The sequence below is a fragment of the Clostridium chromiireducens genome (assembly GCF_003575225.1).
In the GTDB taxonomy this organism is placed as follows: Bacteria; Bacillota; Clostridia; order Clostridiales; family Clostridiaceae; genus Clostridium; species Clostridium chromiireducens.
Genome location: NZ_QXDJ01000010.1, coordinates 57,672 through 115,342, shown reverse-complemented (window position 1 = coordinate 115,342; position 57,671 = coordinate 57,672). Strand labels below are relative to the sequence as shown.

The 57,671-nt window shown below is 30.5% G+C and carries 48 protein-coding genes, 9 tRNA genes and 1 other annotated feature (2 of these 58 cut by a window edge); of the genes, 7 read left to right on the top strand and 50 right to left on the bottom strand.

The genetic code is table 11. From position 1 onward, the window contains the following. The 30 genes from hpt to purR form a co-directional block, all read right to left on the bottom strand. Positions 1 to 194, bottom strand: the 5' end (the start) of a protein-coding gene (gene hpt, locus D2A34_RS25485) for a hypoxanthine phosphoribosyltransferase (RefSeq protein WP_079438601.1). Its footprint begins 346 nt before the window's first position; only the first 194 of its 540 coding nucleotides appear in the window; the start codon lies at positions 192 to 194; its stop codon lies off the left edge, out of view. Positions 195 to 196: 2 nt separating this feature from the next. Beyond that, positions 197 to 1,603 carry a tRNA lysidine(34) synthetase TilS gene (gene tilS / locus D2A34_RS25480; RefSeq protein WP_079438600.1) on the bottom strand — a complete coding sequence of 469 codons (1,407 nt, stop codon included), beginning with the start codon at positions 1,601 to 1,603 and terminating at the stop codon, positions 197 to 199. A gap of 204 nt (positions 1,604 to 1,807) precedes the next feature. Beyond that, the gene (spoIIE, locus tag D2A34_RS25475) at positions 1,808 to 4,219 is read right to left on the bottom strand and encodes a stage II sporulation protein E (protein ID WP_079438599.1); all 2,412 of its coding nucleotides are present in this window, start codon (positions 4,217 to 4,219) and stop codon (positions 1,808 to 1,810) included. Between the two features lie 553 nt (positions 4,220 to 4,772). Next, a tRNA-Leu gene (locus D2A34_RS25470) sits at positions 4,773 to 4,861 on the bottom strand. 76 nt (positions 4,862 to 4,937) lie between these two features. After that, positions 4,938 to 5,013, bottom strand: a tRNA-Met gene (locus D2A34_RS25465). A 21-nt stretch (positions 5,014 to 5,034) separates the two neighbouring features. Then, positions 5,035 to 5,123: transfer RNA gene (locus D2A34_RS25460), tRNA-Leu, on the bottom strand. Positions 5,124 to 5,129: 6 nt separating this feature from the next. Further along, positions 5,130 to 5,206, bottom strand: a tRNA-Met gene (locus tag D2A34_RS25455). Positions 5,207 to 5,213: 7 nt separating this feature from the next. After that, positions 5,214 to 5,289: transfer RNA gene (locus D2A34_RS25450), tRNA-Met, on the bottom strand. Between the two features lie 21 nt (positions 5,290 to 5,310). Continuing rightward, positions 5,311 to 5,399 (bottom strand) — tRNA-Leu (locus D2A34_RS25445). A gap of 6 nt (positions 5,400 to 5,405) precedes the next feature. Then, positions 5,406 to 5,482, bottom strand: a tRNA-Met gene (locus D2A34_RS25440). Positions 5,483 to 5,489: 7 nt separating this feature from the next. Then, positions 5,490 to 5,565, bottom strand: a tRNA-Met gene (locus tag D2A34_RS25435). A gap of 21 nt (positions 5,566 to 5,586) precedes the next feature. Continuing rightward, positions 5,587 to 5,675 (bottom strand) — tRNA-Leu (locus tag D2A34_RS25430). Positions 5,676 to 5,946: 271 nt separating this feature from the next. After that, positions 5,947 to 6,357, bottom strand: a complete 411-nt coding sequence (locus D2A34_RS25425; protein ID WP_079438598.1) for a S1 domain-containing RNA-binding protein — start codon at positions 6,355 to 6,357, stop codon at positions 5,947 to 5,949. Positions 6,358 to 6,513: 156 nt separating this feature from the next. Beyond that, on the bottom strand, positions 6,514 to 6,801 hold the full coding sequence (locus tag D2A34_RS25420; protein ID WP_079438597.1) for an FtsB family cell division protein: 288 nt from the start codon (positions 6,799 to 6,801) through the stop codon (positions 6,514 to 6,516). A gap of 76 nt (positions 6,802 to 6,877) precedes the next feature. Further along, positions 6,878 to 7,270: a spore cortex biosynthesis protein YabQ gene (gene yabQ / locus D2A34_RS25415; protein WP_079438596.1), complete on the bottom strand. Its 393-nt coding sequence runs from the start codon at positions 7,268 to 7,270 to the stop codon at positions 6,878 to 6,880. Positions 7,271 to 7,279: 9 nt separating this feature from the next. After that, entirely contained in the window at positions 7,280 to 7,573 is a 294-nt protein-coding gene (yabP, locus tag D2A34_RS25410; protein WP_079438595.1) for a sporulation protein YabP, read from the bottom strand. A 120-nt stretch (positions 7,574 to 7,693) separates the two neighbouring features. Continuing rightward, positions 7,694 to 7,954, bottom strand: coding sequence for an RNA-binding S4 domain-containing protein (locus D2A34_RS25405; RefSeq protein WP_079438594.1), 261 nt, complete (start codon positions 7,952 to 7,954; stop codon positions 7,694 to 7,696). Positions 7,955 to 8,024: 70 nt separating this feature from the next. Continuing rightward, complete coding sequence (locus D2A34_RS25400) at positions 8,025 to 8,300, bottom strand: HU family DNA-binding protein (protein WP_008422747.1); 276 nt, start codon at positions 8,298 to 8,300, stop codon at positions 8,025 to 8,027. A gap of 220 nt (positions 8,301 to 8,520) precedes the next feature. Further along, on the bottom strand, positions 8,521 to 9,972 hold the full coding sequence (yabN, locus tag D2A34_RS25395) for a bifunctional methyltransferase/pyrophosphohydrolase YabN (RefSeq protein ID WP_079438593.1): 1,452 nt from the start codon (positions 9,970 to 9,972) through the stop codon (positions 8,521 to 8,523). A 15-nt stretch (positions 9,973 to 9,987) separates the two neighbouring features. Then, entirely contained in the window at positions 9,988 to 11,523 is a 1,536-nt protein-coding gene (locus D2A34_RS25390) for a putative polysaccharide biosynthesis protein (RefSeq protein ID WP_079438592.1), read from the bottom strand. A gap of 96 nt (positions 11,524 to 11,619) precedes the next feature. Beyond that, a complete protein-coding gene (gene spoVT, locus D2A34_RS25385; RefSeq protein WP_079438591.1) occupies positions 11,620 to 12,168 on the bottom strand; it encodes a stage V sporulation protein T in 549 nt (182 codons plus the stop codon). A 279-nt stretch (positions 12,169 to 12,447) separates the two neighbouring features. Next, positions 12,448 to 13,482, bottom strand: a complete 1,035-nt coding sequence (locus D2A34_RS25380; protein WP_079438612.1) for a peptidylprolyl isomerase — start codon at positions 13,480 to 13,482, stop codon at positions 12,448 to 12,450. A 198-nt stretch (positions 13,483 to 13,680) separates the two neighbouring features. After that, positions 13,681 to 17,184 carry a transcription-repair coupling factor gene (gene mfd / locus D2A34_RS25375; protein ID WP_119368258.1) on the bottom strand — a complete coding sequence of 1,168 codons (3,504 nt, stop codon included), beginning with the start codon at positions 17,182 to 17,184 and terminating at the stop codon, positions 13,681 to 13,683. A 14-nt stretch (positions 17,185 to 17,198) separates the two neighbouring features. Beyond that, on the bottom strand, positions 17,199 to 17,774 hold the full coding sequence (pth, locus tag D2A34_RS25370; protein WP_079438589.1) for an aminoacyl-tRNA hydrolase: 576 nt from the start codon (positions 17,772 to 17,774) through the stop codon (positions 17,199 to 17,201). 1 nt (position 17,775) lies between these two features. Beyond that, complete coding sequence (locus D2A34_RS25365) at positions 17,776 to 19,212, bottom strand: sensor histidine kinase (protein WP_079438588.1); 1,437 nt, start codon at positions 19,210 to 19,212, stop codon at positions 17,776 to 17,778. Beyond that, positions 19,213 to 19,899, bottom strand: coding sequence for a response regulator transcription factor (locus D2A34_RS25360; RefSeq protein ID WP_079438611.1), 687 nt, complete (start codon positions 19,897 to 19,899; stop codon positions 19,213 to 19,215). Positions 19,900 to 20,209: 310 nt separating this feature from the next. Next, on the bottom strand, positions 20,210 to 21,175 hold the full coding sequence (locus D2A34_RS25355) for a ribose-phosphate diphosphokinase (RefSeq protein ID WP_079438587.1): 966 nt from the start codon (positions 21,173 to 21,175) through the stop codon (positions 20,210 to 20,212). Positions 21,176 to 21,223: 48 nt separating this feature from the next. Beyond that, positions 21,224 to 22,594 (bottom strand): bifunctional UDP-N-acetylglucosamine diphosphorylase/glucosamine-1-phosphate N-acetyltransferase GlmU, encoded by a 1,371-nt coding sequence (gene glmU / locus D2A34_RS25350; RefSeq protein WP_079438586.1) that lies wholly within the window; start codon positions 22,592 to 22,594, stop codon positions 21,224 to 21,226. A gap of 334 nt (positions 22,595 to 22,928) precedes the next feature. Continuing rightward, complete coding sequence (gene spoVG, locus D2A34_RS25345; protein ID WP_079438585.1) at positions 22,929 to 23,207, bottom strand: septation regulator SpoVG; 279 nt, start codon at positions 23,205 to 23,207, stop codon at positions 22,929 to 22,931. Positions 23,208 to 23,465: 258 nt separating this feature from the next. Further along, positions 23,466 to 24,281, bottom strand: coding sequence for a pur operon repressor (gene purR, locus D2A34_RS25340; RefSeq protein ID WP_079438584.1), 816 nt, complete (start codon positions 24,279 to 24,281; stop codon positions 23,466 to 23,468). Positions 24,282 to 24,567: 286 nt separating this feature from the next. Here purR and murC point away from each other — a divergent pair, with 286 nt between their 5' ends. The 3 genes from murC to asnS all read left to right on the top strand — a co-directional run bounded on the left by murC (position 24,568) and on the right by asnS (position 28,562). Then, positions 24,568 to 25,947, top strand: coding sequence for a UDP-N-acetylmuramate--L-alanine ligase (gene murC / locus D2A34_RS25335; protein ID WP_079438583.1), 1,380 nt, complete (start codon positions 24,568 to 24,570; stop codon positions 25,945 to 25,947). A gap of 43 nt (positions 25,948 to 25,990) precedes the next feature. Then, positions 25,991 to 26,689, top strand: a complete 699-nt coding sequence (locus tag D2A34_RS25330) for a metallophosphoesterase family protein (RefSeq protein ID WP_079438582.1) — start codon at positions 25,991 to 25,993, stop codon at positions 26,687 to 26,689. Positions 26,690 to 27,167: 478 nt separating this feature from the next. Further along, positions 27,168 to 28,562 (top strand): asparagine--tRNA ligase, encoded by a 1,395-nt coding sequence (asnS, locus tag D2A34_RS25325; protein ID WP_079438581.1) that lies wholly within the window; start codon positions 27,168 to 27,170, stop codon positions 28,560 to 28,562. 448 nt (positions 28,563 to 29,010) lie between these two features. Here asnS and serC read toward each other — a convergent pair whose 3' ends face one another. Next, positions 29,011 to 30,093 (bottom strand): 3-phosphoserine/phosphohydroxythreonine transaminase, encoded by a 1,083-nt coding sequence (gene serC, locus D2A34_RS25320; RefSeq protein ID WP_079438580.1) that lies wholly within the window; start codon positions 30,091 to 30,093, stop codon positions 29,011 to 29,013. A gap of 391 nt (positions 30,094 to 30,484) precedes the next feature. On the opposite strand from serC, the gene D2A34_RS25315 reads away from it, so the two are divergent. Further along, complete coding sequence (locus D2A34_RS25315) at positions 30,485 to 31,570, top strand: HD-GYP domain-containing protein (RefSeq protein WP_079438579.1); 1,086 nt, start codon at positions 30,485 to 30,487, stop codon at positions 31,568 to 31,570. A gap of 36 nt (positions 31,571 to 31,606) precedes the next feature. Further along, positions 31,607 to 32,572, top strand: a complete 966-nt coding sequence (locus D2A34_RS25310) for a glycosyltransferase family 2 protein (protein ID WP_079438578.1) — start codon at positions 31,607 to 31,609, stop codon at positions 32,570 to 32,572. A 235-nt stretch (positions 32,573 to 32,807) separates the two neighbouring features. On the opposite strand, the gene D2A34_RS25305 is transcribed toward D2A34_RS25310, so the two are convergent. The 5 genes from D2A34_RS25305 to D2A34_RS25285 all read right to left on the bottom strand — a co-directional run bounded on the left by D2A34_RS25305 (position 32,808) and on the right by D2A34_RS25285 (position 39,970). Further along, the gene (locus tag D2A34_RS25305; protein ID WP_079438577.1) at positions 32,808 to 33,419 is read right to left on the bottom strand and encodes a DNA-3-methyladenine glycosylase; all 612 of its coding nucleotides are present in this window, start codon (positions 33,417 to 33,419) and stop codon (positions 32,808 to 32,810) included. Positions 33,420 to 33,568: 149 nt separating this feature from the next. Beyond that, complete coding sequence (nrdG, locus tag D2A34_RS25300; RefSeq protein WP_079438576.1) at positions 33,569 to 34,078, bottom strand: anaerobic ribonucleoside-triphosphate reductase activating protein; 510 nt, start codon at positions 34,076 to 34,078, stop codon at positions 33,569 to 33,571. A gap of 239 nt (positions 34,079 to 34,317) precedes the next feature. Beyond that, positions 34,318 to 36,240 carry an aconitate hydratase gene (locus tag D2A34_RS25295; RefSeq protein ID WP_079438575.1) on the bottom strand — a complete coding sequence of 641 codons (1,923 nt, stop codon included), beginning with the start codon at positions 36,238 to 36,240 and terminating at the stop codon, positions 34,318 to 34,320. A gap of 18 nt (positions 36,241 to 36,258) precedes the next feature. After that, complete coding sequence (gene nifV, locus D2A34_RS25290) at positions 36,259 to 37,425, bottom strand: homocitrate synthase (RefSeq protein ID WP_079438574.1); 1,167 nt, start codon at positions 37,423 to 37,425, stop codon at positions 36,259 to 36,261. Between the two features lie 436 nt (positions 37,426 to 37,861). Further along, positions 37,862 to 39,970: an anaerobic ribonucleoside triphosphate reductase gene (locus D2A34_RS25285; protein WP_119368257.1), complete on the bottom strand. Its 2,109-nt coding sequence runs from the start codon at positions 39,968 to 39,970 to the stop codon at positions 37,862 to 37,864. 357 nt (positions 39,971 to 40,327) lie between these two features. On the opposite strand from D2A34_RS25285, the gene D2A34_RS25280 reads away from it, so the two are divergent. Next, the gene (locus D2A34_RS25280) at positions 40,328 to 41,176 is read left to right on the top strand and encodes a DegV family protein (protein WP_119368256.1); all 849 of its coding nucleotides are present in this window, start codon (positions 40,328 to 40,330) and stop codon (positions 41,174 to 41,176) included. A gap of 121 nt (positions 41,177 to 41,297) precedes the next feature. Further along, positions 41,298 to 41,504 (top strand): hypothetical protein, encoded by a 207-nt coding sequence (locus D2A34_RS25275; protein WP_079438571.1) that lies wholly within the window; start codon positions 41,298 to 41,300, stop codon positions 41,502 to 41,504. 155 nt (positions 41,505 to 41,659) lie between these two features. Here D2A34_RS25275 and D2A34_RS25270 read toward each other — a convergent pair whose 3' ends face one another. From D2A34_RS25270 to D2A34_RS25200, 14 genes are all read right to left on the bottom strand, one after another. Then, positions 41,660 to 41,851 carry a ferredoxin gene (locus tag D2A34_RS25270; protein WP_079438570.1) on the bottom strand — a complete coding sequence of 64 codons (192 nt, stop codon included), beginning with the start codon at positions 41,849 to 41,851 and terminating at the stop codon, positions 41,660 to 41,662. A 117-nt stretch (positions 41,852 to 41,968) separates the two neighbouring features. Continuing rightward, positions 41,969 to 42,808 carry an Mrp/NBP35 family ATP-binding protein gene (locus D2A34_RS25265; protein WP_079438569.1) on the bottom strand — a complete coding sequence of 280 codons (840 nt, stop codon included), beginning with the start codon at positions 42,806 to 42,808 and terminating at the stop codon, positions 41,969 to 41,971. Between the two features lie 20 nt (positions 42,809 to 42,828). After that, complete coding sequence (locus D2A34_RS25260; protein ID WP_119368255.1) at positions 42,829 to 43,662, bottom strand: YhfM domain-containing protein; 834 nt, start codon at positions 43,660 to 43,662, stop codon at positions 42,829 to 42,831. Further along, on the bottom strand, positions 43,652 to 44,422 hold the full coding sequence (locus tag D2A34_RS25255; protein WP_079438567.1) for a prolipoprotein diacylglyceryl transferase: 771 nt from the start codon (positions 44,420 to 44,422) through the stop codon (positions 43,652 to 43,654). Before D2A34_RS25255 ends, D2A34_RS25260 begins: the two co-directional genes overlap by 11 nt. Positions 44,423 to 44,672: 250 nt before the next feature. Further along, positions 44,673 to 45,242, bottom strand: coding sequence for a hypothetical protein (locus D2A34_RS25250; protein ID WP_119368254.1), 570 nt, complete (start codon positions 45,240 to 45,242; stop codon positions 44,673 to 44,675). Positions 45,243 to 45,254: 12 nt separating this feature from the next. Then, entirely contained in the window at positions 45,255 to 47,531 is a 2,277-nt protein-coding gene (locus D2A34_RS27085) for a collagen-like protein (RefSeq protein WP_207669035.1), read from the bottom strand. Between the two features lie 103 nt (positions 47,532 to 47,634). Next, entirely contained in the window at positions 47,635 to 48,480 is an 846-nt protein-coding gene (rsmA, locus tag D2A34_RS25235; protein WP_079438564.1) for a 16S rRNA (adenine(1518)-N(6)/adenine(1519)-N(6))-dimethyltransferase RsmA, read from the bottom strand. After that, positions 48,481 to 49,038: a ribonuclease M5 gene (gene rnmV, locus D2A34_RS25230; protein WP_079438563.1), complete on the bottom strand. Its 558-nt coding sequence runs from the start codon at positions 49,036 to 49,038 to the stop codon at positions 48,481 to 48,483. It abuts the gene before it with no gap. A gap of 145 nt (positions 49,039 to 49,183) precedes the next feature. Continuing rightward, positions 49,184 to 50,233, bottom strand: coding sequence for a 3D domain-containing protein (locus tag D2A34_RS25225; RefSeq protein ID WP_079438562.1), 1,050 nt, complete (start codon positions 50,231 to 50,233; stop codon positions 49,184 to 49,186). Between the two features lie 273 nt (positions 50,234 to 50,506). Continuing rightward, a complete protein-coding gene (locus tag D2A34_RS25220) occupies positions 50,507 to 51,292 on the bottom strand; it encodes a TatD family hydrolase (RefSeq protein ID WP_119368253.1) in 786 nt (261 codons plus the stop codon). 263 nt (positions 51,293 to 51,555) lie between these two features. Continuing rightward, positions 51,556 to 53,484, bottom strand: a complete 1,929-nt coding sequence (metG, locus tag D2A34_RS25215) for a methionine--tRNA ligase (protein WP_119368252.1) — start codon at positions 53,482 to 53,484, stop codon at positions 51,556 to 51,558. A gap of 192 nt (positions 53,485 to 53,676) precedes the next feature. After that, positions 53,677 to 53,920 (bottom strand) — a binding site (T-box leader). Positions 53,921 to 54,018: 98 nt separating this feature from the next. Beyond that, positions 54,019 to 55,794: an aminopeptidase P family protein gene (locus D2A34_RS25210; protein ID WP_119368251.1), complete on the bottom strand. Its 1,776-nt coding sequence runs from the start codon at positions 55,792 to 55,794 to the stop codon at positions 54,019 to 54,021. 86 nt (positions 55,795 to 55,880) lie between these two features. After that, complete coding sequence (locus D2A34_RS25205; protein WP_119368250.1) at positions 55,881 to 57,125, bottom strand: aminopeptidase P family protein; 1,245 nt, start codon at positions 57,123 to 57,125, stop codon at positions 55,881 to 55,883. A gap of 125 nt (positions 57,126 to 57,250) precedes the next feature. Further along, positions 57,251 to 57,671, bottom strand: the 3' portion of a protein-coding gene (locus D2A34_RS25200) for a spore maturation protein (protein WP_119368249.1). It continues 104 nt past the right edge of the window; 421 of the gene's 525 nt are visible here — the last part of the coding sequence; its start codon lies beyond the right edge, outside the window; its stop codon occupies positions 57,251 to 57,253.

Below are 57,671 nucleotides of genomic sequence, written 5' to 3'. Positions count from 1 at the left end.
GCCATAAAATCTATTTCACAATGAATAGATATATTCTTAATTAACTCTGCCGCAAATAAAACAGATCCTTTTAATATTCCAACTACAACTAAATCCTTTCCTTTATAATCATTACTTATTTTATCAGCAAGTTCTTTAATTCTCTTTGTTAAGACCTCTTCTGAAAATAATATCTCTTGTATATCTTGTTTCATATTCAATATTCCTTCCTCTCGACAACTACTTTTAATATATTTTTACTTTGTGCAGTAACTTTATATTCTTCTGAATTTCTGACCCCAATAATCCATGCAACTCTTTCATCAAAACATAAAATGGGGATAGTATCTCTTTCATCTTTTGAAATCTTCATATCAATGAAGATATCTTTCAATTTTTTACTTCCATTCATACCTAAAGGAACAATTTTATCTCCATTCTTTCTATTTCTTACTGAAATAATCCCATTTACCTTATCAAAATCAAAATATTTTATTAAATTACTTTCATTTAAATTTATACTATTTTCTTTGTGATTATTCATCACTGAAAACTTAATGTAATAATTACGAAATTCAATTGTATTGTTATGCGCATTATTCTTATTTAGATTTATCTCTTCTTTGATATTAATTGTATTTAGTTTTTCTTTTTTTCTTTTTATGTATATATCTCCATAAATATTTTCAACATAAATTTGATTTGGTAATTCTGATACTTTCCCAGATTCCTTTTTAGCTAAATCAATAATCATATATATATGCTTCATTTCAAAATCATAGTTCGATTTTGAATACTTAGTTATGGCATGTCTTAGTGTTCTATTAAGCACGGCTTCTTCTTCTCTAAATATCTCCCTTTTTATTATAAAATAATCATCATATTCTACACAATATTTATTGTATAAATCTAGAGATAATTTTTCAAGGAATTCATTATCTTTTTTTAAAAGCACTGACATCCTATTCAAAGTTTGTACTATATCTTCATTAAAATTAGCTTTCATATATGGTAATATATCTAATCTTATTTTGTTCCTATTATATATTCTTTCAAAATTAGTTTTATCAATTCTAGGTTTTAAATTTTTAGATTCTATATATTTTTCAATTTCTTCTCTTCCAAGACATAAAATGGGCCTTATTATCTTTTCATCTCTAAATGCCTTAATTCCTACAATTCCTTCAAGACCAGTCCCCCTCATAATCCTAAATAAAATCGTTTCCGCTTGATCATTAGCATTATGTGCTGTAGCAATTTTATTAAATCCTTCCTTCTTCAGAATCTCATCAAAAAAATCATATCTAACACTTCTACCTGCCATTTCTGAAGACACCTTATATTCCTTAGAATATTCATTTATATCCACACGTTTTATAAAGTATCTTATTCCCATTTCCCTGCATATATTAGTTACATATTCTTCATCCTTATATGAATCGTCACCTCTTAAAAGATGATTTAAATGCGCTGCAGCTATTTCTATCTCTAATTCCTCTTTTAATTGGAATAATATATTCAAAAGACATACAGAGTCAGGTCCTCCTGAAAGAGCTATTAGAACTTTATCTCCCGGTTTAATTAAATTATTATCTCTTATATAAGATAGCACTTTTGTATACAAAAATTAACACACCTACTTTTTTTGTAATATAGTATCGGTAAACATAATGCTGTATAGTATATTTTACGCATATATATTGCATATGTAAATATTAACTCAAGTAAAATTATTAATAGCTGTCTCAAAACTATTTTACATATAGCTTCGAAACAGCTATTAATAATATTTAAGTATCTGAGAGAATAATTAACTAGTCACACCTCCTCAGCTATCTAAATAAACTTTTGAAACCACTACTGTCATATCATCTTTAATAATCCCTTTACTCAACTTCATTGCTTGTTTTAGTATTTTTTCAGAAAGCTCCCTAGGATCTGCATTAATATTCTTTAAAAATTCTTCTATCCAATTAGACCTTCCAGAATTTAATTTATCAATATCTAAAACTCCGTCACTTACATTTACTAAAATATCCCCAGGCCTTAATGTTTCTTTAATGATTTCTACATCAACTTCATCTACAAGCCCAAATGGCAAGTTTTTTGAATTGATTGTTTTCACCTCACGTCCCCTCTTTATGAAGCTAGGTGCTGCGCCAATCTTAACAAACACTGTTTCACCATCATATAAATTGACTTTATTCAAATCCAATGTAGAATATTTCTCACCTTCTGCAAATCTCATCCCCACAATAGAGTTGACTGTATTTACAGTTATATCCTCATTAAATCCTGCTTCCATAAGTTTTTCCACTAAATCAACAGTTGATTTACTTTCTTCCCTCGCTTCAGGACCTGATCCCATTCCATCACTTAATATAGTCATATAATTTCCATTTGTAGTTTTTCCAAAACTATAACTATCTCCTATTTGAGTTTCCCCTTCTTTAGGCTCTATAGCACCATATGAAACCATAGAGTACTTCGGTTTTTCCTCTATAACAATTGTACACTCGTTCGTCTTAGTATTAATATTACATCCATTATCCCCTACATATAACTTTATTCTTATTGCACTACCTAGTAAAGAAAGAATATCCTTCTCACAATAATTACTTTTTTCATAATTATTTATACTCAATCTAATTTTGACTCTACCATTTTTATCCACATAGCAAAAAACATCATTATAATGAATCATGTTCTTATTTAATACGCGCTTTACGATTCTCTCCAAATCAGAATCAATACTAACTTCTCTTTTAAAATCACTTAGAAGATTATCCAATGTACACGATATATTTGATATATGTGCTGATACTATATTCTTCCCCTCCGCCAATCTCTCCTTTATAGCTTCATTTATATTATAATTACTTACTATAGCCTCTGTGTTCCTTAGCAAAGTAAAATTCTTAACACATTTCTTTTGCAAGTCCACCGGTATAGCTAAATTTCCTTTCTCATAATTTTGTATTAACTGTTGAAAAGAATTAAATGTTTGATGAAAACCTTTCTCCCAGCACAAAGATTTATTTTCACAATTTAAGCAACTTCTATCAGCTAAATTTTCTACCAAGGCACTTCCTTTTGATTTAATTAGCAGTTTTTCATTTTCACTATCATTTCTTAAGCATTTTGAAACTACAAGTAATACATTGGTCAGTTCTTTTAATTTAAAAGTGAATTCCTCCTTTATAGCATCCAATTGAATTTCTCCTAACGATGCTTTCTTCTTGTACGGATTTATCTCAACTTCAATACTTTTATACACAGGTTTGGGAATACATAAAAATAGAATAGAACTACTTAAAACCTCAATCCCTAATTTCAATGTTACTGCATTCGAATATAGAGCTAATGCAGTATAAATTATTACACCTGAGAGTATTGAAAATATTTTCCCTGTATCCTTGAATACTCCAACTATAAGACCGCCAACTCCAAAAAAGGCTACACTATACATCATATCATTAGATGCCACACCTATCATTATTCCCATTGCAACTCCAATCATCGCTCCATATGCGGCACCACCTACATATGCAATCGCTAAGACTAATGTTAATGCGCATATATTCCTCACTGAATAATCCATGAAATTAATATTTCCTATTCCAGCAATTATTAAACACATAAATATTCCTATACTAACTAACTCCTCAGAAGAAAAAAAATAATTAGTATTAACTTCCTCTAAAGAATTTAAAGCATATTTTATGACATAATATATAGGAACAACAATTAATGTCTGTATCAAACATAAAGTTATGTTCACTCCCAATTCATATTTATTTATGAAAAGTCCATAAAAGAAGAAACTTCCAAATATTATTACGAAGCTTGCCAATTCTTTTTGCCTTCTTTTAATTGGCGATATAAAAATATAATACATTGTTATCAAAATTACAGATACCAAATAAATATACCCATCAGTTAGCAAATCATTAATCGTTAAGTAACCTATAGCAATTCCTATTGCTGCAACTAAACTCTTCTTTTTATTTTCTCTTGTAATAATGGCTATTAAATATGCTATACCTATGGGTGCAATCCCCCGGCTATCAGATTGATTTAATAACAAATTTACTCTTCCAAGTAAGATACCTATAACTAAAATGATCCCTAATTTCGCTACAGATGCTCTTAACCAAACTTTTCTTTTTATCTTGGTCATCTCGTTTATTTCTTCGTATTTATTCATACCTAATCCATATTGCACATTAGCTCGCCTCATTTCCAAATAATGTAATATGATTATAGCATCTCTATTTTGAGATAAATGTCATAAGCTGTTTCTACAATTAAATTTTCGTAGGACAACTTCATCTAAAATTCTCTAAGATTTAATGATTTGGTGTATTATTCTATCTATCATAAAGTTCGTTAAGTTTCTTTTAAATCAATGTTAAATCAATATATTGAGCCAGCTATGGCACTTTTAATCTAATAATTAATTTGTCGTTAATATTATTTTATTAGAAATTTATAACTAATTATTTTTTCATAAAATTATATAGATGTGAATAGCACCCTATTTTTATCACTTTTTTAGGTTTTATATATTACAAATTGTTTTTAAAACTAATAAAGGGCGTAGCGCAAATAATTTATCCAACTACTTACATTACACCCTTATATATGGCTACTAAAAATGAATTATCCTAATATGTATCGCATCAGCTATTACTGATACTTTAATACCAACTCTTTAATACCGATTAGAAATCTATTATTTACTTATTATTCTTTAATGCAAAAAGACTTAAGCTACAATTAGCTTAAGTCTTTGGTGCCGAAGACCGGAATCGAACCGGTACGGTGTTTAACTACCGCAGGATTTTAAGTCCTGTGCGTCTGCCAGTTCCGCCACTTCGGCATATTATACGCATTCTCTTTAATTTAAAAGAATTTACGCAATCTCTTTTTTATTAGAGATTCATATTAATTATTTATGGTTGCGGGGGCAGGACTTGAACCTACGACCTTCGGGTTATGAGCCCGACGAGCTACCAACTGCTCCACCCCGCGATATTATTTTTATCATATATATGGTGCCGAAGACCGGAATCGAACCGGTACGGTGTTTAACTACCGCAGGATTTTAAGTCCTGTGCGTCTGCCAGTTCCGCCACTTCGGCACATATTGGTAGCGGAAATAGGACTTGAACCTACGACACCTCGGGTATGAACCGAGTGCTCTAGCCAGCTGAGCTATTCCGCCATATCAATGGTTGCGGGGGCAGGACTTGAACCTACGACCTTCGGGTTATGAGCCCGACGAGCTACCAACTGCTCCACCCCGCGATATTATTTTTATCATATATATGGTGCCGAAGACCGGAATCGAACCGGTACGGTGTTTAACTACCGCAGGATTTTAAGTCCTGTGCGTCTGCCAGTTCCGCCACTTCGGCACATATTGGTAGCGGAAATAGGACTTGAACCTACGACACCTCGGGTATGAACCGAGTGCTCTAGCCAGCTGAGCTATTCCGCCATATCAATGGTTGCGGGGGCAGGACTTGAACCTACGACCTTCGGGTTATGAGCCCGACGAGCTACCAACTGCTCCACCCCGCGATATTATTTTTATCATACATATGGTGCCGAAGACCGGAATCGAACCGGTACGGTGTTTAACTACCGCAGGATTTTAAGTCCTGTGCGTCTGCCAGTTCCGCCACTTCGGCATGTTGTACTTAACTAAGTCTCAACAACAAAGCTAATTATAGTATATAACTCTCATGCTGTCAACAAAAAAATCAATATAAATTTTAAAACTTAAATTTTAAATAATTATGTAACGCTCCAACTCCCACTATCAGTAGTCTGTAGTGAAATTTATAGTGTAGAATAAACCGTAAAAGAATACCTAAAACTTCTAGCCAATCTATTCTACACTTAAAAACTTTCAACTAATAAAATTTTATATTTATATGTTCATCACAGCTTTAAAAAGGTCTAATATCCTTTTTTTCCACCCTTACCTTTAAATTCTTGATGTTTTTTTACATCTTGCATTCTCTCTTCGCTATCTTTTAAGAACTTAGACATAATATCTTCAAAATTACCTGAATTAGTTGTCTTTTTCTTATCAGATGACTTCCAATCAATTTCTACAGGTTTAACTGATTTTTTTTGAACATTTGCTTGTTTTATAGAAAGACTAATTTTTCCGTTATCATCTATTGAGATAACTTTTACTTTCACCTTATCCTGCTCGCTAAGATGCTCTCTAATATCTTTTACGTAAGAATCTGCGACTTCTGAAATATGAACTAATCCAGTTTTGCCTTCAACTTCAATAAAAGCTCCAAAATTTGTAATGTTTATCACTGTGCCCTCTACTATGTTTCCTGCCATTAAGGTCATGTTTAAAAGACTCCTCCTTAAATTTTAAAAATATATAAATTTATAAGAACAAATTCTAATTTATAAAATATGTTCTTTAATTTTAAATACAAATTTAATTATTATTTAATTTTATTATATTAACAGAGTTTTATAGGCTTTTCTATATTATGAAAATTATTTAGAATTTGGGTTTATCTCATTATTAACAACTTTTTCACCTGGTTTAATCATTCCAAGTCTTTCTCTTGCTAATTTTTCCAGATAATCTGACGAATCTGAATTAATCTTTTCAACCTCATCTTGAAGCCTCTGATTTTTTTGCTTAACTTCATCTAATTGGGATTGCTTACTATCAATTTCCTTCTGAATTCTATTCACTGTTATACTTTGTTTAATATAACTAAATACAAAGAAGATAATAAATCCAGCAATTATTATTCTTTTTATTAATTTTTTTTTCATCTATAGAACCTCTATTTTGCAAATTCTCCTAAGTCTATTGTAAACACTATAATACTATTATTCAAGTAATTTTTTCTTATTTACGTCTATCTGTAATTTTATATATAATTATTTTTAATGGATATAATGTATTTTTTAATATAATTCGAATAAATCTGTAAAATGATTTTCCTATTATTATCTCGCCCGTATAAAAATACTTACTGAAAAATCTAAAATACAATAAAATAGCAATGGTTATAAAAATATATACATAGGGAGTCAAAAACGCATAATTAGTATATAGCAGAAAGGTAAACACAATTAGAGCAATAAGTATACAAAATAATAGATCTTCTATTATTGTCAATATTTTCATGGAATTTAATCCTCTTATTGCTCTATATATATCGAATAATACGCCTGTTATAACCCCTCCTATTAGACTGTATATAACAAGATTGATTTGCATATTTAATCCTAACGGCATACTATATTCCTACTTAAATAATTTACTTATTATACTTTCATTATTTTTTTTGGTCACCTTACCATTATAAACTATAGACGCAATACTCCCAGCTATTATAACATCACCATTCTGCACATCTAACTTATTCATTTTTAATTCTTCTCCCTTAATAGTTAAGTTACCTAGACAGGTAGTTAAATCTATCTTTTGTTCATCAAAACTTATAACTTCTATAACTCCACTTAAAGTTAGTTTTTTTCTATTTTCTAAAGCTAAACTTGATTTATTATCTTCTATTTTATTTTCCACTCTTTTCTCCATCAAAGATTCCTCCATTCACTTTTCTTATACAATATATGTTTATATATTGTAATTTAGAATCCAGAATCCTTTATAGCTATGTCTATATATCAAAAAAGAGTAAGAAAACTCTATAAGTCTCTACTCTTTATCCTCTTCCCCTTCAACAATAACATACATAGCCTTTGCATCTTCTTTTCTCACATGTTCTGCTATGTTAACAATTTCTGCTTTTAGTATTCTATTTGCAAAGGTTATTTGAATTATATCTCCTTCCTTTATTTTTGTGGAAGGTTTTGCAACTTTATCATTAATTAATATACGGCCACTCTCGCATATTTCTTTTGCTACTGTTCTTCTCTTTATGATACGAGATACTTTTAAATATTTATCTAATCTCATAATTTTCTCCTTTATCAAAAGAACCCGAGAAAACTCGGGTTCATATTTACTCTGTCTAACATGTATTTTATTACTTGTTAACTTTATCTTTGAATTCTTTACCAGCCTTAAATACTGGAACAGTTGTTGCAGGAATATTAATAACTTCCTTAGTTCTTGGATTTCTTCCTTCTCTAGCTGCTCTTTCTCTTGTTTCAAAAGTTCCAAATCCAACTAGTTGAACTTTTTCTCCTTTTTCTAGAGCTTCCTCAACACTTTCAATTAAAGCTTTTAATGCTAATTCTGCATCTTTTTTTGTTAACTTACTTTTTTCTGCCATACTAGTAATTAATTCTGCTTTATTCACAATAACATCCTCCTTAAAATCCAGTTATATATTTTTAACTGTTTTCTTTTATGTACTAAATTGCACTTCTTTATTATATAACCTCTTCAGCTACCCGTCTATAGAAAAACGCTTTCTTTTCCTATATATAACTAAATAATCCAATAAATCGTTACAACATAGTTCTTTATAAAATAATTATTCTGCACAAACTAGAAAATTCCTTTATTTAAATCATGCATTAATCTAATTCTTTTGAAATCTCCCAGAGTTTATCCATTTCCTCTAACTTCATATTCGTTAATTCAACATTTTCTTCCTTTGCAACTTTTTCAATATACTCAAATCTCTTTATGAACTTGTCTATAGTGTAGTTTAATGCTATTTCTTGGTCTACCTTTAAAAATCTTGCAACATTTACACATGAAAATAATAAATCTCCAACTTCTTCTTTTATTTTCTCCACATTTTTTGTATTATATACATCAATTACCTCTGTAAGTTCTTCTTTTACCTTATTTATTGCAAAATTAATATGCTCAAAATCAAATCCAACTTTTTTTGCTTTTTCTTGAACCTTATGTGCTCTTAATAGAGCAGGTAATCCTTTTGTTATTCCTCTCATTTCTTCGCTAATACTTCTATAGCCCTTCTCGTTCCTTTTTAGGTCATCCCATTTTTCTAATACTTCTTCAGAAGAATTTAACTGGCTTGAATCTTTGAACACATGTGGATGTCTGTTTATCATTTTACTACAAATACCCTCTATTATATCACTTATATCAAAAAAACCATCTTCTTTACCTATGGATGCATGAAAAACAACTTGCAGAAGTACATCTCCCAGTTCCTCAATTAATGAGTCATCATCTTCTTGTTCTATTGCATCTATAACTTCATAACTTTCTTCTATTAATGCTTTTTCAAGAGATTTATGAGTCTGTTCTCTGTCCCACGGACAACCAGCTTCACTTCTTAGAATTTCTATTATCTCTAAAAGATCAGTAAAATCTTTTTTATTTTTAGTATCCTTAGGTATATATATAGATGTTAAATAGTCAATATCTTCCTGCATATCTAACTCAAATATAGGTATCCTTCGTATACTCTCTTGCCCCTCTATTCCTGCAGCTCTTACATAATAAATTTCAGTTTCATCGTTATAATTATCAAGTAACTTTAATTTGACTTCTGACGCTATCAATTGATTATAAACTTGTGTAACTATTGTACCGATTCTCTTATCTAACACTTGATTTCCTATATCAAAAGAGTCTATAACTTTCAGTCCTTCTATAGGATCAATCCTAAGACTTTCTATCATAGCATCAATAAAACTTACCGCTGGCACTATCTTATATTCTATGTCGCTCTTTTTACATAGATCTATAAGATTGAACACTGATTTTTCAGCAACTAATGGATGACCCGGTACTGCATATATTAAATCTCCTAAATCTTCATGTTTTTTAATTAAGTCATTAGCTATATTTGAGTATACCTGATCAAAGTTTTCTATGCTCTCATAGACATTGTCATAAGTATCAAATATAACTTTTTTTTCCTTCAAATATTCTACAGTCGGATGCTTTTCTGTTCTAAGAAATATATTTTTATTATTCTCAAGTTCATATATTGTTCCTATCGTTAGTGCATTCTTATCCCCTGGCCCTAATCCAATTATTTTAATCATCAGGTTTCTCTCCTTTTATCTTCGTTTAAGTCTACTTTTTATTTCTTCCATATCAAATACCTTAAATACGATTATTAATGTAATATATACTATAATACCCAAAAGTATAGATGTTAGGCAAGATAATCCATTACTTATTGTATTCTTATATATAATATTATAACTAAATAATACAAATAACATCATAATGGTTGATGCATATGCTGGTTTAATTAATATTTCATATAGGTTAAGTCCTATCTTTAAGGTAAACTTTAAAGTTATTATGTTTAAGATACTGACTACTACATACGCACTAAAACTTGCAATTACAGCTCCATATATATTAAAAGCCTCCATTGAGACCAAAGTCCATGTTAATATAACTTTTATTACACATCCTATTAGCAAGTTAACAATAGGTTTTATATAATTCCCTGTTCCCTGCAATATTGCTGTTGTTGTCTGAGTAATTATAATAAAAGGGATCGTCAATGATAAATACTTTAATATTTCTATTCCTTCAAACTTACCAGGGAAAATAAGCTTCATTACTGGTCCTGCCAAAAAAAATAGTCCAAATGTGCACGGAATTGCAATTACTGCTGCCATTTTCATAGATGCATCTATTTTGTTTTTTAATTCTCTTTGTTTTTTAAGAATAAAGTTTTCAGCTATAATTGGTATTAATGATGTGCAGATTGCTATGGAAAGAGTCAGTGGAATATTTATAATAACAGAAGCCTTTCCTGTTAGCTGTGCATAAAGTACAGTTGCCTGTGTGTTTGTAAATCCTGCTTGTAGTAATTTTTGCGGAACTAAAATGGAATCAATTAAATTCATAATACTACTAACAGTTGTACCTAATGAAATTGGAATTGCAATCCTTAAAATTGTGCTTAATATTTCAGGATTACTCTTTATTTTTTTCACTTTGTAACTTTTTCTTATCTTCTTATAGCTCGCATATAAATATGAACCACCCATGACTGCACCCGCCGTCGCTCCAAAGGCCGCGCCACCTGCTGAATACTCAATCCCCCGTGGTAATAGAAATACAGCTAATCCTACTCCAAAAATAACTCTTCCAACCTGTTCTAGTATTTGCGATATAGCTGACGGGGTCATATTTTGTAGACCTTGAAAAAAGCCCCTAAATATAGTTACAAAAGATATTACAATCGGTGCAAAGGATATTCCTATTAATGAATAATATGCTTTTGGATCCCATTTTAAAAATGTTATTATTGGTCTTGCAAAGAAGAACAATACCAATGTAGTGCCTGTCCCTATAATGGCCATTAAAATAGCGGATTCCTTCATTACTTCAAAGCTTCCACTTATATCATTTGTTGCATTTTTTTCTGATATCATCTTTGAAATTGCAACAGGAACTCCTGAAGCCATGGCTATAAAAAACATATATAACGGATATGACATTTGATAATATCCTATTCCTTCATCTCCAATTAACATTATTAGTGGCCATCTAAAAAATAACCCTAAGAATCTAGTTAATATTCCTGCAATTCCAAGAATGATACTCCCTTTTATTAGGGATTGTTTATTCATAAAACACCTCCAAACTTACACGTTACTAATAATTATTATTGTAAGTTTAGAGGTATTATTCCTTTTATTTTTCATACCGTAACTAAATTATCAATATTATTGCTCCATTTGCTTTCCTAAAAATGCTGCTGCTGTTTCAACTAACTTTGTTTCAACTTCTCCAAGCTCTACATCCTCTTTTGATAAGATAATTACAGCACCAATTTCATCACCTTCTGCTATAATTGGCGATATAACTTGACTAGTGTATATTGCTTCATCATCATCATTATGTAATGGTATTACTGAATTATTAGCTTTATTTAATAGTACAGTTTTTCTTCCATCCATTATTTTTTCTAGTTCACTGCTTACTTTTCTTTCTATGTAGTCTTTTTTAGGTGCTCCACTTATTGAAACAAATGCATCTTTATCAGCTATTAATACAACGTGACCTATAACTTGTTGCAAGCTTTCACAATATTCCTTTGAGAAATTAGTAAGTTCTTCAATTGGAGAATATTTTTTTAATATTACACCACCATCTCTATCTGTGAAAATTTCTAGTGGATCTCCTTCTCTTATTCTTAATGTTCTCCTTATTTCCTTAGGTATTACTACTCTTCCTAGATCATCAATTCTTCTAACAATTCCTGTTGCCTTCATTGGTTATATAACCTCCTTTGAAACTCTATTAATTGGTTGCAATATTATTATTTGAATTTCTAGAAATTTTATACACTTATAGACAAATTTTATATAAATAATTTTTCTCATGTAATTTAATTAAAAAGTGCCGAATACAGTTATGTTTTATATTTAAAATATACCTTATCATTAAAAAATTATTTATGAACAAAAAAGCCGTTACAGAATAATACTAAACTATTCTGTAACGGTCCTTTCATTTAATAATATTAAATTATTAATATCACTATTTTTTAATTAAAGCTTATCTTCATAAGTTTTAACTTTTAAATCTGTTTTCCACTCTTCTAACTTAGAGTTAAATGCATCGCCTTGCTTTTGTTGTAATAATGATGATTTTATTTGATCTTTAACCTGATCTAAAGGCGTAACCTGAGAGGTTTTCAATCCAGTGGCTTTTATTATATGGTACCCATATTGACTCTTTACTGGAGCAGAGATCTCATTCTCTTTCAAGTTCTTATATCCCTCTACAAATTCCGGAACTAATTGTGTTGAATTATATGGTTGAAATCCTAAAGTACCGCCTTGATCTTTACTTCCCGGATCTACTGAATTTTCTTTAGCCAATGTTGCAAAATCAGATCCAGCATCTAATTTAGCTTTTAAATCATTTGCCTTTTTTAACGATGCATCAAAGTCTATTGATCCATCACCAGCTTTTTCGGCAATTAAAATATGTGATACAGTTGCACCAGCTCCTTGTGTATATTTAGCATCCTTATTCTCATTATAATATGTTTGAACATCTTCATCTGTAACTGTTATATCTTTTACTATATCATCTTGAACAGCTTTCATTATAACTTCATTCTTTATAAGATCCTTAAGCTGATCTTCTGTCAATCCATTTTGCTCTAAAACACTTTCAAATTGTCCTTCTTCAGGAAATTGAGCTTTAGATTGGTTAATTTGATCATCAACTTGTTTGTTTATCTCATCATCCGATGGCTTTAAATTTAACTCATTAGCCTTTTGTAAAAGTATCTTTTGAGTTACTAGGCTATCTAGTTGCTGTTTTTTCATTTTTTGTAATTGTTCTTTGGCTTGTGCATTATTCTCGTAATCTTCTCCATATTGTTGCTTAAATTGAGCTGTATACTTCTCCATTTCTTTATCTAAATCACCTTTTGTTACTTTTTCGTTACCAACAGTTGCAAGAACTGTATTCTTTATCGCCTCTGGTGTCTTCTCAATCATCTTGCATCCCATAGCTGTCACTGCAATTGTCGATACAGCTATTACTGCAATAATCTTTTTTAATTTCTTCAAAATTTTCCCCTCGCTTATCCTAGATTTTAACTTTAAAAAATAACCTGCCATAAATATCATGACTCTTCAAGTCGGACAATGTTATTTTTCAATATATCTTCCTGTAAAAAGTCATAATATTAGTATATCAATATTATTTTTATTATTCAAATTTTTTACACTATTTTATTCGTACTTCTCTTTTATACCATATGTTTGTTACAGTATTATGTCATTAAAGACTTCTTTTAGAAATTCTAGTTTATTTTCCTTCTTTATATACTTTAGTTTAAATGCAAAATAAGGGTTTGATCCAAATTTTAATACAACACTACTTTTATACTCATCCATTAAAGTTTTGAATATGTTCTTATATTCACTTTCACCCTGTGCAAATTTAAATATCATTTCTTTTGGTGTTTCCTTTATCTCCTCTATGAAAATAGATTTTGCTTGGCTTTTTATATATGCAATATCCATTAGATTATATACTGGTTCTGGAATTTTGGAGTACCTATCTTCTAACTCCTCCTTTATATCATTGTAATCATCCAAGCCTTCGATTGCTGCTATCTTCTTATAAACTTCAATCTTTTGGATTTCATCCTCGATATAATTCTCTGATATAAATGCATCTACTTTTATATCCAAAGTTGTTTCTATAGGCTCTTTTTGAATTTCTCCCTTAAGCAGCTTAACAGTATCTTCAAGCATCCTACAGTATAAATCATATCCTATTGATGCCATATGCCCATGCTGAGAAGAACCCATCATATTTCCTGCGCCCCTGATTTCTAAATCTCTCATGGCAATTTTAAATCCGGACCCTAACTCAGTAAAATCTTTTAATGCCTTCAACCTCTTTTCAGCCACTTCGGTTAGAACCTTATCTTTAGTATATAAAAGGTATGCATATGCAATTCTATTAGATCTTCCTACCCTACCTCTTAATTGATATAATTGAGAAAGCCCCATTTTATCTGAATCATAAATTATTATTGTATTTACATTTTGAATATCCATCCCTGTTTCTATTATCGTTGTACAAACTAATACGTTATATTCTTGTGACATGAAATCGAACATTTCCTTTTCAAGTTGTCTTTCTGCCATTTGCCCATGAGCTACTCCAACTTTGCTTTCAGGTACTAACGTCTGCACGTACTTTGCCATTCTATCTATATCTTCCACTCTATTATAGACAAAATAAACCTGACCACCTCTACCAATTTCCCTAAGGATAGCGTCTCTTATAAGCTGGTCATTTTGCTCTACCACATATGTTTGGACAGGGTATCTCTCCTCTGGAGGCGTTTCAATAACTGAAATATCTCTAACTCCACTTAAAGACATATGGAGCGTTCTAGGTATTGGAGTGGCACTTAAAGTTAAAACATCGACATTCTTCTTTATCCCTTTAATTTGTTCTTTTTGCTTTACTCCAAATCTTTGCTCTTCATCTACAATTAGTAATCCCAGATCTTTGAATTGGATATCCTTAGATACCAACCTATGAGTACCAATCAGTATATCTAAATTTCCCTCTTTTACTTTTTGTAGGATTTCTTTCTGCTGCTTTCCGGTCCTAAATCTACTTACCATATCTATCTTTATAGGAAAATCCGAAAATCTGTTTTTTATATTTTTGTAGTGCTGCTCTGCCAATATAGTAGTTGGAACTAGTATTGCAACTTGTTTTCCATCCATAACAGCCTTAAATGCGGCTCTAAGCGCAACCTCTGTTTTTCCATATCCTACATCTCCGCACAAAAGTCTATCCATGGGCTTATCTATTTCCATATCATGCTTTATTTCTTCTAACGATGTCAATTGGTCTGGAGTTTCTTCAAAAGGAAATTCATCCTCAAATTGTTTTTGCCACTCTGTGTCCTTAGGAAACTTGTGTCCTTTTACAGTGCTTCTCATAGTATATAATTTTACTAAATCTTCTGCTATTTCATTAATCGATTTCCTAGCCTTTGCCTTTGCTTTTTGCCATTCTGCACTTCCAAGCTTATTAACTTTAGGAGACTTGCCCTCACTTCCAACATACTTCTGGATTAAATCAAGCTGATCCACAGGAACATATAATTTATCTCCTTTATCATATACGATATCAAGATAATCCCTTTTATGCCCTCCAACATCAATTTGCTTAATACCCTTATATACTCCAATACCATGATTAGCATGAACTACATAATCTCCTGGTTTTAATTCAGCAAAGCTCTTTATCTTAGAAATCCCTTTTCGCTTTGACTTATTATTGGCTCTTAATTTTCTCTTTGCTTCACCAAATACTTCTCTATCTGATATTACGCAAATTTTATACTCTGGATATTCAAATCCTTTTAGTTGATTACCAAAAGTTATTACAACTTCACCAAATTCAATTTTTTCAACAGAGTCTCTATAGACACTTTCTATTCCTCTATCTCTTAAGGTTCCTACTAAACGTTCTCCCCTGGCTCTTGTTCCAGATAGTATTAACGTCTTGTATCCTGCCTTCTTTTTACTTAGTATTTCATCAATTAATAGATCTAATTGCCCTTGGTAGCTATTAAGTGTTACTTGTGCAATATCCACTACTGAGACTGGGCTTAGCCAATCTGTCACTTTATTTAAAGATTCAAAAAAAGCAATTCTTTCCTCTTCAAATAACTCTAATATTTCTTCTTTGTTAAGTAATAGATTTCCTTGCCCCGGAAATATATCTCCTCTTTCTGAAAAAGCTGTAAAATTTTCTTCAAATTCTAAATAGGTAGACTCTAATTTTCCTTTACACCTTTGCACATTATCTACAATAAAGAAATAATCCTTAAAATAATCAAATAAACTTTCTGGTTCATTTACAAAATAAGGCAGGTAGCTATCTATAGTTTCAAACGATGATGTTTCCTCTAAAACTTCTAAATTCTTATTTAATATTTTTCTTAATTTTTCTACTCTTTCACTTCCCTTGTCATTAGAAGCTATTTTATCAAATTCTTCTTTGATCTTGTCACGTCCAAGTTTTAACGTTTCTTCAGATACAATAATTTCTTTGGCCGGAAAAATATCTATCTTTTTTACTTTTTCAATACTTCGCTGGGATTCTGCATTAAACGTCCTAATAGATTCTATTTCATCACCAAAAAGTTCAACCCTATATGGATAAGTTGAACCTGTCGGAAATACATCTAATATCCCTCCCCTTAGAGAAAATTGTCCTTTACCTTCTACCATTTCTACTCTTTCATAACCAGATTGAATCATCTTTCTTGATATTTCGGTAAAATTAACTTCAGCGCCTTCTTTTAATTTCATGCTATACTCCAAAAATGATTTATGTGGAGTATATTTAGATGCAAAGGCCTCTATTGAGGTTACTATTATTTTCTTTTTCTTATTTAATATTTCGTTTATTACCTTTAATCTTGCCCATCTTAAATCACCAGAAATAGCATCAATGTTATAAAAAACCATTTCTCTAACTGGAAAATAGTAAACTTCATTTGTATAAAATATCAAATCTTCATAAAGATTTTTCGCTTCCATGTCGCTTTGAGTAATAATAACCATAGATCTATCGGTGTTTTCGAACATTCCGCTTATGATATACCCTCTACCTGATTCAGATGCACCGTATATACCAATAGGATATTTCTTATTATTAATACCTTGAATTATACTTTGAAATTCTCTGCTACTTTCCAAGGGCTCTAATAACCCTTTTAATCTCATCCCATGCACCTTCCTTAAACTGTTGTATTTGCTTTGAATCCATTAAATTGATTCATAGCCACCTTAGTGTTGTTCTTTATTATTTCAACACTTGCCTTTGTTGAAATCTCAATACTTTGGTTCAAAATAACCATTTCCTCTTTTGTAAACTTACCTAATACATGTTTAACTAGGTCACCATTAGGTTGTCCTACGCCTACTTTTATCCTAGGAAAAACATCACTACCAAGGTGCGCTATGATGCTCTTAATACCATTATGCCCACCCGCACTACCTTTTTCTCTTATTCTTAATGTTCCTACTTCTAAACTAATATCATCATATATAACTAAGACTTCATTGCTATCAAGATTATAAAAATCCACTACTTCTCTTATGCTTTCTCCGCTTAAATTCATATACGTAGTAGGCTTTAGGAGCATAACCTTTTTTCCTTCAATAAAGCCTTCTCCACATATACCTTTAAATTTTTGCCTATTTATTTCAATATTATACTCTTTAGCAATACTATCAATAACGTTGAAACCAATATTATGTCGTGTATCTTCATACTCCCTCCCCGGATTTCCAAGGCCTACTATTAAAAACATTCTATTCCTTCCTCCTTTGATACTTATCTTTTTTATTCTTATACTTTGTAAGCGAGAATGTAAATGTAACACCTATATCAGGATCATTTTTAACCCATACTTCTTCACCTTGCTGCATAAGTATCATCCTAACTATAGGTAATCCAAGCCCAGTGCTTACTTTATTTGTTCTAGATTTGTCTGATTTGTAAAATCTAGTCCATATATTTCTTATCTCTTCTTCTGTGATCTTAGGTCCATTATTATATATTGCTATAAAAACTTTATTACCTTTATAGTATGTGCTTATTTTTACAAATCCATTATTTCCACAATACTTAACAGCATTATCCAGTAAATTAGTTAAGACCTGCATGGTTTTATCTTCATCGGCTTTAACATAGCAATTATCATTTTGCAAATCTATTTTTAACTTTATACCTTTTTCTTTTATATTTTGTTCATTGTTTAATACACAAAGTCTAATTAATTCATTTATGTTAATTTTTTTTATATCGAATTTTAACTTTCCCGATTCAATGGCTGATAAATCTAACAAATCATTAATCAATCGCGTTAATCTGTGTATCTCACTATAAACTATATCTAAATAATATCCCTCTTTATCTTTTGGAATCACCCCATCAATTATCCCTGCAATGAATCCTTTTATAGATGTAATAGGTGATCTTAACTCATGAGAAACATTAGAAATAAAATCTCTTCTATTATTTTCAACCTTTTCTAAAGATTCAGCCATTATATTAAAAGAATTAGCTAATTCACCAATTTCATCTTGTGACTCTACATAAACTCTTTTATTAACTTCTCCATTAGCAAATCTTTTGGCAGCATTATTTATTTCAGCTAAAGGGTTAATCAATATTTTTTTAGAAACCAAAGATAAAACTACTGAAGCAAAAACCATAGCACACAATGCTGATATCCATATGATTAAATAAATTCTATGCAGCTGCTTGCTTATTATTGATAATGGAGCTGTCATTGCTACATACCCTTGAAACTCGTCCTGTTCTATTATTGGGTATATATAAGTATAACGATCACTAATATATTCTAATGGGGCTCCACTAACCAAATCTCTCATGTTTTTATCTGAAATATTTGGTTTCTCCTCACCATTTGCCCTGCTTTCAATTTTAGAATCTAAATATATACGACCTGATTTATCTGTAATGATTATATCTGCATTGGCTCCAACACTGGACATATTTACTATTCCCTGAAGTTTATCTAATTCGATTTGATTCTGTTGAATATTATATATCTTAACTGCCTTCGATATATACTCTCCATCTTGCGCAAACTGTGTTCTTTTTTCTGCAAAGTAGGTAATTCTAAACCACATAGATAATATCCATGCTAAAGAAACCAATACAATGGTCAATATTATTATAAATGTCATTATTAATTTTTGAAGCAGACTTCCACATTTCATTTAGTTCACCTCAAATTTATATCCAACACCCCATACAGTTTGTATTTCCCACTGCTCTCCACCACTTAATTTCTCTCTTAATCTCTTAATATGCACATCTACTGTTCTAGAATCCCCTGGATAGTCATATCCCCAAACTTCACAAAGTAGTTGTTCTCTTGTAAAAACCTTATTTTTATTATTCGCTAAGTAATATAATAATTCAAATTCTTTTGGTGGCATTTTTATTTCTTCTCCGTTATACATTACTTTATATGAAGTTGAATCTATTGATAAATCGCTTAATTTTATTATTTCATTCTTTATATGTTCTGAAGAATATCTTCTTAATACTGCTTTAACCCTTGCTAATAACTCTTTAGGCTCAAAAGGTTTTACAATATAATCATCAGCACCAATTTCTAATGCTAAGACCTTATCAAAGGTATCCCCTTTTGCTGTAATCATTATAACTGGCGTTTCCTTCTGTTTTCTTATCCACTTTAATACATCGATTCCATCTATGTAAGGTATCATAACATCAAGTAAAACAATATCTGGATTATAATCTAAATATAATTCTTGAGCATCTTTACCATTCAGAGCTATCTTTGTGCTATATCCAGAGCTCTTTAAGTACATATCGATTACTTCACTAATGTTTTCATCATCATCTACAATTAATACCTTGTTTGTAACTCCTTCCAATACTTTTCCTCCTTGCATTATATGCATATTATTCATATCCTAATATAGCATAATTTATTTACTTTTTATAGCAAACAAAGAAATATATAAGTATCTACTAAAGCTAATATTTTGATAATAATTAACCAAGTAATTACTAATTATATTTCAGTTAAATATATAATATGAATTCTTATATGTTTACTAATCTATACTGTTAAATTTACTTTACTTATAAAAAATAGAATATATATTTACTCTATAATATATAAGAATAAATATACATTCTGTTTTATTTTAATAATGTTCCTTAAATGTATCCATGCCTAAATTATTGGTGACATTCAAATAACTTACTTATCGGTTGATCATCATAAATTCTCTTTATTGCTTCTGCAAACAATGGAGCAACCGAAATTGATAGGATCTTACTATTATTTCTGTCTTCTTTTAGAGGAATTGTATTTAACATCACCAATTCTTCAATTGCCGATTCGTTTATCCTATCCATTGCTGGTCCTGATAATACTCCGTGGGTACAACATGCGTAAACATTCTTAGCCCCTAAGTCTTTAAGTGCATTTGCTGCGTTTGCTATAGTTCCTGCAGTATCAATCATATCATCAATTAATATACATCTTTTGCCTTCAATATCACCTATAATATTCATTATCTCTGAAACATTTGCTTTTGGTCTTCTCTTATCTATAATCGCAATCGGTGCATGCAGATTATCTGCAAACTTTCTTGCTCTAGTTACACTTCCTAAGTCTGGTGAAACTACCACAACATCTTTTTGATCTACTAATCCCATTGATATAAAATGTTGTGCAAGTATTGGTGCTCCAAGTAAATGATCAACTGGAATATTAAAGTATCCTTGAATCTGGGAAGCATGTAAATCCATAGTTAATACTCTGTTTGCTCCTGCCGCCGTTAGCAAATCTGCAACTAGCTTAGCAGTTATAGGATCCCTAGACTTCACCTTCCTATCCTGCCTTGCATATCCATAGTATGGAATAACCGCTGTTATTCTACCTGCAGATGCTCTCTTAAATGCATCTATCATAATTAATAATTCCATCAGATTATTATTAACAGGTGCAGACGTGGATTGCACTATAAATACATCGTTTCCTCTAACAGTTTCATTAATATCCACAGATATTTCTCCATCACTGAACGTTGAAACTTTAGACTTTCCTACCGGAACTCCTAGTATATCAGCTATATTTTGAGCAAGTTGTGGATGCGAATTCCCAGTAAATACTTTTATATTTCTCCCATGAGTTATCATAATCAAGAAGACCTCCTTAAAATTTTGGCTGATTCATTGCTGAAACTATTACTTTTTTAATCCTTTTTTCTCTACCCATCCCTTAATATTTCTTTGTTTAGCCCTTGCAACAGCAAGATCGCCTTCATTAACTTCCGATGTAATAGTAGAACCTGCTGCAATATACGTATTATCGTGAATTTTGACAGGTGATACAAGATTAGTATTACAGCCTATAAAGCTATGATCTCCAATGATAGTCTTATGCTTGTTTTTTCCATCGTAATTTACAACTACAGTTCCACATCCAAAATTACATTCTGAACCAACCTCTGCGTCTCCTATATAAGTTAGGTGAGATACTTTAGTTCCATCCCCTATTGTTGATTTCTTTATTTCTACAAAATCCCCAATTCTTGCATTCCTACCTATTGTAGATTCAGGTCTTATATACGCAAAAGGTCCAACTGTAGTATTGTCACCAACATTACTATCTAGTACAACTGATGATTGAATTTCTACTCCATTTCCAATAGTACTATCTGATATTCTGCAATTCTGATAAATTAAACAATTATCCCCTATCTCTGTATTACCCTCTATGATATTGTTAGGGTATATTATTGTATCTTTTCCTATTACAACATCAACTCCTATATATGTAGTTTTAGGATCGATTAACGTAACTCCATTTTCCATATGCTTAAGATTTATTCTATCTTTTAAAATCTCTTCTGCCTCTGCTAACTGAACTCTTGAATTCACTCCTATAGTCTCTTCATACTCAGTTACAACTGCTCCAACTTGATTTCCTTGGGATTTTAATATTTCTATTACATCTGTAAGGTAATATTCCCCTTGTTGGTTATTATTATTTATTTTTTCTAAAGCATTTACTAATAATTCAATGTTAAAACAGTAAATTGCAGTATTCATTTCATTAATTTTAAGTTCTTCTTCATTACAATCCTTGTGTTCAACTATTTTCAAAACTTGATTATTATCGTCACGTACAATTCTTCCATAGCCTGTTGGATCCTCTACTAGTGAAGTCAGGATAGTCGCAGCATTTTTATTTTCAATATGATCATTAAATAATTTCTCTATGGTTGATTGCTTTATTAAAGGAGTGTCACCTGCAAATATTGCGACTACTCCTTTTTTATCTCTTAAAAATTCATTAGCACACTTAACTGCATGCCCAGTACCTAGCTGCTCAGCTTGTAATGAATATACTACATTTTTATCTAATGTTCTCTCTTTTACAATTTCAGCACCTTTACCTACAATTACATCTATATCATCAATTCCTGAGTTTCTTATTGAGTCTATAACATGCTTTAACATTTCCTTGCCACATACTTTATGCAAAACTTTAGGTAAATCTGATTTTATTCTCTTACCTTGGCCTGCGGCTAAAACTAACGCACATTTATACATTATAATATCACACCTTTTTTTAAATTTAGCTATATGAAATAAATAACGAATCTAAGATGTCATAACCACTATTACAAAATATAAAAAATTTGTATTGCAATTAAATTAATCAAACACATCGATTTGCTATTTTTATTAATATGCCTTCTATTAATACGATTATTTCTTTAAATAATGTATTAAATATTCATATTAAATTAATTATATTTGAAAGCCATACTTATTTCAACTATTAACAATCTAATATTTGCCTATAAATATGTTTTACATAACAACTATAAATATATTATACAAAACAAAAGGAAGTTATAAAAACTTCCTTTTGTTCCTAAGTTTATTCCCCATCTACAATTTCTTCTGAAATAGCTTTTTCATAAGCTTCTAAAATTGCAGTTTGAATTTTTTCCCTTGCTTCTGTATTAATTGGGTGAGCTATATCCTTGAATTCTCCATCTGGTGTTTTTCTACTAGGCATAGCAATAAATAAACCCATTTGTCCTTCTATAACCTTGATATCGTGAATTACAAATTCATTATCAAATGTAACAGAAACTATTCCCTTCATTTTACCTTCTGATGCAATCTTTCTAATTCTAACGTCTGTTATTTGCATTTTACTCCACCCCTCCCAGTTGCTTTAAAAATATTTAATATTTATATATTTTCTCCACAAATTTCTAAATTCCTTTTTTATATTTGATAAATCCTTAAAAATTTATTTTTTTGTGGAAATTTACATAAAATAATACAATTAAGAGATTGTCCTGATTAAATTTAAAATGCTCCCTTGAAATATAAGTTTTAAAGACAACACGGTATAGCTCATATAAAAAAATCTTAGTACATATTACAGACGTGAACATTAGCGTTTTTAAGAAAATATTTTCGAAGGTTGTATTCCTATGATTGCAGACTTATCTACTGCTTTCAATTCTACTATAGAAACATATTCGTCAATTAATTTTTTTTCAATTTGTTTATTATCTACTAGTACTCCAATTCCGACTAATTCGCTATCAAATTCCTTTAATAAATCCTTAATTCCAATAGCAGTACCTCCACCTTTCATAAAATCATCAATAAATATACATTTACTAGAAGGCTTCATTGATTTTTTTGATAATGACATTTGTTGAAGTCTACCATTACTTCCAGATACATAATTTATTGTAACTGTTGGACCTTCTGTCACCTGGCTATCTCTTCTAGCAATAACTAACTGTACGCCTAAGTTTCTTGCAACTTCATAAGCTAAAGGAATCCCTTTAGTCTCAACAGTTATTACATAATTAACTTCTTTTCCTTGAAAACAAGATGAAAGCATAACCCCAGCTTTACTTATTATTTTCGGATTATACATTAAATCTGTCATGTATATTATATTTCCCGGAATAACTCTTCCATCGTCACTTAATTGTCTGCATATTTCTAGTGCAAAATCCTTCTTTTCCTCTTCGCCACTTTGTGGAATGTATTTTATTCCTCCGGCTACACCAGCGATTGTTTCAACTCTACCCATTTTAAGCTTTTCTAAAACTTCACGAACAACAACTATATCTTCACTTATAGTAGATTTTGCTGCATTTAATAATTCTGAAAACCTATTTAATCCTAGTATTTTATTAGGACTCTCTAATAAAATTTTGGTTATGGCAACTACCCTCTTATTTCTCGTAAACTTTTCCATATTAATTCTCCTACACGAATTTTTTTATATTAAATCGCTTTAATATTCATATTTTATGCTAAATTTAGGTTAATATCAATATTTTTAGTTATAAAGTTACTATATATGTTTATATGCTGTTCACAAATAAATCAAATATGCATAAAATATTGTGTATTTACTTTTTCCTATGGTTGATTTTCAGAAAAATGTATATAATTATATTTAAAGTATAAAACTAAATGATTTAATTTAAGTTGAAAATAATTTTATATTTTGTTTTATTAAGTTTAAAGGAGTTGATCATTTGTCTTTCAATTTTATAAAAGATAAAGATAAAAAAATTCATTTCATTGGCATTGGTGGAATTAGCATGAGCGGACTTGCTGCTGTTCTATTAAACAGCGGATTTAAAGTATCTGGTTCAGACTTTAAAGATTCTCCTATTATTGATAAATTAAGAATTTCAGGTGCTGAAATTTACATAGGTCACAAAAGAGAAAATATTAAAGACGTAGATCTAGTAGTTTATACTGCAGCAATACCATCTGATAATCCTGAATTATTAGAAGCTGAAGAAAAAAATATTTTATTAATGGATAGAGCTGAATTCTTAGGACAAATTATGAAGGGGCATAAATATAATGTAGCTATATCAGGTACACATGGAAAAACTACATGTACATCAATGCTTTCTCATATAACTCTTGCTGGTGATTTAGATCCAACGATTTTAGTTGGAGGCGAGTTAGATGCAATAGGTGGTAATTTTAGAATAGGAAATAGTGAATATTTTTTAACTGAAGCTTGCGAATATAAACGTTCGTTCTTAAAATTCTTCCCTTATGTAGGAATAATTTTAAACATCGATGCTGATCACTTGGACTGTTATAAAGATATAGATGAAATTGCAGATACCTTCCTACAATTCTCTAAACTTATTCCAGATGATGGATACCTAGTGGGTTACTGTGATGATTTTAGAGTTAAAGAAGTGTTATTAAAAGCAACTTGCAATACTTTAAGCTATGGTTTTACTGATAATGCTAATGTTACTGCAAAGAACATAGTTTTCAATAAAAATGGTTGTGCAACCTTTGATGTATATAAAGATAATAAATATTTATTTAACTTAACTTTAGATGTACCTGGTAAGCATAATATATTAAACGCTCTTGCTTCAATCTGCGTTTCATTAATTTTCAATATTTCTTATGATAGTATAATTGAAGGATTATCAAAGTGCAAAGGTGCCCATAAAAGATTTGAATATAAAGGTGAATTAAATGGTGTTACTGTAATAGATGACTATGCTCATCATCCTACAGAGATTAAAGCGACTTTAAGCACTGCAAAACAAATTCATCATAATAGAACTTTTTGCATCTTTCAACCACACACTTACACTAGAACAAAAGCTTTATTTGATGAGTTTACTGAATGTTTCTATGATACAGATGAACTTATATTAATGGACGTTTATGCTGCTCGTGAGAAAAATAACAGTCTTGTATCTTCTGATGAATTAGGTGATGCTATAAGGGATAAAGGTGTAAATTGTACCAATGTGCACTCTCATGACGAAGCCCTAAACTATGTAAAATCAAAACTCGCTTCTGGTGACTTATTACTAACCGTAGGTGCTGGTGATGTAGTTATTGTTGGAGAAAATTATTTGAAATCTTAAGTAAACATTTTTAACTTTTTTAAACAACATAGGAGGAATGCTTATGAAAATAGCAGTAATTTCAGATATTCATGCTAACGTATATGCTCTTATGAATGCCTTAGAAGATATAGATTCTGAAAAAGTTGATACTATTATTTGTTTAGGCGACTTAGTTGGCTATGGTCCACATCCCAATGAAGTAATTTCAATGATTAGAAGAAGGCATATTCTTTGCATAAAAGGGAATTATGATATCTCTGTGGTCGATAATGAATATTCTTTCATAAGAGAAACTCACATTAACAGTTTCTCTCTCCCTTGGACCGTCAATGAATTAAGAGAGGAGAACAGAATATTTCTCAAAAATTTATCCACTAGTTTGACTTTAAATATTCTTAATAAAAATCTTTTATTTGTTCATGGAAGCCCAAATAAAATTAATGAATATCTTTTAAAAGATGATGATAATACTCTAAATATTATGAATGATCTTAATGAGGATGTCTTAATTTGTGCTCATACCCATATTCCTGGAATAAAAGAATTCGGAAATAAGGTATATATAAATTGTGGTAGTGTAGGTAAACCAAAAATTGGCCGACCAAATAGTACTTATTGTATATTAACTATAACAAAAGAAGATGGCATGAAAGTTCAAATAAAAGAAATACCTTATGCTTATAAAAGAATTATTAAAGATATGACTATACTAGAATTTCCAAATGGATTGATTCAGAGCCTAGAAAACGGCTTAGAATAGACAAGCCTTACAAGGAATTACTCTTTGGACATTACGTCTATTGTTATCTTATATATATAAATTTGCTGAAATGTTCTAAGCAGATTTTGAATTTTTTATACAATCTTATTTTTATTAAGATTTAGTAGCAAATGAATTCATATCTCTTATGAACATTTACAGCTTATTTTTTATTTCGTAAGTGTATATTTTAAAGCCTTATTTATGCTGAACTTGAAAATAATATAATATTATTGATTAAATTTATTAATATTTCATTTATTTTACATTGTACTTATAACTTAGGCATTTAAAATTACAAATTATTATCTAATTAAAGACAGGCTCTAAGTTGCATTCACTAAGAAAGTGTTGTAAAATCAATTTATTATTAAGCGCAATGGGTTAAATTAATAGTATTTCGTATAATGAAAACATTTCATTAACATAACTTTTATTTTAATCAAAAGATTAATTATAAAAATGGAGGTCATATAATATGGCAAAATCAATTTCAGTTAGAAGCCTTTATAGAAATACTGACAATTTCTTATCAAAGGAGATAACAATATCAGGTTGGATAAGGACTCTTAGAGCCTCTAATGCATTCGGATTTATTGAAGTTAATGATGGTTCTTTCTTTAAAAACATCCAAGTAGTTATTGATGATAAACTAAGTAATTTTAAGGAAATATCAAAGTTGCCTATAAATTCATCAATTTCAGTCATTGGTACACTAGTTGCAACACCTGATTCAAAGCAGCCCTTTGAGATTCAGGCAAGTAGTGTTAACATCGAAGGTATGTCAAATTCAGATTATCCGCTACAAAAGAAAAGGCATACTTTTGAATACTTAAGAACAATAGCTCATTTAAGACCTAGAAGTAACGCTTTTGCAGCAACTTTTAGAGTTCGTTCTGTTGCCGCTTATGCTATCCATAAGTTCTTCCAAGATCAGAATTTTGTATATACACATACGCCTATAATAACCGGCAGTGATTGTGAAGGTGCTGGAGAAATGTTTAGAGTGACAACTCTAAATTCTAAAACTCCTGAATTAACTAAGGATGGAAATGTAGATTTTAGCAAGGATTTTTTTGGCAAGGAAACTAACCTTACTGTATCTGGTCAATTAAATGGAGAATGTTTCGCTCTAGCATTTAGAAATATATACACATTCGGTCCTACATTTAGAGCGGAAAACTCTAATACCACAAGACATGCAGCTGAATTTTGGATGATTGAACCTGAAATCGCATTTGCTGACTTACAAGACGATATGGAACTTGCAGAAGATATGCTTAAATATGTTATTAAATATGTTATGGATGAGTGTCCAGAAGAATTAGAGTTTTTTAATCAATTTGTTGATAAAGGATTACTTGAAAGATTAAATCATGTAGTTTCATCTGATTTTGCTAGGGTTACTTATACAGAAGCTGTTAATATACTACAGAATTGTGGAAAGCAATTTGATTATCCTGTGACTTGGGGTATAGACTTACAAACAGAACATGAAAGATTTCTTACTGAGGAACACTTTAAGAAACCTTTATTCGTAACAGATTATCCTAAAGATATAAAAGCCTTCTATATGAGACTTAATGAAGATGGCAAAACAGTTGCAGCTACAGACCTTCTAGTACCAGGCATTGGTGAAATTATAGGTGGTAGCCAAAGAGAAGAAAGATTAGATGTCCTAAAAAGCAGAATGGCTGAATTGAGTTTATCTGAAGAAGATTACTGGTGGTATCTAGAATTAAGAAAATACGGCGAAACTAAACATGCAGGATTTGGCTTAGGCTTTGAAAGGTTAATTATGTATATAACAGGTATGACAAATATTAGGGACGTAATACCATTCCCTAGAACTCCAGGAACAAGCGAGTTCTAATCATTTGACATATAGTATACTTTAACATATTATATGCGCATTCCTATTTATATACTTTCGCATAATATTATTCTATAAGTAGTGAAAGAGAGGTAAAGAGTTATTTTATCTCTCTTTTTTTTATACAAAATATATCCTACATTAATTAAATGCTAATCTAACTAATACATTCTTATTTTTATGTATTCCACTGCTATGCCTTTATATGGTGCTTATACTACTATTCTCTTAATATATTTTGTTTTCATAATATATATTATCTTAATATTACTTTGAAAACCTAATGTATGGTGTTTATATTATTAATGCCTTATAAAAAAATAGTTAAAATACAATTAATATTCTTAGCCTTTGTATATATTGTATTTATTGTCTATACACCATACGTAGTTAAGGCAATCTAAAAGGGGAAATCTATCGATTCCCCCTTTATATTATATTAACTTTATTATTTATTTTCTTCTTCGAATTTCTTCATAAATTCAACTAAAGCTTTAACACCATCTATTGGCATAGCATTATATATACTTGCTCTCATACCACCAACAGATCTGTGTCCCTTTAAGTTTTCAAATCCAGCTGCTTTAGCTTCCTTAACGAACTTAGCATCTAATTCATCTGAACCAGTTACAAATGGTACATTCATTAAAGAACGATCCTTCTTTACAACAGTTCCTTTGAACATATTACTTGAATCAAGATAATTGTATAATATAGCAGCTTTTTCTTCATTAATATTCTTCATTGCTTCTAATCCACCTTTATCTTGAAGCCATTTAAATACTTTTCCACATATGTAAATTCCATATGCTGGTGGTGTATTATATAATGATTTATTATCAGCATGAATCTTATATTTCAACATTGTTGGAGTACCTGGCAATACATCGTCTGTAATTAAATCTTCACGAATTATTACTACAACAACTCCAGCAGGTCCTACATTCTTTTGAGCTCCTGCAAAAATTAATCCATACTTTGATACATCCACTGGTTCAGATAAGAAATCTGATGACATATCTGCTACTAACACCTTGTCCCCTACTTCTGGAAGATCGTTATACTTTGTTCCGTATATGGTATTGTTATGGCATATATACACGTAATCAGCATCCTCAGAAATCTTTAAATCCTTTAGATCTGGTATATATGAGAAAGTTTTATCCTCTGAAGAAGCTAAGATATTAACTTTTCCATATATTTTCCCTTCCGATGCTGCTTTCTTAGCCCATTGCCCTGTAACAATATGATCTGCAACTTTATTTTTCATTAAGTTCATTGGAATCATTGCAAATTGTTGTGATGCCCCACCTTGAAGAAATAATACCTTGTAGTTGTCTGGAATATTCATTAATTCTCTCAACGATTGTTCTGCTTCTGTAATAATCCCCTCAAAAGCTTTAGAACGATGACTCATCTCCATAACTGACATACCAGTACCAGCATAATCTAACATTTCTTCTGCTGCTTCTTTAAGAACCTCTTCTGGCAATACAGCTGGTCCAGCTGAAAAATTATAAACTCTTGACATTTGAAAAAAGCCCCCTTTTGATATTTTTATTTGTAATCTATAATATTATAACATAATTTAAACATCAAGTAACAAATTTATTAACTTAAACAGTATAAAAAATTAGAAATTTACATAAAAAATAAAATCCTCAAAACTTTGCTTACCTTACTATAAGTGAATTCAATTCTTATTTCTGTCTCCTCCTAAATCTCATTCAATAATTATAATTATTCGTATCATTAATTTTTCCATACAATATTACAATATATTACATAAATATTTATATATTTTTTCCTATAGTACTATAAATGGGATAACTTTACTGATATACTACTATTATATTAAGAATATAAACTGCGAATTATGTTGTAAATTGTACTATAACCAAACAATTGAGGAGACGATAGCAATGAGATTAGTTCCAATTGAATGTGTAAAACCAAATTCAATTATTGGTAAAACATTATATGATTCTGACGGTAGAGTTTTAGTAAGGGAAGGTGTAACTCTAAGTGAAGGAGTTATATCGAAAATAAAGAATATAAATATTCTATCAATATATATAATTGATGAATATAGTTCTGAAGAAATTGAAGATATTATAAAACCCGAGTTAAGACAAAAAGCAATTATAACTATAAAAGAAGCTTTCTCGAACATAAATAGACTTACTGTTGCTGATAAATTTTCCAAAAAGGAAACTGTTTATTTTGAGAATATTGAAAATATGGCTGAAAATTTAATAGAAAACATACTAAGTAATAGAAATATCCTACTTTCATTAGTTGATATAAGAAGCATGGATAACTATATATATTCACACTCTGTAAATGTTGCTGTAATATCACTTATTATTGGTATTACCTTAAAACTTCCTAAAAAGCAGCTACAGCACCTTTGTATTGGTGCTTTACTACACGATGTGGGTAAATCATTTATCCCTAAGGAAATCCTTATGAAGGAAGAGGAATTAACACCTGAAGAAACTCTAATCTTAAAACAACACTCTACTTTAGGATATAAGTATTTATCTGACTCCTATAACTTGAGTGCTCATAGTAAGGTAATAGCACTTCAACATCATGAAAGATGCGACGGGTTAGGATATCCTAATGGTTTAACAAATGGTGAAATAAATATTTTAAGTAAAATTGTTAGCATCGCTAATGCATATGATGAATTATCTTCGGGCAGACCAAATAAAAAGGCAATGTTTCCTAGCGACGTTTTAGAATATTTAATGTCAAATGCGGGTAAAATATTTGATTATGATATAGTAATTACTTTTTGCAAAATTGTGATTCCCTTCTCTAAGGGAACTTTAGTTGAACTTAGTACTGGTGACATAGCGGTAGTACAAGAAACGCTTCCAAATTTCCCGCTAAGACCTATTGTAAAAATACTTAGGAGTACTGATTCAAATATGATTAATAAAGAAGTTAATTTAATAGATGAGATTTCAACAGTAATAACAAGTATAAAGTATGAGCTATAGCATATTCTTAATATAACGGTCTACCGGAGGAAATTTATGAAAGATATACTATACCTTGTTATTCCCTGTTACAACGAAGAAGAAGTTTTACAAGAAACTGCTGGAAGATTACTTGAAAAGATCAATAATATGATTGAAAGACAATTAATTTCTTGTAAAAGTAAGATACTTTTTGTCAATGATGGTTCAAAGGATAAAACTTGGAGTATAATTCAAGATCTCCATGAAAGAAATAATACAATTTCAGGCATCAATTTATCAAGAAATAGAGGCCACCAAAACGCTTTGCTTGCAGGACTTATGACAGCTAAAGAATATTCAGATATGACCATATCATTAGATGCAGATCTGCAAGACGATATTAATGTTATAGGTAAATTCGTCGAACAGTATTATAACGGCTCAGACATTGTTTATGGCGTAAGGTCATCAAGAGAAACCGATACATTTTTTAAAAAAGTAACTGCATTAACCTTTTATAAGTTAATGCGTACTCTTGGTGTTGATATGGTCTATAATCATGCAGATTATCGTCTTATGAGTAAACGCGCTTTAGAGGGATTAAGTGAATATAAAGAAGTTAACTTATTTCTTAGAGGAATGGTTCCTTTGATTGGTTATAAATACTCAATTGTTGAATATGAGCGTCACGAGAGATTTGCCGGTGAATCTAAATATCCACTAAAAAAAATGGTTGCATTCGCATTAGATGGAATCACATCCCTTAGTATAAAACCAATAAGAATAATAGCTGGCATTGGTTTCGCTATATTTATTATTGGAGGCGCGGCCCTATTATACTCCTTGATAGTTAATTTCATGGGTAGAACAGTTACTGGTTGGACTTCTTTAACTCTGTCAATTTGGATGCTAGGAGGAATACAGCTTCTATCCTTAGGCGTTATAGGCGAATATATTGGAAAAATATATAATGAGACTAAAAGAAGACCAAGATTTATTATTTCAGATAAGCTTACTGATACTGACAAAAATGATAAGTAAGTAATTACTATTTCTTAACTTTCTCTTTATTAAATTCGTTAAAAAAATACTGATAAGCCCTATTCTTACTTTATATTTTATCAGTATTTTTCATTTATTATTTTTTACCGCATTAGATGTACTAATATTAACATTATATATGTAATATCATGTTATTTAAGAGACCGCATATTAGAATCATTACACCTTATACCTCCTAAGTAAATAATTGCATTATAGCTGTTATTTCGGTTACTTATTTTTTAGAAATATATTTATTTCCCCTTATATAAAATCTCCACGGAAAATCTATAGCTTCTTCCGCATAATCGATTCCAATCCTTTTTGTCTCTGCTATTTCAAATTTTTCAATTTTTACATCCTCTATATATAAATCTCCTTTTTCATAGAGTTTCTTATAATTTTCTGATTTATCTATAGAAAAAGCCATACATAATTTTGATGGGCCATTTGAAATTGCTCTTTTCTTAGTCTCTGATAATTTCTCATAACTTTCATTAAATCTTTTTTTTGCTAGATAATCAAATTCATTCAACGGTTCAAATGCTCTTATTAAAACGCCCTCACCTTTATTTTCAAGTCCACTTATAACATTGAAGCAATGATATTTCCCATAAATAAAAAATACGTATGCAATACCTCCCTCTTTAAAGAGTGGTTCTGTTCTTTCTGTTCTTCTATTATTATAAGCATGAGATGCTTTATCTATTTCTCCTATGTAGGCTTCCGTCTCAACAATTTTAGCTCTTAGAGTGACATTATCAACAGTTCTCACGACAACTTTACCTAGAAGTTCCTTTGCTAAACTTAGCGCACCTTGTTTATAAAATTCTTTATCTAAAATCAAAGCTTAATCACCTAACTTTCAATATAACTTATATTTATATTGTGATATCTTTGTTCTTTTTATTAAATATTTATCCACAAACTCTAATTTTTATCCACAGATTTTAATACTATTAATCAATTTTGTGGATAATTTATAAATATTGTTTACTAATAATTCAAGACTATAATTTCTTTCAATTTTAAACTCTCTTTTACGTCTATTATTCTCTGATTTGTAGATCCTCTAAATTTAAGTCCATCTAGCATCTTCCCTTCCTCAAACCTTCCATCTACAAGAACATCAATATTATTTAATAAATCTCTCCAACCTAGTCTACTATCTATACTTCCAATAATATATTCGTAAGTATACCCTGTATAACTCCAAATATTTAAGCCCTTATTTTTAAACTCTTTTGCCATATATGCGAATTTATCAGCCTGTTCCCACGGATCTCCGCCACTAAATGTAACACCCTTTATAATCGGATTTTGTAAAGTATCATTAATCAATTCATCTATATTTTTCTCGTCTCCTCCATCAAAATCGTGAGTATCTGGATTAAAACACCCCTTGCAGTTATGTTTACAGCCTTGTGCAAAGAATACTCTTCTCATACCAGGCCCATTAACCAAACTCTCATATGCTATTCCAGATAATCTTATTGTTTTCTCCATTTTAATGCACTTCTTTCTAAACTAATTTCTAAATCTTTTATATCCTTTTTATTTATCAATTATAACTTAATTTCAACTATATTTACAATTTCTAATAACTTTGATATTTGACATATCAAATTAAATCAGGTTTAAAATACATTCGTTTTATATAAGAAGGGCACAAGAATCCTAATTGTATATGAATTCTTGTGCCCTAAAATAAATTTCTTAATTCAGCTATTATTGTATACTTTAAATTAGCTATTTGCTTTAACGTAGTTAAGTCTTCCGCCTTCTTTAATAACCGCGATTTCTTTTTCTGTTAAATCAACTGTTGCCTCAAATTCAGTTCCTTTAGTTAAGTTCTTAACTTTAACTACTCCTGATTCTAACGCAGCTTTGATATCTTCCATCTTCAAGTCATCAACTAAATCAATTTTGTCATAATCAGCTTCATTCTTAAATTCCATTGGAACTATTCCATTGTTAATTAAGTTAGCTTTATGAATTCTTGCAAATGATTTAGCTATAACTGCTTTAACTCCTAAGTATAATGGTGCAAGTGCAGCATGCTCTCTACTTGAACCTTGACCGTAGTTTCCTCCAGCAATTATAAATCCACCATTGTATTCTTGAGCTCTCTTAGGGAATTCTGTATCTACTGTGTTGAAGCAGAATTCTGCAAGATAAGGTATGTTTGATCTAAATGGTAATAACTTTGAGTTTGAAGGCATAATATGGTCAGTTGTAATATTATCCTCAACCTTTATTAATACTTTACCATCTATTTCTTCACCTAATGGCTTGCTTACTGGGAATGGCTTAATATTTGGTCCTCTAACAACTTCAACCTCAGCATTAGTTGATGCTGGTGCTAAGATCATTGAATCATCTATTAAGAATTCCTTAGGCATATCTATTGTTAAATCTACATCCATTTCTCTTGGATCAGTTAAAACTCCATTTATAGCTGAAACTGCTGCAGTCTCGGGACTTACTATATATATTTGTGCTGATAATGTTCCACTTCTACCATAGAAATTTCTATTTACAGTTCTAAGTGAAATTGCATCAGTTCCAGGTGATTGACCCATACCAATACATGGTCCACAACCATTCTCAAGTATTCTTGCTCCTGAGCTGATTATATCTGCTAAGGCACCATTTCTAGCTATCATTTCCATAACCTGTCTTGATCCTGGTCCTATTACTAAGCTAACATCTGGATGCACTTTTTTACCTTTTAATATCTTAGCAACCTTCATTAAATCTTCATAAGAAGAGTTAGTACAACTTCCTATAACTACTTGATCAACTTTAATCTTACCCACTTCACTAACCTTAGCTACATTATCTGGGCTGTGTGGCTTAGCTGTAAGTGGAGTTAATTCACTTAAATTAATAGTTACTACTTCATCATATACAGCATCTGCATCTGGTTTAAATTCCATCCAATTTTCTTCTCTTCCTTGAGCTTTAAAGAATTCTAAAGTTCTTTCATCACTTGGGAAAATTGAAGTTGTAGCTCCAAGTTCAGCTCCCATATTAGTTATAGTAGCTCTTTCTGGAACTGAAAGTGTTTTAACGCCTTCACCAGCATATTCAAAAACTTTACCTACTCCACCTTTAACAGTTAATACTCTTAAAACTTCAAGAATAACATCTTTAGCTGCTACCATCTTATTTAATTTTCCAGTAAGTTCAATCTTTACTACCTTTGGAGTATTAATGTTATAAGCTCCGCCTCCCATAGCAAGAGCAACGTCTAATCCACCTGCACCCATGGCAAGCATACCAACACCACCTGCTGTTGGTGTATGGCTATCAGATCCTATTAATGTATCTCCTGGTGTTGAGAATCTTTCTAAGAATATTTGATGGCATATTCCATTACCTGGTTTTGAAAAATACACTCCATATTTAGATGCAACTGTTTGAATAAATTTATGATCATCTGCATTTTCAAACCCTTGTTGTAACATATTATGATCTATAAATGCCACTGATTTCTTAGTCTTCACTCTATCTATTCCCATAGCTTCTAATTGAAGATATGCCATTGTTCCTGTTGAATCTTGAGTTAATGTTTGGTCAATTTTTAACGCTATTGGTTCCCCTGCTTTTAATTCACCTTCAACAACATGACTCTTTAAAATCTTATAAACTAAATTATCGCCCACTTTTTATTCCTCCTGCTTCTATTGCTTATTTTCTTCTAATTGTCTATGATATTCATTATATAATTGAACTACTTCTTTATCAAATAAAGATCTTTTTAATCTAACTGAGGTAGATCTTACAAGTTCTAATATTCCACTTGCTTCATCTTCTGTAAGTACTCTATTATATTCTTTAAACTTATTTATTACCGAAGCTCTTCCAGAGTGTTTACCTATTACAATCTGTCTTTCAAGTCCAACTATATCTGGATCAAACGCTTCGTAGTTTTTAGGATCCTTTATTGCTCCATCTGCATGAATTCCTGATTCATGTGCGAACATATTCGTTCCAACAATAGCTTTCCATATTGGAAGTTCTCTTCCTGATGCTCTTGATACATATTGTGATACTTCTCTAAACATTTGAGTATTTATTCCATCACCATTATATCCGTAAACAAGCATTAATGCCATTATAACTTCTTCTAATGCCGCATTACCCGCTCTTTCTCCAAGACCATTTACAGTTACTCCAACATGCGATGCTCCACCCTTAATGCCTGCTACAGCATTAGCTGTTGCCATTCCAAAGTCATCATGAGTGTGCATTTCTATATCAAATCCTGTTTTATCATATATATATTTAATATCATCTCTAATTTTAAATGGCTCCATAATTCCTACAGTATCACAATATCTAAATCTATCTGCACCTGCTTGCTTAGCTGCATTAATATATTCAACTAAAAAGTCTTTATCTGCTCTAGATGCATCTTCCCCATTAACAGATACATAAAGACCATTCTTCTTTGCAAATTCTACAGACTTAACCATGCTTTCCAATACCCATTCTCTAGATGTTTTAAGCTTATGCTGAATGTGTATATCTGATACTGATATTGATATAGCAACTGCATCAACTCCGCAATCTATCGATTGTTCTATATCGCTAACTACAGCTCTATTCCATGCCATAATGCTAGATTTTAAATTTCTTTTTACAATTTCTTTTATAGCCTTCTTTTCGTCCCCACCCATTGTTGGAATTCCCACTTCTAATTGATCAACACCTAAGTCACTTAGCATTTGTGCTATTACTATTTTTTCTTCATTAGCAAAAACTACCCCTGCTGTTTGCTCACCATCTCTAAGAGTAGTATCTACTATAGAAACTTTTTTGTTAGTTTTTAAATTACTAACTGCCATTGCAATCCCCCCATTATATATTATTTAACTTATAGCTTAAAGCAATATTTTTAATAAATTAACATTTTCATGTATATTTATAATATCATAGATAAGCAAATTTGCACAAGATTTATTTTCTTTTTTTGCAGCGTATTACACTCTCTCCTTCACGTTATTTTAAAAAACAACTGATTTAATATGAAATTACACCTATTATTGCAAGTTTTTTTTCAAATATTGCAATACTTCAAGAAATCAAACTTTTACTCTTCTAACAAATTTACGCCTTTTATTTAGATTTTATACCAAATAGTTACATCCATAGTTTCAATATTTTACTTACATGTCATATATATTAAATTTTCATGCGTAAATATAAAAAACTATGTTAAAATGCTTAAGTAACTTAAATTTACTTTCATCTTAACATAGTCTATAGATTATTAATTATATATTAATAATGATGTCCATGATCTCCTGTATGAGATATTCTATCTTCTCTTTCATGGTACTTTCCTGCGCCAAATCTTTCGTCTAAACTTAAATATCCTGTAACTCTTGATATTCCTTGTATATCTTGACTTGCGCATTTTGGACATTTATTTTCATTATTATGAAGATAAGTTCCACATTCTCTACAATATCTTATATGGAAATTAACCCCGACATAGCTTATATTTGTATTCTTATATGCATAATTTATTATATCCATTACTGTTTCTGCATCTGGTGTATCATCAACCTCTAAGTAACTAATGTGACCTCCATTACACAATTTGTGATATGGAGCTTCAATATCAATCTTTTCTTTAATAGATATTGGATGTGATACTGGTACATGATAACTATTTGTGTAATATTCTTTATCTGTTACACCTTTTATTATTCCAAATATCTTTTGATCTTGCTTTATAAATTTACCTGAAAGACCTTCTGCCGGAGTAGCATAACAGCTCCAGTTTAATTTATATTCTTCTGTAAGTCTGTCACAGTACTGTCTTATATGTTCAATAATTCTTACCCCTAAAGCCCTTGCTTCACTATCTTCACCATGATGTTTACCAATTAAAGCTACTAAGGTCTCAGCTATTCCTATAAATCCAATCCCCCAAGTGCCTTGCTTTAATATTGGTTCAATAGAATCATCAGGCCCTAAATTCTCAGCACCCTTCATAAGTCCTTGACCTGCGACAAAAGGTAAGTCTTTAACTCTTAAGCCTTTTAGCACTTCATATCTATGCATCAAAGATTCCTTAGCTAATTCCATTCTAGAATCTAGTATTTCAAAGAATTTATTTATATCACCTTTAGCCTGGAGCCCTATTCTTGGGAGATTAAGAGTTGTTGGTGCTATGTTTCCTCTACCTTTGCAACCTGGCTCACCATTAATATTTTTCATAAGATACGTTCTACATCCCATTGTTGCAGGAACATACCCTTGGTCATAATATTCCTTGTTAAAATCTGCATCAATATTCATAAATGTCGGATTCATTCTCTTTGATGCTACTCTACACGCTAATTTGTATAAGTAGAAATATGGATCATTTTCTTCCCTATTAACGCCTTCCTTAACTCTAAATATTATGTTAGGGAAAATAGGCTGTTCTCCTTTTCCTAATCCCTTTTCATATTCTAAAAGGAAAACTTCGCATACAAGTGCCGCATCTTCACTTGTAGGTAATCCAATATTAATAGAACTGAATGGAACTTGTGAACCTGCTCGTGAATGCATTGTGTTAAGATTATATACAACACCTTGCATGGCTTGTTGAACTTTTTTTCTCACTTTTTTTTCAATTAGCTGTTCTATTTTATTTTCTGGTATTTCTAATTCTTCTAATTCTTTTCTAATTTCATCTCTAGTAGGATCTACAAATATAGCCATATCATTATCAAAATCTGGATGCGATTGCCCACCAAACATATCATTTTGAGTTGATTGTAATAATATACATGATAATTCAGCAGCTGTTTCTATTCTTCTAGGAGCATTAATTGTTCCATATCCAGTGTTAAATCCATTTTCCAAAATTTCCTTAGTTGGAATATGCAAACAATTTACAGTTAAATTGTAGCTATCTAGATCATGATAATATAAATCACCTGTTTCATGCGCCCTTGCCAAATTCTTTGGCATTATAGCTAAGGTATTCCACTTATTTGATTCAGATGCGATTCTCAATAGTTTAGAACTAAAATTATTCCCTACATTTGCGTTATCTCTATCAGTTTCAATTCCAATTTGCCTTATAGCTCTCATTAAATCTGATTTTATTTCTCTTACCTTTGTTCTCTCTCTTCTGTATGATGAATAAGCTACTGCTATATCTTTGTGTCCCTCATCCTTTAATGCTTCTTCTACAAAATTTTGTATCTGTTCCACAGTTATCGTTCTTTTATACTCTGATTCAATATATGTGATAACTTTATGTACAGTATCTAATACCTGACTTTCTCTTAAATTTAAACCGATTTCATTAGCTGATCCTTTAATTGCTTGGGCTATTTTGTCTGAATTGAATTCAACCTCTCTCCCGTCGCGTTTCACAACATATAGCATTATTATTCCCTCCATGGCACAATATATAGTATAATTACTACCGTATTATTATACTGTATAAGATATTCCTTAGCAATACTTCTAATTTTTTATTTTTAAGCTACTAGATTTTAATTATCCCAAGTTATATCCAATTATCTTTCGATTAGGCTGATTTTTGCAACTTTTCTATAGTTGACTTATTATGAATATCTTCTAATGTTGTCTCTTACTATATTCTATGTAATTCTCTTCTTTTATTTTATATTAAAAATTTATTGTTTATACAAAATAATCTGCACACACTAATAAAAAAATACATTTTTTACAAATGGTGCTATAATTAAATTAAGATAATATATTTTAGGAGGAACTAAAATGGATAAGATTGCATTAATAACAGATAGTGCTTCTGATTTAAATACTGATTTTGCACAAAAAAATAATATTAAAATAATACCATTTAAAATTATTTTTTCAGACAGAGAGTACGATGATGGTATAGATATAACTCCTACAATGCTTTATGAATCTTTACCTAGAGAAATTCCAACAACTTCTTTACCTAGTGTTGAAAAATTCACAGCAGCTCTAGAAGAGGTAAAATCTAAAGGATTTACTCATGCAATTATAATTACTATATCAAGCAATCTTTCTGGCTCCTATAATTCCGCAAGGCTTGCAGCTGATAATGTTTCTGATATAAAAACCTTCGTGTTTGACTCTATGACTTTAACTATGTCAGAAGGAGCTATGGTTATTGAAACGGCAAATTTAATTAAAGAAGGCAAATCTTTTGATTATATTATAAATAAATTACCAGTTTTTAGAGATAAGATAGATGTATTTTTCACAATAGACACATTGGAATATTTAATTAAGGGTGGTAGAATAGGCAAGGTTTCTGGAACAATAGCTGATGCTTTAAACCTTAAGCCTATTATAACTGTGGGTAGCGATGGAATATATCATACAGTTTGCAAGGCCAGAGGAATAAAGCAATGCATATCTCGTTTAACAAGTTTATTATCAGAGCACCTATCAATTAGTAAGTGTAAAGTTTGGATTTTAGATGGAAACGCTCCTGATAAGGCTGAGATGCTTTATGATACTATAAAACATCTTCCTAATATAGTAGAATGTACTTTAGGTGGCTCAATAGGACCTGCTCTAGGAGTTCATACCGGTCCAGGACTCGTAGGATTCATTGTTGAAAAAATTGATTAATTTATAAAAAGAACGAGATTAAAAGCTCGTCTTTTTTATTTAAAAAATCCTTTATGTGAATACTTATATTTGTATATGTGAATAATATAAAAAATTAAACTTATTGAAAGGATGTATTTTAATGAAGGATTTCATATTAGATTTAACTTATAGAGATGCTACCATAATAAATAGTAATGATGATATATATACTATTCCCATAAATAACTTACCCTATATGTCTATTCCTCATCATACAATAAACTTAAATAAAACTGGTCAAAATTATACAACAAACCATAATAAGAGTAGTAAATCTAATATATATAACTCAATTGACTGTTTATAATTATCAGACAAATTAAGTAGATTATATGTCTTTACTTAATTTATTAATAAATAAAGATAGGATTGATGTTGTGAAAAACAAAATCAATCCCATCTTTATACAATATACAAATTCTATTTTAGAGTTCCTCTGTTATCCTGTTTTGCAATTAAATTCTACTCTTCTATTGCAATTGCATCTACTGGACAGCTTTCTTCTGCTTCTTTTGCTTCATCAACGCAACCTTCTGGAACTTCATCAACTACAGCTCCAGCTTTACCATCATCTTCCATTTGAAAACATTCTGGACATATAGAAGGACATAATCCACATGCTATGCATGTATCTTTATCTACTTTTGGTGTCATAATTACTTCATCTCCTCTAATATAAAATTACATAACTTATTATTTCCCAAGAAATATAAGTTATGTATGTATATCAGAATATTTTTAAATAATAATTAAAACTCGTAATCATTTAACTTAATATAACCCTTCAAAGATCAATGCATATAAAGGATCTTCTTTAACATATTCTTCAGCTCTTCCTTCTTCTAGCGCTTCTGTAAGGTCAATATTAATAGGTAATTCACCTATCAATGGAATCCCTAAATAATCAGCATTTTCTTCTGAAGATTTTCTACTAAACACTCTTATCTTCTTGTCACAATCAGGACAATTTATATACGCCATATTTTCTACGACGCCTTTAATCTTTACACCTATTTTTTGAGCCATTATAACTACTTTTTTAACAATCATAGATACCATATCTTGAGGAGTTGAAACTATTACTATTTCATTTATTGGAAACTCCTGCATAACTGTTAAAGCTATATCTCCAGTTCCTGGCGGCATATCGATTAGCAAATAATCAAGTTCACCCCAATTAGTTTCTACAAACATTTGCTTCAATACTCCTGTAATCACTGGTCCCCTCCAAATAACTGGCTCATCTTCCACAGCTGTTAAAAGGTTCATTGAAATTATCTTTATTCCACTATCTGTTTCTACTGGTTCAAATTTTACCATATCATTCTCTAACGGAATTATTTTTGCTCTCTTATTATTAATCCCGAAGAATCTTGGCATAGATGGCCCTGTAATATCTGCATCCAACACACCTACTTTATATCCTTTTTTGGCCAACATTGCTGCCATTATTCCTGTGACAGTTGACTTACCTACTCCACCTTTTCCACTTATAACTCCTATGATATTTTTAATACTTCCATATCTAGAAGCTAATTTTAGGCTTTCTTCTTTACACCCTTCTCCTTTAGACTTACAGGTATCCTTACTCTTACAATCTTCGCAACTCATCGCACGTCCTCCTTAATTCCTTACCAATCTTGTGGTACTTTATTTGGTTCACTTATTTTAATGTCCCAATCCTTATAATTATATTCTGCTGATATATAATAATTTTCAAATGATTTATTCTTTTTATCATCTATAGTTATTAATGTTTTAAAAGTTGTGCTATTATATCCTCTATTCTTAACTTTAATTATTGTATCAAAGTCTTCATAGTTATTATTAACAATGTTAATATCAGGTAATACTTCATTTAAGTTCTTCTTAAATTCTTCTAAATCTACAGAGAATATATATTTTAAACAGTCTGTGTCGCTACCTATATCTACCCCAACCTTATTCCCGCCAGCTAAATTATTTTTTTTACTCTCAATAACCTTTAATATTGATTGATAGTATATATATTCAAAATCTCTTGGTTTTCTTATAAATGATAAGTTCTGCATTATAGTATTTTCTAAATTCTTTGGTACTGAAAAAGCTTTATTATCATCATAAAAATTTCCTGCACCACGTTCATTAGCGCCAACTACATATTGATATTTTTTTACTTCCTCTCCGATATATATTTCAAAAATATAGTCTGGATCAAGGGAACTCTTTTTTGAAACTTCGCTACCTTCTGATAAAAGTTTATAAATATCTTCTATTGCCTTACTATCTGTCACAACAAACCTAAATCCACTATCTCTTACATTTTGTATAACAATTTTATCTACCTTATTCTGCTTTATGTATTCAAATTGTTCATTTTTAAGATTCATTTTAACTTCCATATCATTAATAAAAGTACATCCTGATAACATTGTACCTATGCATAATAATATAGATAAAACAATTAAAAACTTATTATTCTTCAATATTTTTCTTCGCTCCTTTAAAAATCTTGCCATTATTAAAAACCATAAATCCAAGCACTAAAGTAAATATTGCAATAAATTGAGATGTTGAAAGAATGCCAACATTCCCTCTTGGATCATCTCTTAAAAACTCAACTAAAAATCTTCCTATACTATATATTATTAAATATAATCCCGTGACTTTACCAGTTTGTCTCTCTTTTCTACTATAATATAATAGCAGAAATCCTAATGAAAAATCAAAAATTGAAGAATAAATTTGTGTTGGGTGCAAATGTACACCTGCTGGCGCAAGAGATCCTTTAGGAAATGCAACGCCTATTGGCAATGAGGTTTCAGCTCCATAACAACACCCTGCAAAAAAGCATCCTATTCTTCCAAATCCTTGTGCTATTGCAAGTCCTGGAACAGTCATATCTAGCATTTCAGCTATATTCCAACCTTTTTTCTTAGAATATAAATACATAGCTAAGGCCCCACCAGCAATCGCACCATAAACTACAAAACCATATCCAAAATTAAGTAATATACTTGGTTCTTTAATAATATCTTTTATTTCAGTTAATATAAATAGCCCTTTCCCTCCAAGCATTCCGCCTAGTACAGCAAAAATAATTAAGTTTAATAGGGAATCTTCATCGAAGCCTTTCTTTTTCCCTTTATTTATAAATAATGCTGCCGCGACTATTATACCGATTGCTATCATTAGTCCATAACTTTTTACTTGTATCCCAAATATCTCAAATAATACTATCCTCATTTTTCTCCCCCAAACGTCAAATAAGTATCAAGGAGAAGCTAATCTGCGCCTCTCCTTAATACTTAAATTATAATACTTATACTTATCCTTGGCAAATTTAATTTATATATTTAAAAGTTTTAAATATAACTTTTAAATAACTTTATGTTTTACATCAAATAAAGTATTGTAAGTTTTTCTTATACGTGATTATTAACTAAACTTACATATGAAAGTATAAATACAAATTAAATTTAATTATACTCCCCCTCTAAGATGTCTTAATACTCGAAATAATCGTATTAATAATAGTTTTCACATTATCTTTATAATCTTTAGTTTTAAGATTAAATAATATTTTTACTGTTTTACCTTCTCCTAAATTCAAATAATAACATTCATTTTTAAATTCGTACCCATTTTTTACAGATGTTTCATACTGTACTAGCACTCCAGAATTATTCGGATTCTTAAAAGGCATCACTTCCGAGTTATAATACTCTAGATATTGATTATTTAAATCATTTTCTGCAAATACATTTAAATCTTCATTAGTATTTATTACTTGTAATGAACCAGTAATCTTACTATTCTTGTCTTTGAAATCCAATCTATAACTTACATATTGGTCTTCTTTACCTTCTTTTTCTGTTACAGACCATTCACTAGGAAATGATACAGTGTATTTATCCTTATAAATTTTGTATTCCTTAAATCCACTTATACCCTGATCCATGAGAATTACCTGTTCAAAGTTTTCTTTGAAGAATCCTTGCGTTATAGCTAGTATCAACATTAATGATAACAATATTGACGTAACGATTAATTGCTTTTTATTCATATGAATATTACCTTATTTTGTTGGTATTACAATGGAAGAGTTTTTAAAATCGTAGAACATTAGCCAATATCCTCTGCCATTATTATCGTTAGTCCATGTTACAAAACCTGTTCTTCCGCCATATGGTTGATCATTCTTTTCCTTGCTTCCTGGTATAGCATATACAATATACTGAATCTCTCCATTTCTATTACCTTTATACCCCAATAAGAAGTGACCTGATTTACTGATATAAGGATAGTAATTCAACATTGGATAATATGCTAAGGTATATTGATTATAGTTTGAATCATCAGACAAATCCTCTATGCTATTTACATTGATTTTATACCACTTGCAATGATTTATATCAGCTAAATTACCATTGTAAGGTTGAAATCCTTTTGCAAGTTTCTCAAAATATAGAGTAACTTCTCCAGTAATATTAAACCCTTTATTTGTTGTTGATTGTTGATTATTATTTAAGTTTACTGGTTCTACATCGCTTAGATCTAGTTGATTACAACCACATGGATTTATTGTTTCTTTTTTGCTTGTGGTTGCCCCTACATTAATTAAAGTTATTTTTTCCTTCTCCGCTTGGCATTTTTCCTTTTTGCCTGAATGGCATTTTTCCTTTTTGTCTGAATGGCATTTTTCTTTTTCCTTTACTACTTCTGGCTGTTTCATTATTAGATGGATTGTTTTAGTTTGGCATTCTGTATTCATCGGCCCTGTTTGTCCCATTGGTCCCATTGGCCCCATTGGCCCCTTATCTCCCATTGGTCCCATTGGCCCCTTATCTCCTGCTGGTCCCATTGGTCCCTTATCTCCTGCTGATCCCATTGGTCCCTTTTCTCCTGCTGATCCCATTGGTCCCTTTTCTCCTGCTGGTCCCATTGGTCCCTTTTCTCCTGCTGGTCCCATTGGTCCCTTTTCTCCTGCTGATCCCATTGGTCCCTTTTCTCCTGCTGGTCCCATTGGTCCCTTTTCTCCTGCTGATCCCATTGGTCCCTTTTCTCCTGCTGGTCCCATTGGTCCCTTTTCTCCTGCTGGTCCCATTGGCTCTATTTTTTTAATTTCATTTTCATATTCATCAAAATCTATTATATCTTTTCTTCCTGAATCATTTATTCCGGTTAACTTATCTAAGACAAAGTTTTCTTGTAATCTCCTAGAATTACTTGGAGTATTAATAAAGTCCTGATTCTCGCTTCTACACTTCTTTTCTAACTTAAATTTCTTCCACTCACAATTACAATCTTTCTCGTCCTTTATAAAACCATAGACTACAATATCATCATGATTGTAATTTATTTTTGCATCAATTATACCGTCATAAGTCTCTAATTTTTTAGATAATTTGTTAATAATATCTTCCACATCATCACTCTTACCATAAATATCATATTTATCGCACTTTTGATGGTTACCGTACTCATTACTCACATCATGTTTATGATTCTTTTCGTGTTCATCACATTTATCATATTTTTCATGTTTTTCACAATCATCACATTTGCTATACTTATCATGTTCATCAGATTTATCATGTTTATCGCATTTATCATATTTCTTATAATCTTTATTTTTATGTCTCTCTTCATAAGAAGTATCTATTACATCGTCTATATTTTCATTAATTTCAGTATTTCTAATTTCCACCATAGAATTATCTTTTGTTATATCCACTGACTCTATATCACCTTTGTTTTGAACTGTATTTTCACTATTTTTGCGTTCAACTACTTCAGCTTGTAATTTAACTTTCTCAGAATTAGAATCTAGGATATTTACCGCCGATACACTGACTATACTAGAATTAGAAATATCCTTCTTTTTTACTTCTAAATCTGTCTTATTAATATACTTTTTGGAATCTGTCTTTATAAATTTAAATTTTCTCCAATTATCAGCAGACTCTTCTCCATTCATAAATCCATGCATTATGAAATCTGTTTCATTATCCTTCACTCTGCAAATGGCAGCACCTGATATTTTATCATAAGATATTCCAAGTCCAGCTATGTTATTTACATAATACTCCTTGCTGGTATCTCCTTTTCCAACTTCATTTATTGCTAAAGGCCCTAAATCAATTAATTGTTTTGAGTCTCTTTTGCAACAGATAAGTACCATTGAATAGTTATCTTCTGGCTTAAGATTTTGAGCATAAAAAGATACTTTACATTTATCTCCTTTTGCTTCAACCTTAGCATACCCAGATAAGGTTTTATCATTAGAATGAGAGTATCCTCTTTCATCTTCTTGTAATATTATGAAATTTCTATACAATTTATTATGTGCCAAACCTTATATTCCCTCCGCATATATTTATTCCATATAGTATATGCGGAATATTTAGTATTATGATTCAATTACATTCTAAAGATAATACCTCAATCTTTTTGAATTAAAGCTTTATATCATATAAAGAATCCGCCAATAACCCAAATTCCTCTAATGACAAAGTCTCAGCTCTTCTCTTAGGATCAATTCCCGACCTTTTAAACGCGTCTTCCAATTTTTCTTTATTTACATGGAGTGTCTTTGCAGCATTCCATAAAGTCTTTCTTCTCATATTGAATCCGGCTCTCACTAGCTCAAACATAAAACTTATATCTTTAGTTTTTACTCTAGGCTCATCTAATCTATCTAATCTTATTACTATTGATTCCACCTTTGGTCTTGGTATAAAGCAAGTTGGAGGTACTCTTCTTATTATACTTGTATTGCAATAATATTGAACTAAAACAGATAATGATCCATAGTCTTTGCAATCTGGTTCAGCATTCATTCTTTCTGCAACTTCCTTTTGTATCATAATAGTTAGAGATTTAAAGTTATATCCACCTTTCAAAAGTTTAACTATTATAGGGGTAGTTACGTAATACGGCAGATTAGCCACAAGCTTAACACTCTTCTCTTCACCTATGAGTTCATTAAAATCAACTTTAAGTGCGTCTTTATGTATTAACTCAAAATTTTTATTTTCGCCTAATTCTTGTTGAAGTATTGGTATTAAATCATTATCTAATTCAATTGAAGTTACTTTTTTAGCCTTCATTAATAATTGCGCTGTTAAAGTTCCTACTCCTGGACCAATTTCTATAATGAAATCCTCATTATTTACTTCTGCTCCGCTAACTATATCATTAAGTACTGAATCATCAACTAAAAAATTCTGCCCCAGACTCTTCGAAAATTTGAAATTATATTTTTTAACTAACTCCTGAGTTTTTATATCTTTTAAATCCATTTATTTCTTACCTACTTCCAATTGTTTTTCTACCTCTTTTATAGCATTAGTAAATTCTTCTTTTGTTATTCCATAATTATTTAATCTAGAAACCATTTGAGCAGCATTTCCATAACCTATGCCTAATATCTTACCAAGTATACCTCTTCTAATTTTAGATGTAGCATCTCCCGTAAATTTAAAATAAAACATATCTTGCATATTAAAAAATTCCTGCTTTTCTACTTGTGTTACTTTAGCCATCTCAAGAGCTTTTATAATAACTTCTGGGCATGCATTTTCAACTCCAATATCTCCATTTTTAAGCCCATCTTCTTTGGCAATATACGCATGTTTTATACCTTTAACTCTTTTAGATATTATTCTTCTTATCTTCTCCCCCGCAAAATCCGGATCAGTTAAAACAATTACTCCTTTTCTTTTTTGAGCCTCCTGTATTCTTTCAATTACTTTCGCATTTATTCCAAACCCGCCAACAGCTATTATTTCCGCATCTATTGCTTTCTTTACAGCATCAACATCGTCTCTTCCTTCAACAACGATTACTTCCTTTATCAATATTCTACTTCCTTCCATTCATTAAAACTTGCCCTAATAAGAGCATAATTATAGTTATTTTATCCTATTTCTAATAATATGATAAAATAACTATAATTTAAAGAAAAAAATAGAGATAACAAATGTTATCTCTTAAAATAAGTTACTATTGTCCTGGATAAGCAACTATTAATACGTTAACTGATCTTCTTCCCCAATTATTACATTCATTTGATGAATTAAGGTATATATCAATTTTGTTGCCTTTTATAGCACCACCTGTATCAGCTGCTATTGCATATCCATAGCCCTCTACGTAAACTTTACTTCCTAATGGTATTACACGTGGATCAACTGCAATCGTACTCAAGCCACCTTGATTTCTAACAGGAGTTCTCCCTGTAGCCGTAATTGAATGGTTACTATAAGCCGTTGCTTCACAATCAAGTTTTTTCTTATAAGTTATACTTTCTCCGCCTCTACTAGCGTATACTTGACCAGTTCCTTTTACCACGATTTCATTTTTGGGTTCTAAAATAGTTTTAGTGCTCTTTATATTGCGAGAAATCTCTACTCCATCTTTATATATTATTTCATAAGTAATTTCCTTCTCACCATTAACTCCATCACTCTTAACCTTTTGAACACTACTGTCTAGATTTTCATCTTTTTCAACTATTGTATCGAAGTTAATTGTCTCTTTTTCAACAAGGTTCTTTGTTTCTACTTTGACAAGTTGTACACTTACGTCTTCTCCTAATTTAGAATCTAGTGAAGGTGATACTTCATCTACATCTTTATCAAATTCTATCCCTTGCTCTTTTAATGTATTTTTCTCTGCATTTAGCATATCCTCAATAGTATCTTCTGCTGTCTGCACCTGTACTTTTACCCCGTTTGCTTTCACTTCTACGGGAATAGCTGTCTTTAATTTAATAGTTTCTTTCTCAGATACTTTGGATTCCAAGGATGGTTGCACTTTATCTTTTTCGGATAATTGTATCCCCTTTTCTTGCAACACATCTTTAACAGTCCCCTTGTACGTGACAAAAGTCTCTTCTTTACCGTCTATACTAATTATGAGCGTATTTCTCATGCTCATTATTGTCACTGCTACAACAACTACAATTAACATTGTAATTGCCCCTATTAAAATTTTTGCCTTCGGACCGTTAGAAAAACTTTTCATTGTGAATTCTTTCAATTTTTCTATCATTAATTTCCCTCCTTTGGCAAGAGTGTCTTTTGAATTATATATTATTATTCTAGACTTGTCAAATTTGTAACCTCTTGCATTATAATGAAGCATAGCAATAATGCACCCTGTGCATAATAAATAATAATATAAAATGATAGCAGTTTTAAATATTACTTCATTAATAAAGTTAAGAATTTAATGATATTAAGTTTTGGAAACCTTTTACTTTTTATGTGTAAATATAAATTAAATGTTGGAAATAATAAATAAATGTACAAAATATATTTTACCTTATATTTCCTTTTTAATCAATCTCAAAAAATTCTCATTAAAGCTCAAATTTGCCTTGTAAGGGTCAATTTCTTTGATTTCAGCAATTCTTGTAATTATATATTCAATATAATCCGATTTATTACGTTTTCCTCTATTAGGCTCAGGTGCCATATATGGACAATCAGTTTCAACAAGGATTCTTTCTAATGGTATTTCCTTTGCCACTTCAATTATTTTTTTTGCATTTTTGAATGTTATAACTCCAGTAAATCCTATATAGTATCCAAGTTTTATACATTCTTTGGCAAACTCCACACTTCCTGAAAAGCAATGTATTACTCCTGTAACCTCTGGAAATTCTTTCATTATTTCTAGAGTATCACTATGTGCATCTCTATCATGAATTACTACTGGAAGTCCTAATTCTTTCGCTAAGTTCATTTGTTTTCTAAACGCGTCTTTTTGTACATCCTTAGGTGGATTTTCATCCCAATAATAATCTAGACCAATCTCCCCTATCGCTACTATCTTATCATTGATGTCTATATAATTTCTGATTTCTTGTATTGCACTTTCTTTAAGTTCGTATGCATTTTCTGGATGTATTCCTAATGCACCAAACATAAAATCATATTCTCTTGTCAATTTATCTGTAGCACTTAGACTATTATATGATGATGCGCAATTTAATACTCCAACAACTCCATTTTTCTTAATTTCTTCTAATACCAGTTCTCTATCCTCATTAAAAGCGTCATCATCATAATGTGCATGACTATCTATTATTTTAAATTTTTCTTCCATAACTTTATATCCCTTTCCTTTGTTTTATAACTATATATTTTTTATTATATCCAAAAATTTGCACTTGTTAAACTAATACTCTAAATTTTTATTTTGACACGTAACTGACATATTCCTGTCGTAAAATTAAATTGTAAAGTAGTTAAAGCATTATTATTTACCCCTTTAACCATTAGTTTTATATGGTTAAAGAACGTCTCACTCCCCTAAGTGAGACGTTCTTTTTATGCTTATAATAAAGTAAAAAGCAATGTATAATACGCTTATCTTACTATGCTACCAGATTCTAATTCCCCTGGATTTACAGCCTTTAATATGCTATCATCATCACTTGCAGCACATAAAATCATTCCTTGAGATAACTCTCCTCTAAGTTTTGCAGGTTTTAAATTAGCAACCAATACTACGTTCTTTCCTATTAATTCTTCAGGTTTATAATAACTTGCTATTCCTGATACTACCTGTCTTTCTTCTCCACCCAAATCAACTTTTAACTTCAATAACTTTTTAGCACCTTTTATTGGCTCACAAGCTAATACTTTAACTACCCTTAAATCAATCTTCTCAAAATCTTCTATTGTGATTTCTTCTTTTATCGGCGTAATTTCTCTCTTTGCAGGCTGAGAAGCCGCTCTTAAAGCTTCAAGTTCTTCTAATTTTTTGTCAACATCTATTCTTGGGAATAAATTTTCTGCTTTAACCATCTTTGTTCCAGTCTTTGTTCCATCAAATGACTTCAGTGAATCCCATGAAATCTCTTCTGTATTAATTTGATTATTAATTTTCTTAGCTGTATCTGGAAGAAATGCTGAAATCATTACTGATGCAAATCTAAGACTCTCAGCTAAATTATAAAGTACTGTTCCAAGTCTAGCTTTTTTACTTTCATCTTTGGCTAATATCCATGGAGTTGTTTCGTCTATATACTTATTAGCTCTTCTTATTAATTCAAAAACATATTCTAATGCTTGAGGTATATTCAATTCATTTATAGCTGCTTCAATTTTAGCTGGTGCAGCCAATGCTAATCCTATCAATTCGTCATCAATAGCTTCCTTTTCAGATTGAGCAGGCATATCCCCACCAAAATACTTTTCAACCATTGCAACAGTTCTTGATAAAAGATTACCTAAGTCGTTACAAAGATCAGAATTAATCTTCTTTATAAATATTTCATTATTAAATAATCCATCTGCTCCAAAAGGAATTTCTTTTAATAGATAATATCTTACCGGATCTACTCCAAACTCATTTACAAGTACAACTGGATCTACTACATTACCCTTAGATTTTGACATTTTTCCACCATCTACAAGTAACCATCCATGACCAAAAACTTGCTTTGGAAGTGGTAAATCTAAAGCCATTAGCATTATAGGCCAATAAATGGTATGGAATCTTAAAATATCTTTTCCTATTAAATGTACATCTGCTGGCCAATATTTATCGTATAATTCCTTATTATCTTGGCCATATCCAAGAGCAGTTATATAGTTTGATAGTGCATCAATCCAAACATATACAACGTGGCCCTCATCGAAAGTTACAGGCACTCCCCAGTTAAAGCTAGTTCTTGAAACGCAAAGATCTTGAAGTCCTGGTCTTAAGAAGTTATTTAGCATTTCATTCTTTCTTGATTCTGGTTGGATGAATTCTGGATGATCCTCAATGTACTTTATTAATCTATCTGCATATTTGCTCATCTTAAAGAAATAAGCTTCTTCCTTTGATTTTTCAACTGGCCTTCCACAGTCTGGACAATTACCCTTTTCTAACTGCGTATCAGTCCAAAATGATTCACAAGGGGTACAATACCACCCTTCATAAGAGCTCTTATATATATCTCCTTGATCATATAACTTTTTAAATATATCTTGAACAGCTTTAATATGATAATCGTCAGTAGTTCTAATAAATTTATCATAGCTTATATTCATCATGCCCCAAAGATCTTTAATCCCTGCAACTACTTCATCTACATGTTCCTTAGGTGTAATTCCCTTTTCTTCAGCTATTCTTTGGATTTTTTGACCATGCTCATCAGTTCCTGTTAAGAACATTACATCGAATCCTGTCAATCTCTTAAATCTAGCAATTGCATCAGCTGCAACTGTAGTATAAGTATTTCCTATATGAAGTTTTGTTGATGGGTAATAGATTGGTGTAGTAATATAATATGTTTTTTTACACATTTCTTCTGTTCCTCCTTATTTTCAATCAATATTTTTACATGTTGCAATTCATGGAAAATTATAATTAAGTTGCCTAAATACATCTATTGCGGGCTTCACTTATAACTCTTCCCATAATTGCACGAGTAAATTCTACATTGAAAACTATATTTATATAATAAAAAAATCTCTATGTAATTTCTAAAAAAATTACATAGAGACGTATTACACGCGTTACCACTCTAATTCTTATTTATCTCACAATAAATAACTCAGTAGGTGACCATCATCACCCTGCAATATAACGGTTGCTCCCGTATTTTCCTAACTAAACAACTTTAGCTCAAAAAATATGCTCTAAGTCCATCTTCATAAAATTCACAAACGCTAACTTTCAGCATATATTAGCTCTCTTATAGAATGATTCTTTTATTACTCTTCTTTTCATAGCATTTTTATTATATTAATCTACTATTTATGATAATACTCAAATTATTTACATTATACTATTTGTTTCACTTAGAAGCAATAGGATAATTTTCTATTAAATACATTTTATATTTCTCTAGTAACTTCCTTAAGGAATTGCTTTTCATCATCATTTAATAAAGGACTTAATTTTTCATAAGTTTCTTTATGATAATTATTTAACCACTCCCTTTCATCCCTAGTTAATAATTCTGCGTCTATCCCTTCTATATCTATAGGACAATATGACAAAGTTTCAAATTTATAAAACTCCCCAAATTCATCATTTTTTTCAGCTTCGATAACTAACATGATATTTTCTGTTCTTATTCCATGTTTACCTTCTCTATATATTCCTGGTTCATTAGTTAATATCATTCCTGGTTCTAAAGCAATTTTATTTGGAATTGGTCTTATTGTTTGTGGTCCTTCGTGAACACTTAAGCAAAAACCTACTCCATGTCCTGTTCCGCATTTATAATCTATGCCTTCTTCCCACAAAACCCTTCTACTTAATATATCAATATTAGATCCTGTAGTTCCTTTTAAAAACCTAGCTTTCATGAGATTAATATGTGCCTTTAATACTAATGTGAAATCTCTTTTTTCTTCTTCACTTATTTTGCCTAATATGATACTACGTGTTATATCAGTAGTCCCATCAAAATATTGCCCCCCACTGTCGACTAACAGTATTCCTTCTTTTTCTAATTTATATGCGCTTTCTTCTGTCGCTGAATAGTGCATCATAGCAGCATGCTCTTTGTATCCTGAAATTGTTCCAAAACTTTCTTCAATAAATAAATCACCTTGACTTCTAATTTCGCATAATTTATCTGCTAAAGTAAGCTCTGTAATTGTCTCTTTATCAACATTTTCCTTAATCCACTTAATAAACTTTACCATTGCAACTCCATCTCTAAGTTGACAATTTTTAATACTTTTTACTTCTGTATTATTTTTTATGGCCTTTAATCTTGTAGATATATTCAATTCTTCTATTTTCTTCACATCATCACGTATCTGCTCGTATATGTAAGCACTTACCTTATCAGAATCTAATATAACGCTATCCTTTATTTCCTTTATATCCTTAAATACATCTTCATAGCTTTTTATTTCTATTCCTTCGCTAGATAATTTTTCTTTATCTATACCTGATACTTTTTCTTCATTAGTATATAGCACTGCTTCTTTCTCATCTATTAGCGCATATGCTAATACTACTGGCGTATACTTTACATCATTACCTCTAATATTATAAAGCCAAGCTATATCATCCAAAGATGCTATAATATATGATTTTCCACCTAATTTCTTCATTTCATTTCTTACTTCTTGTATTTTTTCACCAGCAGACTTTCCACAATATTTTATATCATGTAAGAAAATCATTTCCTTAGGCATTTTAGGCTTATCTATCCAAATTTGATCAATTAAATCTTTATCCATAACAATGTTTATATTTTTATTTTCTTTTATTCTTAGAATCTCTTTATATTGATTAACCGATACTACTCTACCATCAAAGCTTAAAGTTTGCCCCTCGGCCATATTATCAATTAACCATTCTTCTAAAGTTGGCCATCCTGGAATTCCAATCTTAAACAGTTCTACCCCGGAATCCTTTAATTGCTCATTAGCTTGTATAAAGTATCTTCCATCTGTCCATAGAATTGCCTTTTCCCTTCCTATTATGGCTGTTCCTGCTAAGCCTGTAAATCCAGTTATATACGCTCTTGATTTAAAGCATTCAGCCACATATTCACTTTGATGAAAATCTCCACTTGGCACTATATAATAATCTATCTTTTCTTTCTCCATTAATTCTCTTAATTTTTGTATTTTCTCTGATACTTTCATATTCATCCCCACTATAAATTATTTCTTATTCTAATATGCAAAAGAAAATAACCAGTTAATATACCTGTTATTTTCTTCATTCTATCTTACTTCATAAATTCTTCAATCTCACTAATTTCTTTTATCATATTCATTGTTAAAACTTCACATCCATCTTTAGTAACTAAAATATCATCTTCTATTCTTATACCTATACTTTCCTCACCTATATATATTCCTGGTTCTACAGTAAATACCATCCCCTCAGTAAAAATAAATTCTCTTCCGTGAATTCCCAAGTCATGAGTATCTAATCCTAAACTATGTCCTATACTATGCCAATAATATTTTGTAACTTCACTTTTTTCTTTTATAATTCCCAGTTTAATGCATTCTTCAGCAATTAAATCTCTAGCCCATATATTGAGTTCCTTTGAATCAATTCCTGGTTTTATTCTATCAATAACCGCTTTATTAACTCTAAGGACAGCTTCATAAACTTCCTTTTGCCTATCTGTAAACTTTCCATTTACCGGAAATACCCTTGTTATATCTGCATTATATAAATTCCATTGTGCACCTAAATCAAAAAGTATTAAATCTCCATCCTTTATCTCACTATTATTTTCTACATAATGAAGTATCGTTGCATTTTTACCTGCCGCAGCTATCGTTCTGAATGCAAAATCCTTAACACCTTTTGTTTTACATTCAAAATCAAAATATGCTTCAAGCTCATATTCCTTCATTCCAACTTTCGCATTTCTCATTAGAGATTTTACACCATCAATTGTAATCTCTATTGCTTTTTTCATTTCCTCTATTTCTTGTTCAGATTTAATCATTCTCAGCGGTGCAATCTTGCTTGAAAAGTTCTTTATTGTAAGCTGAGGATATTTATCTTTGGCTTCCTTTGCAAAAACATTAGCAATTGAATCAGCTTCATCTATATCTTCTCTATCTAAATCCAAATATAAATTAATTCCTTCAGCACCTTTAACCAATCTATTTATATAAGAATTAAAGTCCTTTATATATACTACATCTTGTATTCCTGACATTTCTCTTCCTTCGCTATCTCTTAATGTCTTTCCATTCCACATCTCTTTATCTAAATCTATATCTTTTAAAAATAACTTTTCATTTATAACGTCTTTAGATTTAGATAGAACAAGAATATGTTCTTGTTCTTGTATTCCTGTTAAATAGTAAAAATTTCTACTTGGAGTAAATTGATATAATTCATCACCTGTTTTTTTGCATGGCTTTCCTGCAAATAATATTACTATTGAATTATTTTCTATGGTTTCTATAAACCTTTTTCTATTCTCCATATAAGTACTCTTATCCATAAATCTAGCCTCTTTCTTTCTACAAATATATCGTTCTCTAAATATGATACTGCAAAAATTTATACAAATACAGGCTATTAATTATAATTTAAGATTAATTCTCAGATTTCTTGTCACTAGGATGCCTAAACTAAAAATAAATTAACCATAAAAATAGCCATAATTATTGCTGTAAGATCAGCAAAAACTGCTGCCCATAAAGTATGCCGTATTTTTTTTACCTTAACTGCACCAAAGTAAACTGTAATTGTATAAAATATAGTTTCTGTACTTCCCATTACAACAGATGCTATAAGTCCGGTTCTTGTATCTGGTCCAAAACTTTTTATTACATCTGTAAAGACACCAATAGCGCCGCTTCCTGATAATGGCTTTATTATTAATAGCGGGATAAGTTCTTTAGGCAATCCTATTAAATTTCCGACTGGCGCTATTAAGTTATTTAACAAATTCATTAAGTTCGCTTCCTTAAATATTTGTACAGCAATTATCATAGCTAAAAGGTACGGAAATATCCTTAATGTTACCATTAGTCCATCTTTAGCA

What these genes read in the sequence shown, in the direction of transcription:
- glmU (WP_079438586.1), bottom strand. Translation starts at nt 22,594, where the DNA reads ATGTATAAATGTGCGTTAGTTTTAGCCGCAGGCCAAGGTAAGAGAATA.
- purR (WP_079438584.1), bottom strand. Translation starts at nt 24,281, where the DNA reads ATGGAAAAGTTTACGAGAAATAAGAGGGTAGTTGCCATAACCAAAATT.
- D2A34_RS25330 (WP_079438582.1), top strand. Translation starts at nt 25,991, where the DNA reads ATGAAAATAGCAGTAATTTCAGATATTCATGCTAACGTATATGCTCTT.
- D2A34_RS25210 (WP_119368251.1), bottom strand. Translation starts at nt 55,794, where the DNA reads ATGAAAGTATCAGAGAAAATACAAAAATTAAGAGAATTAATGGAGAAA.
- D2A34_RS25405 (WP_079438594.1), bottom strand. Translation starts at nt 7,954, where the DNA reads ATGAGATTAGATAAATATTTAAAAGTATCTCGTATCATAAAGAGAAGA.
- serC (WP_079438580.1), bottom strand. Translation starts at nt 30,093, where the DNA reads ATGTCAAGAGTTTATAATTTTTCAGCTGGACCAGCTGTATTGCCAGAA.
- D2A34_RS25425 (WP_079438598.1), bottom strand. Translation starts at nt 6,357, where the DNA reads ATGACCTTAATGGCAGGAAACATAGTAGAGGGCACAGTGATAAACATT.
- D2A34_RS25390 (WP_079438592.1), bottom strand. Translation starts at nt 11,523, where the DNA reads ATGAATAAACAATCCCTAATAAAAGGGAGTATCATTCTTGGAATTGCA.
- yabP (WP_079438595.1), bottom strand. Translation starts at nt 7,573, where the DNA reads ATGGAGAAAAGAGTGGAAAATAAAATAGAAGATAATAAATCAAGTTTA.
- D2A34_RS25225 (WP_079438562.1), bottom strand. Translation starts at nt 50,233, where the DNA reads ATGATAGAAAAATTGAAAGAATTCACAATGAAAAGTTTTTCTAACGGT.
- yabQ (WP_079438596.1), bottom strand. Translation starts at nt 7,270, where the DNA reads ATGCCGTTAGGATTAAATATGCAAATCAATCTTGTTATATACAGTCTA.
- D2A34_RS25275 (WP_079438571.1), top strand. Translation starts at nt 41,298, where the DNA reads ATGAAGGATTTCATATTAGATTTAACTTATAGAGATGCTACCATAATA.
- D2A34_RS25355 (WP_079438587.1), bottom strand. Translation starts at nt 21,175, where the DNA reads ATGATAACTCATGGGAGAAATATAAAAGTATTTACTGGGAATTCGCAT.
- D2A34_RS25420 (WP_079438597.1), bottom strand. Translation starts at nt 6,801, where the DNA reads ATGAAAAAAAAATTAATAAAAAGAATAATAATTGCTGGATTTATTATC.
- nifV (WP_079438574.1), bottom strand. Translation starts at nt 37,425, where the DNA reads ATGGCAGTTAGTAATTTAAAAACTAACAAAAAAGTTTCTATAGTAGAT.
- D2A34_RS25310 (WP_079438578.1), top strand. Translation starts at nt 31,607, where the DNA reads ATGAAAGATATACTATACCTTGTTATTCCCTGTTACAACGAAGAAGAA.
- spoIIE (WP_079438599.1), bottom strand. Translation starts at nt 4,219, where the DNA reads ATGAGGCGAGCTAATGTGCAATATGGATTAGGTATGAATAAATACGAA.
- D2A34_RS25250 (WP_119368254.1), bottom strand. Translation starts at nt 45,242, where the DNA reads ATGAATAAAAAGCAATTAATCGTTACGTCAATATTGTTATCATTAATG.
- D2A34_RS25365 (WP_079438588.1), bottom strand. Translation starts at nt 19,212, where the DNA reads ATGAAATGTGGAAGTCTGCTTCAAAAATTAATAATGACATTTATAATA.
- D2A34_RS25255 (WP_079438567.1), bottom strand. Translation starts at nt 44,422, where the DNA reads ATGAGGATAGTATTATTTGAGATATTTGGGATACAAGTAAAAAGTTAT.
- D2A34_RS25285 (WP_119368257.1), bottom strand. Translation starts at nt 39,970, where the DNA reads ATGCTATATGTTGTGAAACGCGACGGGAGAGAGGTTGAATTCAATTCA.
- spoVT (WP_079438591.1), bottom strand. Translation starts at nt 12,168, where the DNA reads ATGAAGGCAACAGGAATTGTTAGAAGAATTGATGATCTAGGAAGAGTA.
- metG (WP_119368252.1), bottom strand. Translation starts at nt 53,484, where the DNA reads ATGTGTAAAAAAACATATTATATTACTACACCAATCTATTACCCATCA.
- D2A34_RS25315 (WP_079438579.1), top strand. Translation starts at nt 30,485, where the DNA reads ATGAGATTAGTTCCAATTGAATGTGTAAAACCAAATTCAATTATTGGT.
- nrdG (WP_079438576.1), bottom strand. Translation starts at nt 34,078, where the DNA reads ATGGAGAAAACAATAAGATTATCTGGAATAGCATATGAGAGTTTGGTT.
- asnS (WP_079438581.1), top strand. Translation starts at nt 27,168, where the DNA reads ATGGCAAAATCAATTTCAGTTAGAAGCCTTTATAGAAATACTGACAAT.
- spoVG (WP_079438585.1), bottom strand. Translation starts at nt 23,207, where the DNA reads ATGCAAATAACAGACGTTAGAATTAGAAAGATTGCATCAGAAGGTAAA.
- D2A34_RS25220 (WP_119368253.1), bottom strand. Translation starts at nt 51,292, where the DNA reads ATGGAAGAAAAATTTAAAATAATAGATAGTCATGCACATTATGATGAT.
- yabN (WP_079438593.1), bottom strand. Translation starts at nt 9,972, where the DNA reads ATGATTAAAATAATTGGATTAGGGCCAGGGGATAAGAATGCACTAACG.
- D2A34_RS25280 (WP_119368256.1), top strand. Translation starts at nt 40,328, where the DNA reads ATGGATAAGATTGCATTAATAACAGATAGTGCTTCTGATTTAAATACT.
- mfd (WP_119368258.1), bottom strand. Translation starts at nt 17,184, where the DNA reads ATGAGATTAAAAGGGTTATTAGAGCCCTTGGAAAGTAGCAGAGAATTT.
- rsmA (WP_079438564.1), bottom strand. Translation starts at nt 48,480, where the DNA reads ATGGATTTAAAAGATATAAAAACTCAGGAGTTAGTTAAAAAATATAAT.
- D2A34_RS25265 (WP_079438569.1), bottom strand. Translation starts at nt 42,808, where the DNA reads ATGAGTTGCGAAGATTGTAAGAGTAAGGATACCTGTAAGTCTAAAGGA.
- pth (WP_079438589.1), bottom strand. Translation starts at nt 17,774, where the DNA reads ATGTTTTTAATAGTAGGCCTTGGAAATCCGGGGAGGGAGTATGAAGAT.
- D2A34_RS25270 (WP_079438570.1), bottom strand. Translation starts at nt 41,851, where the DNA reads ATGACACCAAAAGTAGATAAAGATACATGCATAGCATGTGGATTATGT.
- D2A34_RS25205 (WP_119368250.1), bottom strand. Translation starts at nt 57,125, where the DNA reads ATGGATAAGAGTACTTATATGGAGAATAGAAAAAGGTTTATAGAAACC.